Below are 57,671 nucleotides of genomic sequence, written 5' to 3' on the forward strand. Positions count from 1 at the left end.
AGGAACATTAAAAATAAGAATCGTATCTCTAAAGTTATTCTATTATATGTATATATACTAACACTAATTTACGAATTAAAATTGTCATTTTTATTCTCAACTGGCTCATTTGAATTGTTTGTGATTTTTCTAATTGGTATTAATGATTCATCTGAGAGTGACAATTATGAAAAAATCTTTTAAGTACAAGAATATTGGTAAAAGATGTTTTGATATTTTATATTAGCATGGTAACTAGCTTAACTAATAGAATTATAGACTATAAGAATTCATCCATAGAGTTGAATTAGGATTAGATTGACATATAACTCTGACTGGCTTTTAAGTAGGGGCTTTTAAATACGACTGGTTATTGCAAAAATAATCATTGAGTGAATCAAGAAGAAAAACAAAAATATACAAGATAAATATAATTATCAATTAAGAGCAGGTGAGATCCTGCTCTTTTAAAAAAGAAGCAAGATCAATTATTTTTTTACGTAAACGTTGCTTTTGGAATGGTGTTTTTGATGATCTGGATAATTATGCAGATTAGTGATTTAACATTAAACGAAATATAAAAGATATATATTTCGTTTCTAGAACAGTTTGTTATTCCAATAAGTATTCTATTGGGTATGAGTATTACTACTTAACAAAAACTAAAAAATCATTTTAATAAAATCAGATAGTTTTGTAATATTAATTCATAATAGAAAGACCTCAATTAAAAGGAATAAATTTTTTTCTTTAACTAATATAAAAACAAAATTTTTTTATGATTTTAAAAATGAAGAAAAGTTTACGGATTCTAAAAAAACAATAGTTATCGTTAGTAACTGTTTCGTTAGAAAATTGATAGGGGTATGTAGTAAATTATATACAAGAGATATTTTGGAATAGAATAGGGTGTATATACCTATTCTTTAGGAGGAAGCATTGATGGGTCAAAATATAATTCATATTTTTCCAAAGGAAAAATTTACTACTGATTACGTAAGGATGATTAATGATCATATGAATAATACTGACAATCATACATTTTATTTATATGGTAATGATACTTATGAAAATTTAATAAATTCTATTACTACCTATAACAATGTGAAAATATTGCGAATTAATATTAGTTTTATATACAGTTTATTGAGATCAGATCAAGTAATATTTCATTCACTTTTCATGAAAACAAAAACTTTAAGTTTTTTTTCTTTAATGCCTTTTCTAGCAAGAAAAGCTTCTTGGGTGATCTGGGGAGCAGACCTATATGATTATAAAAATCTAAAAAAAAATTTGAAGTCCAGAATTACTTTTCTTCTAAAAAAACATTTTACAAGTCGTTTAAGGAAAATTGCAGTTTTAACTGATTCTGATTTTAATTTATCCAGAATTTGGTATAAAACATCTGGAGAAAAATACAGTGTTAGATATATAGACTACCAAACTATAGACTATATAAAAAAGATTAAAAAAAATTCTTTTCGATCAGAAGAAGAAACTAATATTCTTGTTGGAAACAATGCAACAGCAAGCAATAGGCACAAAGAAGTACTTGATTTATTAAGCAGTTACAAAGATAAAAGCTTCAATGTTTACGTCCCTTTGTCATATGGTGATGAAACATATAAAAAAGATATAATTAATTATGGGTATAAAATCTTAGGGGAAAAATTCATTCCATTAACTAGCTTTATGGAAAAGAAAGATTACTATGATATATTATCAAAAATAGATGTTGCTTTTTTTAATAATGATAGACAGCAAGGCTTGGGAAATATACGTATTCTATTTTATTTAGGTTCTAAAATTTATATGTACGAGAAAAGCTCGATGCATAAAGATTTTGAAAAGAATTATATAATTTACAACATGAAGAATGCAAAGAATGAAAAATTTATTGATATGTTAAGTTATCAAAAAGAAAGTATAGATCATAATAGTATGATGGTTTCTGAGTTTTTTTCTGTAGATAAAGCTATTAGAGAGTGGGATTTCTTTTTTAAAAACTAGTCAAAGTTAATACTTTTAAACTTTTATGTTTATTAAGCTGAGCCTATAAAGAAGATATCTATATCAATGTGAATTGAGAAAGGAAAAATTTATGTGAATTCAACAGATATGGTAATTAAGTCCTTGGTATATAAGTTTTTAGAACGGTTTGGAAGTTTTTTTATAACGTTTGTCATCCAATTGGTTTTAGCTAGGTTACTTTCTCCTAAAGATTTTGGGATAGTAGCAATATTAACTGTATTTATTAATATTGCTCAAGTTTTTGTTCAGTCTGGTTTTAGTACATCTTTAATTCAGAAAAAAAAAGTGACGGAAACAGATTACTCATCTGTTTTTTATATAAGTTTTCTTATATCTATAGTGTTATATATTATCTTGTTCATATCTGCTCCAACAATAGAAGTTTTTTATAGGATGGAAAACCTATCTAATTATCTACGAATAGTTTCTTTAATAATTATTATTGGATCTTATAACTCCGTTCAATTGGCGATTGTTTCCAGAGAAATGAAATTCCACCTTTTATTGTATAGTACAATCGTTTCGAACTTAATATCTGGCTTAATAGGAATTTTTCTTGCATTGAAAGGATATGGAATTTGGTCCTTGATTTTCCAACAACTTATATCATCATCATTAAATTGCTTAACATTGTCCTATAAAGTAAGATGGTTTCCTAAATTAATATTTTCATACAGAAGCATAAAAGTACTATTTGCTTTTGGATGGAAAATATTATTATCTTCTTTTTTAGAAACAATGTATGTACAGCTTCAAAGTTTGATCATAGGTAGGCGTTTTTCAGCTAATATTTTAGGCTATTATAATAAAGGACAACAATTTCCTCAAATAATCATAACTAATGTTAATGGTGCTATTCAAAGTGTGATGTTGCCAACTTTATCCAAAATACAAGATGATAAAATAAAAATGAAGTCTGTTGTTAGAAGATCTGTCAAAACTAGTTCTTTTATAATCTTTCCCTTGATGACTTTTTTAGGGGTATTAGGTACTCCTATTATAACCTCTTTGCTAGGTGACCAATGGAAGGAAAGTGTTCCGTTCTTACAAATTAGTTGCTTTATATTTTCTTTAATACCTATTCACACTGCAAATTTACAAGCTTTAAATGCGATGGGTAGAAGTGATTTGTTTTTAAAGCTCGAAATTGGGAAAAAAATGATAGGAGTTATTATTTTGGTTTCTGCAATATTTTTATTTTCCACGCCAATGGCTATTGCTGTAGGAGCAGCAATTAGTTCCGTGATCTCACTAATTATAAATATTGGACCTAGTAGAAAGCTTTTAGGATATAATTATTCTGAGCAAATTAAGGATATACTTCCTTATATCTTGACTTCATTGGCTTGTGGTTTTGGTTTATATACTTTCACCTTTATTCCATTGAACAATTTTATAACAGTTTTATTAGGTGGTACATTAGGAGGTATTTCGTATTTGATACTCTCTTATATTTTTAAACTAGATTCTTTTATGTATATATTGAACTATGTTATTAAAAGGAGAAAAAATAATGGATGATAAAATTTTAGTCACAAAATCTTCAATGCCATCTATGGAAGAATATTTTGAAGAAGTAAAGGATATTTGGGAAACACATTGGTTGACGAATATGGGAGAAAAGCACAAGAAATTAGAAAAAGAACTACAAAAGTATATGGGGTGTGAAGGTGTTTCACTATTTTCAAATGGTCATTTAGCTTTAGAATTGGGTATTCAGGCGCTAAATTTGAAAGGAGAAGTTATAACAACCCCTTACACTTTTGCATCAACTACTCACGCTATAGTTAGAAATGGACTGAAGCCAGTATTCTGCGACATAAATGAAGCGGATTTTACTATTGATACATCTAAAATAGAGAGCCTTATTACTGATAAAACATCAGCTATAATCCCTGTACATGTCTATGGAAATATATGTAATATAGATGAAATTGACAGAATTTCTAAGAAATATGGATTAAAGGTATTATACGATGCTGCTCATGCTTTTTCAGAAACATATAAAGGAGCTCCAGTTGCTAGTTTTGGAGACTTATCAATGTTTAGTTTTCATGCTACTAAAGTCTTCAATACAATAGAGGGGGGAGCTCTTACCTACAGTGATAAGGAATTAGGCTTAAACTTAGCGCGTTTAAAAAATTTTGGCATTAGAAATGAAGAGTTAGTTGATTTTGTTGGATCAAACGCTAAAATGAACGAATTTTCTGCAGCAATGGGGCTTTGCAACTTAAAGCATATCAACGAAGAAATTGAAAAAAGAAAAAAAGTATATCTTAAGTATCATAGTTTACTTGATCAAATCGAAGGACTAGATATATTTACGATTCAGAAAAACGTTGATTCTAACTATGCTTATTTCCCTATAATTATAGATGAAGAAATTTATGGGAAATCTAGAAATGAACTAAAAGATTTTTTAGAAAAACACAATATTTTTGCAAGAAAATACTTTTATCCTATAACTAGTGCTTTTGATTGTTATCACAATCAATTTGATCCGTTTGAAACTCCGATTGCACTTAGATACAGTAAGCGAGTTCTTACACTTCCTATGTATGCTGATTTGTCAGAACAAGATGTTGAGAAAATTTGTACCCTTATAAAACAATTCAGAAGGGATTGAGTTTATTGTTATCAAGTTTTTATACTAAAGAAGAATTAGAAAATCTGGGTTTTAAATTTGTTGGAACGAATGTAAGCATTAGTAGAAAAAGTAGTTTTTATAATGTTTCTAATATATCAATTGGTGATAATGTTAGAATAGATGATTTTTGTATACTAAGTGGTAATATAATCATAGGATCATTTGTTCATATTGCTGCATACAGTTCAATCTTTTCTGGAGAAAAAGGAGTGTTTATAAAGGACTTTGTTAATATATCTTCGAGAGTTTGTATCTACGGAAAAAGTGATGATTATTCTGGTCAGAGTCTAACAAGTCCTCTTATTTCAGATGAGTATAAGAATATTACAGATAAGATTGTGATTCTTGAGAAGTTTGTTATTGTTGGAACTGGGAGTACTATATTACCCGGTTGTATTTTATCTGAAGGCAGTGCCGTTGGTGCTATGAGTTTAATTAATCAATCATTAGAAGAATACTCTGTATGGGCGGGAATACCTGCAAAATTTATAAAAAAAAGGAATCGTCAGCTTGAATCGCTAACTGAAAAATTCCTTGCTGAACTTAAATACGAATAATTTAAATATTTAATTTGATTATTTAAAATACAATGTTATATAAAATATCTTTGAATTGTTTTCGAGTAAGTTTAATAATCAAACTTCCGCCAATCAAACAAATAAATCACTCCTATTGCTTTAAACGTCAAATAGACAAAATGACCATAATTATGGCCAATCAGATGTAACGCATCAGCGGAAGCTCCTTTATTCGACCAAAGAGTAAAAACTAATATAATGGCTAAGATCAACAGACCTTTTCCTAATGCAAAGACAATTGTTTTTGCAGGGAGGGGTCTTTTTTTTGTGAGGAAAAAGCCGAATAAAAGGACAAAGTTAACTAGTAACAAAAAATGTGCAGCAGCTGTCCATAGGGTCATTGTTCCTGTTGGTGTTAAGAAGTCGGTGAAAACGCAAGCGACGACTGCAGTCAAATTTAGCAAGTATAGAGGAAGGCGGAAGGTTGGTTTCTTTTCTTCACTATTTATTTCTGGTTCTTCTGCTAATTGTTCTGGTTTTAGTAGTGACTCTAAATCGATTTGATAGAGATCACTTAATTTGATCAATGTGTCGATGTCTGGGGTACTTCGATTGTTTTCCCAATTTGAGATCGTTTGTCTAGTAACAAATAATTTTTCGGAAACTTCTTGTTGGGTGAGTCCTAATTTCAAGCGACTCTCTTTTATTTTTTCAGCTATAGTCATTTCAATGCTCCTTCTGACCTATCCTATCATAAAGCGGTTCAAAGAAACAATTGTAAAGCCCGATTTAACGAAAAAATGCACAAGTCATTTTCTTTGTTCCTATAAGATTAAATTAAAATGAGCTTCCTTCAGATATTCCTAAAAAAATTTCTGGAATTACTCGATTTTTTTCAGTGAATCCTTCACCTGTAATAAGTAACAATTATCATATATGAACTGATAAATGTTCAAAGATAGCACATATTCAGAGTAGAAGACAGTCTCACTCGAATCATTCCAAAAAAAAAGCCACGATCAAGTAAAAAATAGTTTCCTTTTTTGAAAATGAAATCGTTGATAAAACAAGGATGCAAAGAAGATTTGCGCTGATTTGCACTGGATTTGCTTGAAGGTAAGGGTGCTTGAATTATAAAATTCTGAAGAGGTGATGCAATGCGATGACAAGTGAATTAAGTATACATACGCTCAATGGTATTTCATGTGTCCGCATAAAAAATTTTTGATAGGAGTGGATGATACGCTAAATAAAAAATTGTTTGTAAATTAAAAATTAATAAATTATAATGATTTTTAGACGTGAAAAAAGTTTGGATAAAAAGGTTTTAATTTTGAAAAAGAAGGTTAAGGTGAAAGTTTGTGAAAAAGAAGTTTAAATATATTCTATCTTTAGTAATCTTATTAAGTGCTGCGGTGGTAACGCCAGCATTTCAGGTAGTGGCGGAAAGCCAAGTGTTTTCAGAATCTTCGCAGGTGGATCAGGAAGAAGTGAAAACTGTACAATCTGATGATACGAATGCTTCTGCGGATGCTGGACAAGCTACCTCTCAAGTAGAAAATTCTACGCTAACAACAACGACCTCAGCGCGCGTGGATGCTGAGAACGAACAAACACAAGCAAGTAGTGACAGTAAAGAAGCCATCAGCGGATCGGAAAATAAAGAAGAATCTGCTGTAGACACAGTAAATAATGACACTTCTTCTGTTAATCCGTCGTCTGCAAGAGCTGCCAATGCACAACTGACGGTTCAAGTTTTAGATAGTAATTCAAACCAGCCAATCCAAGGCGCTTATTTCACATTGACCTCCTTGACATCTGGTGAAGTGACGTTATTAGTCACGGACAGTTCAGGAAAGGTAACGATTCAGGTTCCTTCAGGGGGCTACTTTATTAAGCAAGTGGGTACAACGAATCAAAGATTGAACTACGCATTTACATCGATTGGAAATTCTATCAATTTGCAAGCAGGAGAAACCAAAACATTGGCACTTTATGAGCGTCAAATTGTAGGCGAGTATGCTTTTGGAGATAGCCCCGATACGATTCATATTCCTGTAAATAGTAACTTCGATTTCTCAACACAGGCATTAGGGATCGAGGCGTTTAAGTTAAATTTTAGCGGCAACATAGAAAAAAGTATTTCTGACTCACAGATCTTTCCGTACTACACAAATGTTGATCCGAGCAAACCGGGGACTTACGTAGCAATTTTTATGGCTAGACAAGCCTCATATAGTGTATATACAACCCATGTAGTCAATGTCATTGTTGATCCGGAGCAGGTGGGAGAGGTAACTGTCAGATATCTTGATACTCAAGGGCAAGAAATCCATGAAACGAAGACTTTATCTGGTACCATTGGTGCTTCATATGATGCTAGTACGGATGAGTATAAGCTATCAATTGACGGTTATACCCTAGACGAAAGCCAACTGCCAGAAAATAGTAAAGGTATATTTAGCGAAACAGCACAAACCATCACCTACATTTACACAAAAAATCCGATATCAGCTGCAGATGTAACGATTGAGTATGTGGATACAGAAGGCGAAGAAATACACTCCTCTCAAACGATTAGCGGGAATGTGGGCGACTCTTACGATGCAAGCACAGATCAATATAAACTATCGATCGATGGCTATACATTGGATGAAAGCCAGTTGCCAGAAAATCTTAAAGGTTTGTTTAGTGAAACAACTCAAACAATCACATTCATCTACACAAAAAATCCTGTACCTGCAGCGGATGTCACGATTGAGTATGTAGATTTAGAAGGCAACGAAATCCACGTTAGCCAAACGATTAGCGGGAATGTGGGCGACTCTTACGATGCAAGCACAGATCAGTATAAACTATCGATCGATGGCTATACACTAGATGAAAGCCAATTACCAGAAAATCTTAAAGGTATGTTTAGCGAAACAGCACAAACCGTCACCTATATCTACACAAAAAATCCTGTACCTGCAGCGGATGTCACGATTGAGTATGTAGATTTAGAAGGCAACGAAATCCACGCTAGTCAAACGATTAGCGGGAATGTAGGCGACTCTTTCGATGTAAGCACAGATCAATATAAACTATTGATCGATGGATACACTTTAGACGAAAGACCATTACCAGAAAATCATAAAGGTGTGTTTAGCGAAACAGCGCAAACAGTCACCTACATCTACACGAAAAATCCGATACCAGCAGCGGATGTCACGATTGAGTATGTAGATTTAGAAGGCAACGAAATCCACGCTAGTCAAACGATTAGCGGGAATGTAGGCGACTCTTTCGATGTAAGCACAGATCAATATAAACTATCGATCGATGGCTATACACTAGACGAAAGCCAATTACCAGAAAACAGCAAGGGTGTGTTTGGAGAAACCGCGCAAACCATCACTTACATCTATACAAAAGATCCGATACCCGCAGCGGATGTAACAGTCGAGTATGTGGACACAGAAGGCAATGAAATTCACCCTTCACAAACGATCAGTGGAAACGTAGGTGAGTCTTACGATGCCAGCACGAAGAACTATCAATTAGTGATTGAAGGCTACACCTTAGACGAAAGCCAATTACCAGAAAATCTTAAAGGTTTGTTTAGCGAAACAGCACAAACTGTCACATACATCTTCACAAAAAATTCTGTACCCGCAGCGGATATAACAGTCGAGTATGTGGACACAGAAGGCAAAGAAATTCACCCTCCACAAAGGATCAGTGGAAACGTAGGCGACTCTTATGATGCCAGCACAGAAAAATATCAACTAACAATCGAAGGCTACACGTTAGACGGAAGTCAGCTGCCGCAAAATACCAAAGGCACATTCGGTAAGCAGGAGGCAACTGTGACGTATGTTTATACAAAAGAAAACGTAGCAACAGTGGATAGTTCTGATAAAAAAGAAAAAGACCCAACAGCGACTGTCACTTCGAAAAAAAGCAATTCTGCGCAAAGATTGCCGCAAACCGATGAGCAGGGGACGTTGTTCCCATTTGTAGTTGGTTTGTGCTTCGTCGCCACAGCAAGCTGGCTTTATTTCAGAAAGCAAAAATAGCGATCAAGTAAGTCATTGGGGAAAGGCGTTACTGACTATCAAAAAAGGACAGCTACGATTCAGCTGTCCTTTTTTTGATTATTTAACGAAAGAATGAAATAAAACCGAGTCCATCATAAAGAAAATGACAGATCCAGCTGACCCAAACACTATTGGATTTTTTCCAGACGTAGTTGAGTGCCAATCTTGCGGGCATCAAGGTGATCAATAATTGTGCTGGATGAAAACCGTACGCTGGGATATGCCACAAAGCGAACAGCACACTGCAAATGATGGAAGACCAGAGGAAAGAGAATCCTTTTTTCTGTAAAGCTAACAAGAGATTGGTACTAAGCAACTCTTCTCCCATCAACATGAAGGGTACTTGTAAAAAGACCATTTGGACAGTGATGGTTTCGCCGATCGAGTTAGTTGTTGGTTGTCCAAAAATAGCGGCATAAATAAAGGAAAAGAACACGCCAGTCAAAATGACGAAAGGCACACCCCATAATAAAACGATGAACCGAAAATGCTTGAATTGTTCCAAAAAGGTCCTTCGTAAGAAAAAGTACCCCGCACCAAATGCCAAAATCACATTCCATACAGTACCAATGATGGATAAAACGGAATCGCTTAGGGGTGTATAGGGAAGCATTTGATAGGTTAAACCGATGACTAATGTAAGAATAAATAAATACGTTGCTGACTTGTGTTTCATTTTGAACACATCCTTTAAAGTAATTGCCACACGCTGAATTATAAACAGAAAAAACATCAAAGTACAAAAAGATATCTCTCATTATTTTTAAACGAAAATAAAACGGAGTGAATACGATATCATGGCTGATAGGCTTGCTTTTTTAGTATCAGAATAAAAGATTTCTTAGAACAATTCTCAAAAATGGTGAACAAAAAGAGAAGTTTATAAGAATCTCTGTAACACTGTTGAAATATTATTACGCTTATGTTACATTTTGTTTACGTTATTATGTTTTAGGGAGAATGTTTATGAAGAAATCAAGCAATTATTCAAATAATTCACAACATAAAGAAGCGACGTCTGAAAAACAAGCACCTTTTTCAAGGGTCGAATCACATCAAAAGCAAACAACGGGAACGGCAAGACGCACGCAAATCAACGATCGTCAAGTTTCTAAAAAGAAGCCAACCCATCGTAAGTATCTCTTTTCATTGATGACGCTTCTGACAATTGTCATTATCGCCACTGGCGGCTATATCGCCTTTACGTTGAAGCAGCAAGAAGCCTTGGCACGGGAAAAATATGAGGCTGCTGCTGAAAAGTTATTGGCATCGATCCAAGAAGAACAAGCTAAAGAGGGAATCCCAGCAAAACTCGAAACATTGTCTAATGGGGACAAGAAAGAATTGATTTTCCGACCAAAAGAAGAAAGTACGATTCCTGTCAAAGATGCAAGCAAGAAATTGTCGACCATGGCGAACAAATTATGCAAAAAACACACCGACAAAGAGACAGTCACTGTTGCTCGGATTGAAGCACAAGCGGTCGCATCGAAAGTGTCAACCTATTCTTTAAAAGCGGACAGCTATGTTTGGAATCGGGAAACTGGTCGCTTTGAAGATGCGGATAGCGTGGTTGCCGATCCAATTTTTATTTCCGAGAAAACCGGCAATGAATTATCCTTGAAAGACTTGGTTCCAGACGAGGGCAGCTTGCTAGGGATCCAGCAAGTCATTCAGCAAAAGATTTTAGACCAAGCCAAGGAACCTGATAAAGTCATTGATGCGGTCTTGGCGATGGATCGAATCACCTATGAGTCGAAATTTACGTATGATCCTGAAAAAATAACGATTCAGTTGCCACAAAATCAAACTGGTGTATCTGAGATCACGTTGGCGTACAAAGAGATTGCACCGTTTATTGATCCGGAACTTGTTAACGCGGATCAATTGAAAGAGCAACAATCGACATTGGACCAAAACAAAAAATATGTTGCACTGACTTTCGATGATGGCCCTAACGACACAACCACATTAGATCTTTTGAAGATTTTAAAGGACAACGATGTCAAAGCAACGTTTTTTGAATTAGGACAAATGGTGGATCGATATCCTGAAGTATCGAAAAAAGTCCATGAGGAAGGGCATGAAATTGCCAGTCACTCCTATTCACATCCGCAATTAAATACGTTATCGCCGGAGGATGTCAAAGCGGAAATAACCAAAACTGACAAAGCAATCTATCAGGCAACAGGAGTCTTACCTAAGAATTTGCGCCCGCCGTATGGGGCGATCGATCAACAAAGCGCCCAAGCGGCAGGAAAATCGATCATTCAATGGAGTGTTGATACCGAGGATTGGAAGCTAAAAGATCCGAACAAAATTTTGAAGGTCGTACAAAATAATGTCTACGATGGTTCAATAATTCTGCTCCATGATATTCATCCGAAATCCGTTCAAGCCGTACCTGGTATTATTCAAACGCTGAAAGCGCAAGGCTATGAATTTGTGACGGTGGATCAGTTGCTCAATGGCAAACAAAAACCAATGTATCAATACTTTGGTGCCACAGATGAACGCAGTGTTAGCTAATAGCTCAAAAAGGAAGTGATGGCAATCATCGCTTCCTTTTTTTAAAAACGAACGCTGCAGTTGCCGCTTTATCACTCGGAGGAGGCAAATGCTCGGAGATAATCTTCATCCAATAGTAAAGCAAAATCATCGGCAAGGGCTTCTTGATCCAGTTCTCGCATAATAGCCAACATCTTTTGTGTGATCGTTTCACCAGCTTTTTGATCGCCGGTTCTTATGAGCAACACGCCTTGGAAAAACTTGCAGACGGTTTGGTGGAAAAATTCTTTGTAGTCTGTCGCTAAAAGTTTCAATTGGACAACGAGAACTTCCGTCGCATCGTATTGCTGGTGTTTTAGCGTATATTCAATCAAATTGATCAGCAAGGCGCAGTAAATTTCACGACCTTTTTCCATATCGATGTAGTACTCGAGCATCTTGGATACTTTTTTGAAAAAGAGGAAATTATGGTCGTTGTCCAGAAGATCGATGGTGTTGCCAAATAGTTGGATTTCTTGTAACGTCCAGCTCTCAACATCAATGAGGTAAGAAGTGATCGTTTGGCGATCGCATTCTAAAACAGCACTTTGTCGATAGCCCCCATGTTCTGCCAAGCATTGTAGCATGCGAATTCGCGAGCGAACCTCTGCAATACGGATATTGTTCAGTCTACTAGTGGTTTTTTGTAGTTCCTGTAACAGCTTTTGTAAATTTGGCAGATCGTGTTTGTTTGAATATTGATTATACCGATGATTATAGCTGTTTTGCTCATCCAAGCGATAGCCATTCGCGATATAGAGAAATTCATCGATATCCATTGAAAGATTTTCTAAAATTTGCAACAGCAAGTTGGCAGCAATTTGATGCTTGCCTTTTTCGAACTCGATGGCATAAGACTTTGAAATAATCGTGCCATAGACTTCTTTTTGGGTGAAGCCTTTTTTCAATCGGATTTGTCTGATCGTTTCGCCATACATAAGAAAGCCTCCGCTCTCGTTGAATTAATGAGATCTTGTATCCCCATTATAGTAAAGTAAAGCCAATAGAGGAATCTAAAAGGTCTTTTATTTCAGACTTTCCTTGATTTGGTGGAAGAAATCGTTCAGTAATCTTTGTGATAGAGGATCCTCAGAGGGGGATCGTAGAAAAGCGTGAGAACATTCGGTTCTCACGCTTTTTTTAGACAAAACTGAGGCAGATCAATAGAAAAATCATTACTAGCCAATGCATCGTTTGTTGCTCCTTAAGTCGTATTAGAAGAAGCCAATTGGGCAGCGGTGTTTCCTTCTTACCAACAAGTATAACCGCTTCGAGTAGAATGAACGTTTACGTCCGAAATGTAGGACCAAATAACTAGGTGAGGATGAAAAGCAGTGAAGAGCAACTGAAGAAATAATCGTTCATAATAGTGCAACGTTGATTTTGATAGAATAGTTTCATTCTTTTTTCACAGAACTTTCTGCGAGCGTTTCGATTCCTTTTTTTCGTTAGCAAGAGTTATTTTAGGTGATATAGTGAAAAAACGTCTAAATTATTTTTGTTTTTTTATTTGCGGAGGTAAAAAACGAGGTTAAAATCATGAAAAAACACAATCATCATTTTTCTCTATCCAGATGTATAAACATGCAATTGAAATCGTATTCATTATATTGATTAAACATAAAAAAAAGAAAGGTTAACTGACGAAAAAAGGCAATATTTTATCATTATACATTTGTTTATAAGATAAATATAAATAATTTCTGCTTGTTTATAAAATAAACCTTTTATGTTTTGAAAGGTGAAATTCAGTGTTTTTTTAATTATTTATCGTGTTTATAATTTGTTGGAAAGAAATAAATTTGCTAGAATTTTGGTACACAGTGTGTTCGTTTAGTTATTTTATTTTTTAGTTTCACAAGAGTGAGCTAATGTGCTTCTAAACTATTTGAACAAAAATCACTGGGTTTTTCAGAAAGCATGCGAAAAAATCTTCGCTTTGCGATCGGTTACTTTTTGTTTTCTCTCTATGCCTTTAGGTGTTGGGTTGAAATAGATTTTCATCTGGTTTTAAAGGGGGAAAGAAGGATTCCAGAGATCATCAGTTTTATCTTTTGTCGGTTAAATTTTTTTCGAACAGGAGGAGAATGAATGAAAGGCATTAATTATAAAAAGCTCATGGATTCAAAGAAAAACACACGCGTTCGAACAAAGAAAAATATTATTGCGAATTTAACTGTCAGTGGAATGTTGTTGACAAGTACGGTGGTCGTGCCAGCAAGTTTGTTATGGGCACCAACGACGGTTGAAGCTGCTTTGGTTTCAGCTGAACTTTTCTCAGATATCACAGCGTCTAATAACTCAGGCACGAGTGCGTCTGCACCTTATGCAACTCCTGGTGCAACGAACCAAGTCAATTTCTCGATTTCTGGATCGAATGCAGTAACGGTTGATGTCTTGAATGGGGATAAAGTCGCGGTTGTTGGGGTTCCTCAAGGCCTTACTGGTTTGGTTCAACCGGCAGGGAATGCATCGATTTCCACCAATGTGATACTCCAACTGGGGAATTTCCCAGCCTTGCAAACACTGATCGGTACAGTCACACCAGCAGTCAATACCTTGATCAGCACGGTGGATGGAATCGTCAATCAAAATTTAGCTGATGCACTTGATATTCCGCCAACAATCGTTGGCGGCTTGCCAAATCCGTTGTATACGGCGGCTTCAATCGTGGATGTTAGCCAAGTGATATCCGTCAACTTAGATGAAATCACTACCCAGTTAGACTTATTAAATCAACTTGGACAATTTGGCCAAGCGAATTTTGAAGTTCCAGCTGGACTAACCGATAACGAACGTGCCCTGATTGCCAATGTGGATGATGGTTTATTTATCGTTATCAATCAACGCATCAATCAAATTCTCGATAATTTACAAGCAGCCCAGATTCAAGTCAGTATTTTGGATGGTGCAAGTGGGATTCCAGGCATCGGTACCTTGATCGGTCAAATCAATACGTTGGTACAAAGTACCGTTAATACAGCTAAAGCCACTTTAAACGCAACGGTTGAAACAGCACAAACAGTCTTCAATGCAACGACAGATTTAGCAGATCAAATCGCTTCTGCATCTGTTTTAGGTCAAACCAATGTGGTCATTCCAACGAATGTCACCAGTCCGACCTATGCACAATTGGTTGAAAACGGCGTGGCGAATCCATCTAATCCTTACGAAGCCCGCTTCGAAGGAACGATGTCTCAACTTGATTTGATCACCATTGATTTATTTACGGATGCTGACGGCAATAACTCGATTTGGTTTGCGCCAGATACACCAGAAGATCAAACCGATACACCAACAATCAATCCATTGACAGCAGGGGAAACGACGATCAGCGGAACAGCTGAGCCAGGCGCAGCCATCACATTGGCGATCAACGGCGGTGCACCTATTACAACAACCGCAGATGGTGACGGCAATTGGACGGCAGATGTCCCTGAATTGGTGGAAGGCGATACAGTCACAGCAGTAGCGGAAGCTGATGGGGAATCGGCGAGTGAGCCTGCAACGGCAACGGTAGCAGCACCAGTGGTTAATGCACCAACGGCTTCGATTACAGGAAATAGTACCGATGGGTACCCTGTGACGGGGACAGCCGCAGCAAATGCAGCCATTGAAATCACCAATGCCGAAGGTGAAGTCGTTGGCTCTGGTACGGCAAATGAGAACGGCAACTACAGTATCACGTTGAACCCAGCAGATGTAGCAGAAAATGAAAACTTGAATGTTGCCGCAATCGTCACTGCCGGTGGGCAAACTTACCGTAGTGGTAATACGCCAATCGTCGTTCCAGCAGACGATGCGGAGCAACAAACGGGAACACCAACGATTCAACCGGTGACTGCCGGGGATACAAGCGTCAGCGGAACTGCTGAGCCTGGTGCCTCGATTACTGTGACCGTCAACGGTGCAGATCCGATCGTGACGGAAGCCGATGAAGAGGGCAATTGGCGTGTTGATGTGGACGAAGTGTCAGAGGGCGATACGGTTTCAGCTATCGCCGAACTAGCAGGACAAACGCCAAGCCAACCGGCTAGCACCACCGTGTCCGCCTTAACAGTCAACGCACCAACGGCTTCGATCACAGGAAATAGTCAAGAGGGCTATCCAGTGACTGGAACCGCAGCACCAAATGCGGCCATTGAGATCACCAATGCGGATGGCGAAATTGTCGGAACAGGTACCGCCAATGAGAATGGTATTTATACAGTCACGTTAGATCCAGCGGATGTTGACGCGGAAGAAACCCTGAATGTGACAGCGGTTGTGACCGCTGGCGGCGAAACCTATCGAAGCAACCCAACACCTGTTGTGGTGCCTGCAGATATCCTGCAGACGGAAACACCAACGATCGATCCAGTCAGTGCTGGAGATACGACCGTTAGTGGGACAGCGGAACCGGGGGCAACGGTAACGATCACGCTTCCTGAAGGCGATCCAATCACGGCTGAAGCCGATGATGAAGGCAACTGGGAAGCAACGGTTCCTGAATTATCAGAAGGCGATTCCGTGACCGTCGTAGCTGAGTCTGAAGGCAAAGATCCGAGTGCACCAATCACCGTGAGTGTAAACGGTTTAACCGTGGCGGCGCCAACGGCTACGATCACCGGAAATAGCACAGATGGGTATCCAGTAACGGGAACAGCGACTGCCAATGCAGCAATTGAAATTTTGAATGAAGTAGGAGATGTCGTTGGTAGCGGAACAGCTGATGAGGATGGCAACTTCACGATCACCCTTGATCCTCAAGAGGTGACAGCTGGCGACAACTTACGAGTGGAAGCGATCGTGACGGCTGGTGGTGAAGACTATCGCAGTACAGGCACACCGCTTGTAGTTCCTGCAGATGATGTCGAAAATTTAACTGAAACACCAACGATCGACCCAGTAACAGCTGGGGATACGACCGTCAGCGGAACGGCTGAACCAGGGGCAACGGTGACGATCACGTTGCCTGAAGGCGATCCGATCACGGCAGAAGCCGATGACGAAGGCAATTGGGAAGCGACGGTACCAGAATTAACGGAAGGTGATACGGTAACAGTCGTTGCCGAAGTAGAAGGCAAAGAGCCAAGTGCACCGATTACCGTGACCGTTGATGGTGTGACTGTCAGTGCACCGAGCGCTTCCATCACAGGCAATAGTACGGATGGCTATCCGGTCAGTGGAACAACCACGCCGAATGCGGCAATTGAGATTTTGAATGAAGCAGGAGATGTCGTTGGTAGCACGACGGCGGATGACACGGGTGTTTATACCGTCATCTTAGATCCAGCTGATGTGACGCCAGAAGAAGCCTTGCAGGTGGTGGCAGTTGTGACAGCGGGCGGTCAAGACTACCGCAGTAATGCCACGCCAATCACGGTACCAGCAGACATTGAACAAACAGGGACACCAACGATCGATCCGGTCACAGCAGGTGATACCACGATTAGCGGAACGGCAGATCCAGGTTCGACGGTTACTGTTACGATTACCGGTCAAGAACCAGTAACGGCTGAAACGGATGACGAAGGAAACTGGCTTGCGGAAGTGCCAGCAGTCTCTGGTGATGATACAGTCACAGTCGTTGCGGAAGCCGAAGGCAAAGAGCCAAGCGCGCCAGTCAGCGTTGGAGTCAATGGAGTCACCGTTGCAGCACCAACAGCGATCATCAGCGGCAATAGTACCGATGGCTATCCAATCACGGGGACTGCTCCAGCGAACGCAGCGATCGAAGTGTTGAATGAGTCAGGCGATGTGATCGGTACTGGGACAGCCGATGGGGATGGAAACTATACGGTAACCATCGCACCATCCGATGCAGCACCAGAAGAAACCTTGTCTGTCGTTGCGATCGTTACAGCAGGCGGAGATCAGTACCGCAGTCCTGCCACACCGGTGACGGTCCCAGCAGATGAGCTTGAACAAACAGCATCACCAACCATCGATCCAATCAATGCCGGGGATACGACGATCAGTGGGACCGCAGAACCAGGCGCTACGGTGACGGTAACGATCCCAGGTGAAGAACCTGTTACTGGTGAAGCCGATGACGAGGGGAACTGGACAGTTGAAGTTCCTGAAGTTTCAGAAGGAGAAACCGTCACAGTGGTCGCACAAGCACCAGACAAAGACCCAAGTGCACCGATCAGTGTTGGAGTCAATGGGTTGACGATCGCTACACCAACCGCGACGATCAGCGGCAATAGTACCGCAGGTTACCCAGTAACGGGGACGGCACCAGCCAATGCAGCCATCGAAATCTTGAATGCCGATGACGAGGTCATAGGTACTGGCACCGCCAATGACGAAGGCCAATATACGATCACGTTAACGAGTAATGACGCGTCTCCAGCTGAAGCCTTACGGGTGGTGGCGGTAGTCACAGCCGGTGGTCAAGAGTACCGCAGTGCGGCTGCACCAATCACAGTACCTTTGGATCAAACTGCAGTCCCAACGATTGAATCGGTGACAGCCGGCGACACGACCATCAGTGGTACGGCTGAACCTGGCGCGACAGTCTCAGTCACGATTGGTGACGCAGAGCCAGTCACTGCCGAAGCGGATGACGAAGGCAATTGGACGGCAACTGTGCCCGAGGTTTCTCAAGGAGAAATTGTTTCTGTGGTAGCGACCCTTGATGGGGAAACACCAAGTGATGCAGCTACGGTCGTCGTAAATCCACTCAGTGTGGCGACACCGACAGCAGCGATCAGCGGCAATAGTTCGGAGGGGTATCCAGTAACCGGAACGGCCACGCCAAATGCAGCGATTGAGATCTTAAATGCAGCCGGTGAGGTTGTTGGTAGCGGTGAAGCAAATGAGGAAGGTGCTTACAGCATCACCTTGAGCAGTAGTGATGTTGATCCTTCAGAACCACTTCAGGTGGTGGCAGTGGTAACAGCTGGCGGCGATGAATACCGCAGTGCGCCGCTTTCCATCGTGGTACCAGCAGACCAGACGACCACACCAACGATCGAGCCAGTGCAAGCAGGGGATACATCCGTCGGAGGAACTGCCGAACCTGGTTCAACGGTAACGGTGGAGATTCCTGGAGAAGATCCAGTGACTGCCGAAACGGATGAGGAAGGCAATTGGACGGTCACCGTACCAGAGCTTTCAGAAGGCGACACGGTCACAGTGGTTGCTGAAGCTGAAGGCAAAGACCCAAGTGCACCAATCAGTGTCGGTGTCGGTGCCTTGAACGTGGCAGCACCAACGGCAACGATCACTGGCAACAGTACTGACGGCTATCCAGTCACAGGGACAGCACCAGCCAACGCAGCCATTGAAATCTTAAATGATGACAATGAAGTGGTGGGCAGTGGGACTGCCAATGGAGACGGTGAGTATACGATCACCTTGACAGAAGGTGTTTCACCAGCAGAAACCTTGCGAGTGGTGGCTATCGTATCAGCCGGCGGTCAAGACTATCGCAGTCCGGCAACTACTATCGTGGTGCCAGAAGATAACGCAGAAGACCAAACAGCGGCACCGACTGTCGCACCAGTGATTGCTGGGGCTACAACCGTTAACGGAACGGCTGAACCTGGGGCAGATGTAACGGTTGAACTACCAAACGGCGATACTGTTACAGTGGCAGCGAATGACGAAGGTGAGTGGACGGCAACTGTGCCGACGGTTTCTCTGGATGATGTCTTGACAGTTACTGCCTTGGCAAACGGCAAAACAGAAAGTTTACCAGTAACAGTGACGGTGCAAGGGCTGATCGTGGCAGCACCAACGGCAACGATTTCTGGCAATAGTGCAGATGGCTATCCAGTAACTGGTACAGCACCAGCTAATGCGGCAATCGAAATCTTAAATGCTGATGATCAAGTGATTGGCACAGGGACGGCCAATGAGAATGGTGTTTACACCGTTACCTTGACCAGTGAAGAGGCATCAGCAGGAGAAACGGTCCGTGTCATTGCCATCGTTTCAGCAGGTGGGGATGACTTCCGTAGTCAACCAACGGCTGTCGTGGTACCTGCGGATCAAACGGCGACACCAACGATCAATCCAGCAGTTGCCGGCGCAACAGAAATCAGCGGGACAGCCGAACCAGGAGCAATAGTCAACGTGACGGTCGGTGAGCAAGACCCAATCTCAGCCGAAGTTGACGAAGAGGGCAATTGGCAAGTTGATGTGCCAGAGCTTTCCGAAGGGACGACTGTTACGGCAGTAGCAGAAGTAGAAAATGAAACACCAAGTACACCAGCAACGATCACAGTCGGTGCATTAACGGTGGTGGCTCCTAGTGCGTCCATCAGTGGCAATGCAGCCGATGGTTATCCAGTGACCGGAACAGGACCAGCGAATGCGACCATCGAAATCTTGAACGAAGCTGGCGAGACAGTTGGAACGGGTACGACCAATGATGCAGGGCTTTACACGATCGATTTGACCAGTGAAAATGTCTCTCCTGAAGAAAACTTGACGGTAGTTGCGGTGGTCACAGCTGGTGGTACAGATTATCGTAGTCCAGCGACACCAATCATGGTGCCAGCTGAACCGGGTGAAAATCAAACAACGGCACCAACGGTTGATCCAATCAAAGCAGGCGATGAAACAGTTAGCGGAACGGCAGAACCAGGCTCAACTGTGACTGTGACACTACCTGACGGCACAGAAGAAACCGCCGAAACAGATGATGAGGGCAACTGGAGTGTCGATGTGCCTGAATTGTCTGAAGGGGATACCATCACAGTCGTCGCAGACAGTGACGGCAAAGACCCAAGTGATCCAATCACTGTCATCGTTGAAGGAGTGACTGTCGCAGCACCAACAGCTTCCATCAGCGGCAACAGCACGGATGGCTACCCAGTGACTGGTACAGCACCAGCCAATGCAGCGATCGAGATCTTGAACGCAGACAATGAAGTCGTTGGAACAGGCACTGCCGATGGAGACGGCAACTATACAGTGGACTTAACTGCTGAAACTGTCGATCCAGAAGAAACCTTAAATGTCGTTGCCATCGTAACAGCTGGTGGGAAAGAGTATCGCAGTAATCCAACAGCGGTCATCGTACCAGCAGATACGGTAGTGGATCAGACAGCTGCACCAACGATCAATCCAATCACGGCAGGAGATACCAGCATCAGTGGGACCGCAGAACCAGGTTCAACCGTGACGATCACTGTACCAGATGCGGAACCAATCACGGCTGAAACGGATGACGAAGGCAATTGGACAGCAGAAGTACCAGAAGTTTCTGAAGGCGATGCAGTCACTGTTGTGGCTCAATCACCTGACAAAGAGCCAAGCGCTCCAGTAACAGTTGGTGTGGGGGCGTTGACGGTCACTGCTCCTAGTGCAACCATCACAGGCAATAGCACGGATGGCTATCCAGTAAGTGGAACGGCACCAGCCAATGCCACCATACAAATCTTGAATAGCGATGGACAAATCGTCGGTTCAGGAACCGCAGACGCGGAAGGAAACTACAGTATCACTCTTGAACCAACAGCTGTTGCACCAGCGGAAAGCCTAACAGTCGTCGCAGTTCTGACAGCTGGCGGCAAAGAATACCGCAGTAATGCGACACCAATCGTGGTACCTTTGGATCAAGAAGAGCAACAAACTGCAACACCAACGATCGATCCAGTCAAAGCTGGCGATACGACGATCAGCGGGACTGCCGAACCAGGTTCGACGGTGACGGTAACGATTGGTGAAAATGAACCGATCACAACTGAAACGGACGAAGAGGGCAATTGGACAGTCGAAGTACCTGAAGTTGCGGAGGGTGATACCGTCACTGTTGTGGCACAATCCCCTGAAAAAGACCCTAGTGCACCAATCACAGTGAGTGTGGATGGCATCACGGTTTCAGCACCGACCGCTTCCATCACTGGCAATCCAGAGGATGGTTATCCAGTGACGGGGGTGGCAGCACCAAATGCGGCGATTGAAATCGTGAATGAAGCGGGGGATGTCGTTGGATCAGGCAATACCGATGAAAATGGCAACTACACCATCACGCTCTCTGGTGAAGATGTTTCTCCTGAAGAATCATTGAACGTCGTTGCGATCATTACAGCCGGCGGCAAAGACTATCGGAGTAATGCCACACCAATCGTAGTGCCCGTTGAGAATACGATCGATCAAACCGCCACACCAATCATCGAACCAGTCACAGCTGGTGACACGACCATCACTGGTACTGCTGTACCGGGATCGATGGTCACCGTGACGGTAACGGGAGAAGAAGCGGTTGAAACCGAAGCAGATGAAGCAGGAAATTGGTCAGTGGAAGTTGCAGAAGTTTCTCGAGATGAAATCGTAACAGCAGTGGCGCAAAGTGAAGGAGAAACCACCAGTGAACCAGCAACGACCGTTGTTAATGGCATCACGGTCAACGCACCTTCAGCGTCCATTACGGGTAATTCCCAAGAAGGCTATCCAGTAGCCGGGAACGGGCCTGCCAATGCAGCGATTGAAATTTTGAATGAAGCGGGGGATGTCGTTGAAACAGGCACGACCGATGAAAATGGTGACTATACGATCACATTGACTAGTGAGGATGTCGCACCAGAAGAAAACTTAACGGTTGTGGCGATCGTCACTGCTGGTGGGGATGACTACCGCAGTAATCCGACACCAATCGTCGTACCTGTCGATGATGAAAGCATCAAGACAGATACACCAACCATTGACCCAGTTACGGCTGGTGATACAACGATCAGCGGAACGAGTGAGCCAGGTGCTACGATCACCGTTACCATCAGCGATCCGTTAACAAGTAGATTCCTGACCATCTTCGCGGCTGAAGGACCAATCACAACGATCGCCGATCAAAATGGTGACTGGGATGTTGAGTTATCCGCGGAAGCGACGGAAGGTGAAACCGTTACGGTTCTTGCCTTAGCCGAAGGCGAAACCTTAAGTGATCCGACGACGACCGTAGTCGGTGCCTTGACGGTTGACGCACCGGTTGCCACGATCACTGGCAATCCTACCGATGGCTATCCAGTCTTCGGGAATGGGCCAGCCAATGCGACGATCGAAATCTTGAATGAAGCGGGTGACGTTGTCGGAACTGGAACGACCAATGGGAATGGTGCCTTCAGCATCACATTAGACCCAGAGGATGTTTCACCAGAAGAAACCCTTAACGTTGTGGCGATCGTTACAGCAGGTGGCAGAGAATACCGCAGTGCAGCAACACCAATCGTGGTACCAACGGGTGACAATGGTACGGATGGTACCGACGGCACGGACGGTAGCAATGGCACGGACGGTACCAATGGAACGAATGGTACCGACGGAAGCAACGGCGCTTGGGGTAACTGGGGCAGTTGGGGGAACAACAACGGCAACGGTAGCAATAACAACCAAAGCTGGTGGGGAAGTAAGTACCTACCGAAAACGGGATCTAAAGGAACTTGGTATGCTTCACTGATTGGGGCAGCAGTCTTCGTTGTAGGAGGAATTGGTTTGTTCTTCAAAGCAAGAAAGAAAAAAGACCAACAAAAATAGCATGACTTTACCAGCGGAGTGGACATCCTCCGCTGGTATCTCTAGTGAACAATAGTTTTGAAGCAATGATCATCGTTTCGTAAAGAAAGGGTTAGAAATGGTATGAAAAGCAGAAGGAGGGAAAAACGTCTTTACAAATGGACGATCGGCCAATTAATTCTCTTTTTGACCAGCATCAGTTTCGTCAATTTGTATCTTTTAACAACGACAATAAAAGCCGAAGCAGCAGTGAATGTTTTAGATGTGGAGATTTTAAGCAATTTAACGAGTGCCAATACAAGTGGCACCTCAGTAAGCGTTCCATGGCCAGGCAGCGTGACAAATCGACCAGTGACTTTTTCTATTAAAGGCAACGGCGGGTTGAACGCTTCTGTCAATGTCAGTGGGGAAGATAAATTTGCTTTATTAGCGATCCCAGCAGAATTGAGAACTAGCATTAGTGCCAATGGATCCGCATCGATCAAGACGTCGACCACAGTCAATATTGCCAATGTCCCACTTTTGAATGCGATCTTAACAGCGCTTGATTCCTTGACCAGTTCACTAAATCTCAACCTTGGGATTGTTCAAATCGATTTGACAGCGATCAATCAGCAGATTTCTTTACTAAAGACTGTCGGAAATATTGGGAATGTTGAATTTACCAGTCCATTGCAGTTTACGACCCAGAAAGAAGCTTTATATGCCAATATGAGTTCGAACCTTGGTGTCGTCTTAGGAACCAATGTCCCGCAAATTCTACGGAATTTAAGTACCGCGATTCAAAATACCCAGATCCGAGTGATCGGCATCGATATTGGCGGCGTCGTGCGCGCATTGCTGCAAGGGTTGCTCAATACTCTGCTTAGCACCGTGAACTCAGCGTTGAATGATTTGACAACTGTCCAAGAACAGCTGGCGGATGCAGCTGTTTTAGGAGCAACGGATGTTCAAATTCCGACGTTACTTTCAGGTCCGGGTCAGTTGACTGCAAATTGGACTGCTAATTTTTCCGCTTCTGTTTTGAAAGCAAAGCCGACGGACATCAATCTCTTGAACTTTAGTGCGCTAAATATCAGCAGTCGCCAAACCATGATTTATTTCATGGTCGAAGCATTGACGATGGATCGGGCGAATCTACCGACTCAGCTGAATTTTGGCCGACATGCCATTCAAACGAAAAAGAGTGAGACGTGGCGGGCAACCGCCAACGGCGATCAAAGCGCAGCTGCTACAACTGGGATTTTACGGATCAATGATACCCGCAATCGGCAGAAAAAATGGCAAGTAAAGGTCAGACAATCCACCAATTGGGTCAATGGTACACGCACATTGCCAGCCGCCGAATTAAGGGTTCAGCTTGGCACTGTCAATTCAACCTTTACGGATGGTCGAGTGGTTTTACCTGATAATGCAACGATTGCCCTGCAGCAAAATGTCGAAAAAAATGTGGTGGCGTTGGAAAATGCGGCATCGACTGGTGGACTGACCGTTAATTTTTCCCAGTTCAATTTATTTGTACCTGAGAAAACACCTAAATTTCAAGGTCAGTATCGCGCCACAGTCGTGTGGACCGTTTCCGATACACCTTGAAAAGGAAGAGCAGAATGAAAAAGAATTCCCTTGTGCTGCTTCTGATTTTGATGATCGGCAGTTTCTGCAGTTTCGTTCCATCAGCAGTAGCCAATACGACGACCGGCAACATTGAGTTTTATGAAGGACCAACGGAAACAGCTAGCAGTGATTCAATTGATGAAGAAATTGAACCGCCAACCAATCAAGAAACGGTCACTAACGTAGAAGAACCACTGCCGCAGCTTGCTGAAACCAATCACTTTTGGCTGCCCTTAATAGGTGGATTCTTCATTAGTCTGACATTGATCATTTGCATCAAAAAAAGGAGGATGGCAAAATGATTTCAAAGAAATCGGTAATAGGCGCATTGGGGGTATTGACCGCCCTTAGTATTGTGACCACGGTGCAAGCGGACGATACGACCGGTGTCGTAGAATATACCTCTGGTGGCATCGTGTTTGACCCGGATAAAGGCGGGAGTGATCCCAATACGCAGCTACCAACGAATTTAGATTTTGGTGCCCATGAGATCCAAACAGAAAATGCCGAAACGTGGGTGGCTACTACGGATGGGACTGGACTACCTGGCGATGGGTCCACGCTGCAAAGAGGGGCAGTTGCAGTCAGTGATAACCGAGGACAGGCGAACTCTTCTTGGGCAATTAAAGTACGGCAAGCAACCCAATTTACGGCAGGAGACAGTACGTTGGACGGTGCGGTATTAACGGTAGATACGGGTACATTGACCAACAACTTAAGTTCGCCGCCAACCGGAACCAGTGATATTGCCAATGGCGAGCTTGATTTTGCGGCGATCAACAATGAATATGCTTTCTTGACCGCCAATGCTGGTGAAGGGATCGGTGAAACGTCGATGCCTCTAGAACAATTTACCCTTTCGATCCCAGCCAATACGGAAAAACAATCGGCAACCTATCAAACGACCCTCGTTTGGACGATCAGCAGTGCTCCGACGACCCCATAGGTTAGTAGTCATTGCTTAACAGTTAGCAGAAAAAAAGCAGCTTGCCTAAGCGGCTGCTTTTTATGCTAGCTGATTTTTCTTTCCTATTTTGTGTAGAAAGGATCTGACAGGATGCATCAGAACAAACTTCGAGGCAAAGGATTTCAGTATTGGGTAGTAAGTATTCTAACGGTCTTATTTTTCATTGGTACTAGTAGTACGGGGGCAGCAGATTCACTTGATACCTTCGATGTTCAAATCAAATTGCCGGAGTCACAGCGGGACAAAGAGTTGATGTACTATGATTTGTTGCTGGAGCCCAAGGCAGAAGAAAAACTAGCAGTCATGGTTTCCAATAAAAGCGAGCAACCAATCAATCTACAGCTATCGTTTAATCGAGCGGTCACGAACATGACTGGCGTCGTTGAGTACTCTGGGGCAAATGAGGAAGCAACGCCTTCTGCTCCGTACGCGATCGAAGAACTCGTTACTTTGAGTGATGAAACACTTTCATTAGCCCCTAATGAACAAAAAGAAATCACCTTGACAGTCCGGATGCCATCTAAATCATTTGATGGGATTTTGGCAGGGGGACTATACGTACAGCAAACCGGCAGTGAAGAATTTCAAGGGAATGTTCAAAACCTATTAGCAAGAGAAGTGGCGGTATTGCTCCGAAATAAAGAGTCAGACATCCCGCCAGCGGTCCGAATTGAAGAAGCCCATTTGGAAGAGATCAACCGCCGCAATGTCATCATCGTAGCGGTGGAAAATGCAGCAGCCGATTATCTCAGTAAAGCCACGCTTGCTTATGAAGTGTTCCATGAAGGAAAAGCAACAGCCATCAAAGGGGAAAAAGAAATCCAATTAGCGCCCAATGCATTAATGAATTACGCACTTCCGCTGGATGGAAAGGAACTGCTATCAGGAGAGTATGAAATAAAAGCGACCCTTAAAGCAGCCGATCAAGAATGGCAGGGAGAGCCGACCTTCCAAGTTGCAAGGCAAGAAGCGCAAGAAAGAAACGAGCAAGATGTCAGTATTGAAGAAACCGCTTCGCCGATCCTTCTCTATCTATCGATTGGTGGTGTTTTATGTTTGATCATCGCTTATCTGATTTGGCATAATCGAAAACTAAAACGAGCATTAAAAAAAACAGATGATAAAACCCCATGAGCACTTGTAAGAAATTCCTTATTAATATAGAAGGAAAAAAAGAAAACAATCAAAATTCACGGGATGCATGTAAATCAAAAGCATAATAAAAGCAGCAAACAGGCCATTTATTGTTCGAAATAAATGGTTTTTTGTCGTGTCCATGAAGATTCGATATGGTAAATTAAGTAGAAAATTTTTTTTGATTGCATCTTGCAGCAGCGAACGATCTCTTTTATTTTGATGGAAAATCTTCAGAGGAAACAGTTGATTACCCTTAACCGGACTGCCCAAAGAGAAGGGTAGCTTTTTTTTGCGAAAAAACGAAGAATAAATAACGATTAATATTTAATTTGAACGAAGGTTTTTTTTTTGAAAATCATTAGAAAGGTTGGGCAGTAGTCGGTAAGTTTTGGAATTGTTAATTAGTTAAACTACTTAAAAAAACATAAGTTTTTATTGTTGTTTGCGCTTTCTGTCTTATAAATGTGTTAAGAAAGCAGTACGACGGGAACTCCTTTACTATAATAGGTTTAGACCAATTATAAAGTCTTTTCTTACTTTGTTTTTAATTTAAACTACCTTTTTTGCATAAACGTTTCGCTAATTCGTTTGAAAGTGCAAGCAGGCATTTTTAATTAAGAATACAATTAGAAATGATGTGAAAAGGAGAATTAAGATGTCTGCAAATTTGAGCAATTTCGCTGTTTATATAGTAGATGACAACTTTTTTAATGGAAATTTGATGAAAAAAATGATCACTGAAAGTCATGTTCCTTATTCTATGGTGGAGATCATTTCACCGGAAGAACTAGATTCTTTTCTTGAAGGGTACTTAACAGATGTGAACGATTTATTTTTATTTTCCATTGAAATGATGGGCTTTGATCGAAGTTTTCAATTAGCAGGGCGATTGAGGGAGCAGTGCAAAAAGTGTCAAATTGCTTTTTATGGTGCCTATGCGTCCAAAATCGAAATCAAGAAACTGAATCTTATCTGTCCTTTAGGAATCATCGATACAGAAGAAAAGGATGTGGCAATGCAGTTAAGAAATTTGTTAACAGAAGCAATTGAAGTGAAACGATCATTGCTGGGAAAAAAACACTTATTAAAAATTGTTAGTAAACGAGAGTTGATGATCGTTGATGCAGAAGCAATCAACTACATAACAACGATCAAAGGTGAGCGAAACCGAATCGTATTCCATCAAAAGAAATCAGTTGAGTGCATTGAAACTTCGTTAAAGGTCATCAAACAGCTAGATTTGCCTGAGTATTATAAAGTATTCAAATCGTACATTATTAATGCGCGACAAATCAAAATGATTGATCGAACAAACAATGTTCTTTGCTTTTTTAATGGGGAAGAATTAGAAGTTGGAAAAAAAATCCGTAAAGCAATCAGTTAAAACTACATATATTTAATGGAGGAAAAAAATGAAAAAGAGAAATAAACGAATTCGTCATGGCATTGTTGTTACCGCTTTAGGTCTGTCCCAAGTAATCACTCCGGTCATGGCGCTTGCGGAAACTACGGAACAGGAACAGACCATTCGTACTTTAGATAACTCAAATCATCTGCTGGAATCAACCAGCGGCGTTGCCAATGAAACAAACACAAGCGACGCGCAAACAACTGAGACTACTCAAACGGATCGTTCTTCAGAAGAAAGCGGCGAAGCAACCTCCAAGACGGATGCAGCAACAACGAGTCAAAGTAAAACGCCTGCTACAACTTCATCAACGCATACAGCAGATACTACAGATTCGACGCAAACAAGTTCTTCAGAAACTGAATCGAAAGAGGCAAAAGGAGCCGAAAAGAGTTCCCGTGTCAGCACCCGCATCAATGGACAAGAGCTTTTAGAAAAAGGCACATTACTGACGATTGCTGGTGAGGAGTTCAGTCAAACGGAAGAAACGCGGATTTTAAACAATAGTCCGGTGAAACTGAAATTAGACTTTGAAATCAATGACGAAGACTACTTAGCCGGCACCACTGCTGTTTTTGACCTGCCGGAAGGCCTTGGTTTTAGTGATATGCAAGGAACAAATGAAGCAATCAATGCTTCGTGGGCAGTAGATAGCGCCGCCCATCAATTAACGATCACCTTTAACCAATCCATTCATGATGCATCGTTTTCGATCGAGTTGACCAGTTATCTTTATTCAGAAGACAAGCCTCAGCTAACCATTGAGATGGGCGATCAAAACCAGACAAGCTATGCCATTGATTTGTATGAAGAAGTTGACCCGATTCAATATGTGTCAGAAAAAAATGTCTTTGGGATGCAAGGAATGGTTTACTACAATACTGATCGGACATTATCTGGAACGGAAACTCTTTCACTGCATTTGGTTGATACGCCGGGTGCGTCCTTCAAAAAGATTGAGACCCAACCGTTAAAAGTCTTCAGCTATGAAGTGGATATCAAAGGAAAGATCAAGCCAGAAACACAGACAGCATTGACTGAAGGGACGGACTACACAATCACCTCAAATAGTCTCTACAATACTGCTGTTGAAGTCAAACAAATGGACAAGCAAAAGGCCTATGGTGTTTCTTATCAATTCACGATGAGTTTGACCGAGCTGACGGATTATACTTCTTCTTTTTCAAAAGGGTATCCGACGACCGGATTTGGTTCAGTACAGCTAAAACAAACAGCTGCCCAAAACAGAGGGTTTTCCTTTACCGCAGCAACCAGTAAAGATGAAAAAGAAGTCGATTCTAGGTATTATATGGGGGTTGCTTCTGCCAGTTTTATGAATGGCCTTTCTAAAGGAAACTACTATGTATCAATTCATCAAATGCCGACGGAGATGAAAGCAGGTCAACAAATCATTCTTTCGAGTCAAAACGGACAGCCGATCACGGCGAAACAGTTAACAGCAAGAGACGCCTTCTATCAAAATGTGACTTTTACGGATTATTTTTCTGTCGAAAATAATGGGGACAAACTGATTGTGACGGCCACAAAAGACAGCAATCTCACTCTTGGTTCCACGAACATAACCGTACCCTTTGATCAGAAAGATATCATCCTCAATGTCTCGACACCGTTAATTGCTAATAAAGAATTCAAAATCGTTGAAGACAACTACGTCGAACCAATCAGTGTTCTTAATCCCAATAACGCTGAAACTGCTTGGGGAAATTATGATCAAAATGGTGCTTACATGAGTGATACTTCCATCAACATCGAAGGTAGTAATTCACAACCAATCGAAAATTTACAAATGTTTATTGAACATCCCGAGTATCTTTCTTTGAGAAAGGTATCAAAAGTCGGCTTCTATTATACTTTAGGAACTGATTATACGATTGAAGAAGTAGCAGGTGGAACGATGGTCACCTTTACGTCGCCCATTACCTATTCCGTTCAATTTGATATTGGCTTCAATTACGTGCCAGACAGTTTAGCACCGACAAAATCAATTCCTAACGATACAATTCCAATCACGATTTCCGCGACAGGACTTGACACGGTTCATACCTCCGTCTATACCGGAAGAAAACTGTATTCTGAACGCACGCTCCAAAGCAGTAAGAATCAGTTTTTAGTCAACGCGCGTCAAGATACCATCAGTGATTTGACTGTTGAGACCCATGTTCCGAAAAATACGGATGTTGTGTTTTCGATCATCGATGTTTCCAATGAACAAGTCAGTGGCATTTATCCACAGTACTGGGATCGTGGTTATTATGATAATCAAGCCATGAAAGAAAGCGATCCGAATTATCCAACGATCACCCATGATGAGGCAACCAACTATTATACCTTTGATTTTGGGACGACTAACCATCGCTACATCATTTCCTATCAGTACGCCAATGGTTGGCAGGAAATGAGTACGATTTCTATACCTGGTTATGCAAAAGAGCCGCTATCAAATAATCAGCAAGGCTCAACTACCGTTTCGGTTTCCAATACAGCGACGGATATTATTGGGATTACTCAAAATACCGTGAATAATACAAAAAACATGACTCAGGTCAAGGTCACAACAAAAAATATCGATGATGGCTCGAAAAAAGTAGCAAATCCAACGATCCTTCTAAAATCATTGGGAAATACCAATGGTGAAATCGATCTTAGGTCAATCAATGTTTCAAATGTGCCAGACGATAGCTATGAAATCAAAGAAGTTGACGGAGACGTACAGCTTGTCTTTTCAAACTATGTTTTAACGAAAAATATCGAAATCAGTTACAACGTACTTTCACAAAACGCCGGCCAAATCTCAGCTTCAGCAACGATCGTTTCTGATACGATTGATACCTTGTCGGAAGCCAAACGGACGGCTACTTCGACGGTGACTAACCTGCAATTTTCGGCAGGTGATTCAAACGGGATCATTTACAAAACTAGTGCGTCACTTGATGTTTATAATACCGAAGAACCAACTCAGAAAATTGCAGGCGTTACATTGATGCTTTGGAATCAGTTGACTGGAGATGTTATTTCTGTTGTAACGGATGAGAAGGGAGAGTATCAATTAGCTGATATTTATACAGGGACCTATACGCTTTATGTTTCTTACGTCCCAGAAGGCTACGTTGTGCCCCAGGAGCTTCAACTCGGAAAAGAAGTCCAAGTGAATCGGACGGGCAATCATTTCTCTGTGGGCATCACGCCAGAAGAAGATTTATCAACGATCGTCACGAAAGATAGTACAATCTATGTGGGAGACGAGTGGCATGCTGTAGATAACTTTGTCTCAGCAACAGACAAGCATGGCAATGCGTTGACCTTCTCGGAAATTACCGTCAACGGTGAGGTCGACACATCTAAAGTCGGCACTTATGAAGTCAAATACATGAATGGCACCGTGAGCGAGACAGCGACGATCACTGTGGTGGCTAACCAAGAAACGGTGGCAGCCAAAGACAGCACGTTATATGTGGGCGATGCATGGACAGCAGCTGATAATTTTCTAGCGGCAACGGATAAAGACGGTAACACAGTGGCAATCACAGAAGTGACCATCACCGGTGAAGTTGACACGGATACACCTGGAGAATACCAAGTAATCTATCGTAACGGCAAAGCCGAAGCAACAGCTACGATCACGGTCTTAGCAGACCAAACTTCGGTTAAAGCCAAAGACAGCACCTTATACATCGGGGACGACTGGCATGCGGGTGATAACTTTGTTTCGGCAACGGACAAAACAGGAGCGAACGTTCCATTTTCAAATGTGACAGTTAGTGGAGCCGTGGATACTTCCAAAGAAGGCCAATATTTAGTGGTTTATCAAAATGGCAATCAAAAAGCAGTCGCCACGATCACCGTGGTTGCCAATCAAGAAACAGTCGTTGCCAAGGATAGTACACTTTATGTTGGAGATGCGTGGGAGCTTGCGGATAATTTTGTTTCAGCAACGGATAAGAAGGGACAACCGTTAAGCTTGGCAGAAGTCACCACCAGTGGTGACGTGGATACGAAAGTACCAGGAGAATACCAAGTAATCTATCGTAACGGCAAAGCCGAAGTAACTGCCACGATTACCGTGTTAGCGGATCAAACGAGCGTTCAAGCTAAAGACAGTACTTTATATGTCGGTGATGACTGGGAAGCCGCCGACAACTTTGTTTCCGCAACGGACAAAACAGGAGCGAATGTCCCATTTTCAGGAGTGACAGTTAGTGGAGCCGTGGATACTTCCAAAGAAGGCCAATATTTAGTGGTTTATCAAAACGGCAAAGTAAAAGCAACGGCGACGATTACGGTCGTTGCCAACCAAGAAACGGTAGTCGCCAAAGATAGTACGATTTATGAAGGCGATGACTGGCAAGTCGCCGATAACTTTGTGTCGGCAACAGACAAAGACGGCAACGCAGTAAAACTGGCTGATATCACAACGATAGGTACAGTCGACAGCGCCATACCAGGGAAATATGAAGTAATTTATCGCAATGGCAAAGCTGAGGCGAAAGCGACGATCACCGTGTTAGCTGAGCAAACATCAGTTAAAGCCAAAGATAGCACCTTATATGTCGGGGAAGACTGGCAAGCAATCGACAACTTTGTCTCAGCCACAGACAAAACCGGATCAAACCTACCATTTTCAGGAGTGATCGTTAGCGGATCAGTTGATACGAGCAAAGAAGGTCAGTATAAAGTTACTTATAGCAATGAGAAAATGGAAGCTATTGCTACGATTACGGTCGTTGCTAACCAAGAAACGGTAGTCGCCAAAGACAGTATGATTTATGAAGGTGATGACTGGCAAGCTGCCGACAACTTTGTGTCGGCAACAGACAAAGACGGCAACGCATTAAAACTGACTGATATCACAACAGTAGGTACAGTCGACAGCGCCACACCAGGGAAATATGAAGTAATTTATCGCAATGGCAAAGCCGAAGCAAAAGCGACGATCACCGTGTTAGCTGATCAAACAAGCATTAAAGCTAAAGACAGTACCCTATACGTCGGCGACGATTGGGAAGCTGCCGACAACTTTGTCTCAGCCACAGACAAAACGGGAGCAAATCTACCGTTTTCAGGAGTGACGGTTAGTGGCACAGTCGATACCTCCAAAGCAGACGAGTACCCAGTGGTTTATCAAAATGGCAATGTAAAAGCAACTGCGATGATTACCGTGGTGGCTGACCAAGAAACGGTAGTTGCCAAAGACAGTACGATTTATGAGGGTGAAGACTGGCAAGCAGCCGATAACTTTGTGTCTGCAACAGATAAAGACGGCAACGAAGTGCAACTGACTGATATCATAACAGTAGGTACAGTTGACAGCACCACACCAGGCAGATACCAAGTAACCTATCACAATGGCAAAGCCGAAGCCACTGCCACAATTACCGTGTTGGCAGACCAGACCTCTGTGACTGTGAAAGATAGCATGATTTATGTTGGTGACAACTGGACAGCTGCCGACAATTTTGTCTCCGCTACAGATCGTGATGGTAAGACACTTACGTTGGAGCAACTGTTGGTGGACGGTTCGGTTGATACCAAAAAAACCGGAACCTATCAAGTCACCTATTCAATCGTAACCGATGAAGCAGCAACTCCTAACTTTTTCGCACGCTTATTTGGTACTGACTCACAAGAAGCAGTCACCGCCACAGCGACGATCAAAGTCATTGAAAAAGCAGAAGAACCAGAGGAAAATGATAAGCAGCCAGAGAAAGATGATTCTAATAAAGGGCAAGAAAAACCAACGGATGCAGGACAGCCTGGTAAACAAAGCAAAGCGACCGCAAAGGACAAACGGGTGTTACCAAAGACTGGTACAGCCATCACTCAAGGCTATTCGATTGTAGGAGTGAGCCTTGTGGCACTAGCGGGGATCGTCTTCTTTCGTAAGAAACACACGAACAAAAGCAGAAAAACGAAATAAGTCTCAATGACTCTAGCAGCGGATATCCTTCACGATATCCGCTGTTTTTGTTTTTTTTCTAAAAAAAACCTGCTGTATTGCGGTTTTCTTGTCCGATAAGCAGCCGTATAAAGAAGATATAAAGATGCTAGCAGAAGATTTACACTATTTTTATTTCTTTTTGCGTATGCTTACGTCATGAAGGAGTGAAGAATATGAATCTTGTTTTAGGAATAATCGGAGTGATCGTAATGATCTATCTCTTTTGGTACTTGTTTGAGGGGGGAGAACGATGAGTAGCTATTTTGTGCAAGGCTTTTTATTTTTACTGATCTTACTAGCAGCAGCGGTTCCTTTGGGCTGGTATATCAAAGAAATCATGCAAGGAAAAACACCGCGGTTTGTCCGCTTTATTCAACCCATTGAACGGTTGACCTATCGAGTGATTGGTTCGGTCAGCAAAAAAGAAATGACCGCCAAAACCTATCTATTTTCCGTCTTGGCCGTCAGCGTCTTTTCCATCATCGGATTGACCGGATTATTGATGGTCCAGCACTGGTTACCGCAAGGGGCGGCCGTTGAGAATTTGTCCTTTGACTTAGCATTGAACACAGCCGTCAGTTTTGTAACGAACACGAACTGGCAAGCTTACGCTGGGGAAGAAGCACTGACCAATCTTTCCCAAGCATTAGGATTAACGGTGCAAAATTTCTTATCTGCGGCAGTAGGACTAGCTGTACTGTGTGCCTTGATTCGTGGGCTGCAGCAAAAACAAAAACGAACAGTAGGCAATTTTTGGCAAGACATCACCCGTTCCTTGCTCTATATCCTTTTACCACTCTCATTGATTTTAGCAATCTTGCTCCTGTCTCAAGGCGTCGTCCAAACGTTGAGCAGCGGCGTTGAAGTCAATGGATTTGAGGGAGAATCCTTTTGGATGGCGCTCGGACCGGTAGCGAGTCAAATCGCCATCAAGCAATTAGGGACCAACGGCGGCGGTTTTTTTGGCGCCAACGCCGCCCATCCATTTGAAAACCCAACGATGTTCAGTAATTTTTTAGAAAACTTAGCGATCTTGTTGCTGCCAGCTGCTGTGATTTTTGCCTTTGGCTTTTGGATCAAAGAGTGGAAACAAGGACGTACGATCTTGATCACCGCAACCGTCTTTTTGATCCTGGCCTTTATTGGCGTAGTGATCAGTGAAGCTTATGGGCCGCAATTCAGTCAAGTGCTTGGGAATGCCAACCTAGAAGGCAAAGAAGTACGTTTCGGTATCGGTTGGTCGAGTCTCTGGGCAGTGAGTACCACCGCCGCTTCCAGTGGATCAGTCAATGCCATGCTGGATAGTTTCACACCACTCGGGGGTGCGATCCCAATGTTCTTGATGCAGCTGGGGGAAATCATCTTTGGAGGTGTCGGTAGCGGACTTTATGGCATGATCGCTTTTCTATTATTGACGGTCTTTATCGCTGGTTTACTCGTGGGACGAACACCAGAATATATCGGCAAAAAAATCGAAGCCTTTGACATTAAAATGACGAGTATCGTTATTTTGACGCCATTGCTACTGACGCTTTTCGGGGCTATGTTGATGACCTTGCATCCTGACATCATGAGCTGGCTAACCAACCAAGGCGCCCATGGCTTTAGCGAACTGTTGTATGCAGCAACTTCGTTCAGCAACAACAACGGGAGTGCCTTTGGCGGCTTGACCGCAGATACTGTTTTCCTGAATAGTTTGGGTAGTATCTTGATGTTCGTTTCACGTTTCGTTCCCATCGCAGCCATCTTGTATCTGGCAGAAAACATGGGTGCCAAAAAGAAAACCGTTCGTAATGAAGGAACCTTGTCAACCACGAGTCCAGTCTTTGTCAAGATGCTAATCATTGTGATCATCGTGATCGGTGCACTGAGCTTTTTACCAGCGATGGCTTTAGGACCAATCGCAGACTTTTTTACAACGAAATAGGAGAGAGAAAAAATGAAAAAAATCTATCAATGGGCGATCGGCGAATCCTTTAAGAAATTGGACCCTCGCCAACAAATCAAAAACCCCGTGATGTTTGTGGTTTACCTAGGGGCGATCTTGACAACGATTTTATGTTTTCAAGAACAAACGGTCCCGTTGTGGTTTAGCATCAGTGTGACCGTCTTCTTATGGTTGACTATATTGTTTGCCAATTTTGCCGAAGCAGTAGCAGAAGGGCGCGGCAAAGCACAAGCGGATAGTTTGAAGCAAGCCAAAAAAGACATCATGACCTACAAAGTCATGTCCTTGGAAGATGTCGCCAAAGAGGCTTTTATCGAAGTCCGTTCCTCCGATTTGAAAAAAGGCGACTTGGTTTATGTTCCTTCTGGCGAACAAATTCCTGCCGATGGGGATGTCGTGGAAGGTGCTGCTTCGGTGGACGAAAGTGCCATCACAGGAGAATCAGCACCTGTCATTCGTGAATCTGGTGGCGACCGTAGTGCAGTCACGGGAGGAACCTTAGTCGTTTCCGATTACTTGGTCATTAAAGTGACCGCTGAAAATGGTCATTCTTTTTTGGATAAGATGATTGCGATGGTGGAAGGGACACAGCGGAAAAAAACACCCAATGAGATTGGCTTGCAGCTGTTCTTAGTGACACTGACCATCATCTTCTTGGCTGTTTCCATCACATTGATTCCCTTTACTGATTTTAGCAGTCAGTTATCTGGTCGGGGAATGGCGATTTCCAGTGTGATCGTGATCGCTTTACTGATTTGTCTCGCACCAACCACGATCGGCGCCTTGATTTCCTCGATTGGGATCGCTGGAATGAGCCGTTTGACCAAAGAAAACGTCATCGCCATGAGTGGACGCGCGATTGAAGCTGCAGGAGATGTGGATGTTTTGCTGCTGGATAAAACAGGAACCATTACTCTGGGAAACCGCCGTGCCAGCGAGTTCTTACCGGTACCGGGGGTCACCGCCAAAGAGTTAGCAGATGCAGCGCAGTTGGCATCTTTTGCCGATGAAACGGCAGAAGGACGCAGTATCGTAATTTTAGCCAAAGAAGCCTTCAATATTCGTGAACGGGTATTTCAGCAAGCTGATGTCCATTGGATCGATTTTAGTGCCAAAACCCGGATGTCTGGGATCGATTATCGTGGCGATGAGATCCGTAAAGGAGCTGCCGATACGATCAAGCAATATGTGACGGCAAAAGGGCAGACCTATCCCACTGCATGTGACGAGATTGTGGAAAAAGTCGCTAAAGCTGGTGGAACCCCATTGGTCGTAGTGAAAAATGGCCAGGTACTCGGGGTCGTTTATTTAAAAGACATCGTGAAAAATGGCGTCAAAGAAAAATTTGCCGACATGCGAAAGATGGGCATCAAGACGATCATGATCACTGGAGACAACCCTTTGACGGCAGCTGCTATTGCTGCGGAAGCGGGCGTCGATGATTTCTTAGCCGAAGCAACACCAGAAAACAAAATGAACCTGATTCGCGAATATCAGGAAAAAGGGCATTTGGTGGCGATGACGGGGGATGGAACCAACGATGCACCCGCACTCGCCCAAGCCGATGTGGCAATGGCGATGAACACTGGTACGCAAGCAGCCAAAGAAGCGGGCAATATGATCGATCTTGATTCCAGCCCTACCAAATTACTGCAAGTAGTCCAAATTGGTAAACAGCTGCTGATGACCCGTGGGGCATTGACGACCTTTAGTATCGCGAATGATATCGCCAAATATTTCGCAGTGATCCCTGTTCTGTTTTATGCGATTTATCCAGAACTCGCAGCGCTGAATATCATGAATCTTGGGAGTCCCTTAACGGCGATTTTGTCCGCAGTCATCTACAATGCAGTCGTGATCATCGCCTTGATCCCTTTGGCGTTAAAAGGGGTCAAATACCAAGAAAAACCAGCCAGCCAAATGCTGCGGCACAATCTGGTCGTCTACGGCCTAGGCGGCATCATCGCACCATTCATTTGCATCAAGCTAGTAGATTTGCTTTTGTCAGCTGTTCTGCTATAAGAAAAATCCATCAGAGTCAAGGAGTCATTTAGGAGGAATACATGATGAAGAACACCCTCTTTGCCAGTATCAAATTTTTACTAGTTAGTACCGTGCTATTTGGCGGTCTCTATACATTGTTGGTCACTGGTGTCGGACAAGTCTTTTTTGCCCATCAAGCCAACGGCAGTCAAATCGTGGAAGACGGAGCGGTCAAAGGATCTGAGCTGCTTGCGCAACCCTTTGACCAAGCAGGTTACTTCCAAGGGCGTGATCAAACCGTTTCACAATTGTCGCCCTATGATACGACCCAAAAAAAGACTGTAGCTGAGCGGACAGCGGCGTTACTGGCAGAAAACCCAACCCAAACCAGTGTGCCGATCGATCTCGTGACCGCTTCGGGTAGTGGCGTTGATCCTGATATCAGTGTCGAAGCGGCACTTTTTCAACTGCCGCGGATCGCTGACACAAGAGGCATCGATGAACAAACAATTCATGATATAATAAACAGAAATAAAGTAGCTGATCTGTTCTCCACGAGAGAATATGTCAATATCATGACCTTGAATCAGCAGCTCGATCAATTACCCGAAGAATAGGGGGAAGCATCTATGAGTGAAAACAACCAGCAGACGATCCCAGAAGAGATGCTGCTGCAAGCCGGCTTTGGACCTAAACGTGGCAAACTACGGGTGTTTTTCGGTTTTGCTGCCGGTGTCGGAAAAACCTATACGATGTTAACCGAAGCCCATGAGTGTTTGCTCATGGGCAAAAATGTGGTGATCGGCTATATCGAACCCCACAAACGTCCTGATACCAATCGATTGCTTGAAGGGTTACCACAAGTACCATTAAAGCAATACCAGCACAAGCAATTGACCCTATATGAGCCGGATATCGATCGACTGATCCAACTAAAACCAGATATCGTCTTGATCGATGAGTTAGCACATACCAATCCCATTGGTGCGCGAAACAAAAAACGTTACCAAGATGTTGATGAACTATTGCATGCAGGAATCACCGTCTACACGACCATCAATGTCCAGCATATCGAAAGTCTGAATGACATCGTGGAAAAGGTCACGGAAGTGGAAGTCAGAGAAACTGTACCCGACACCTTTTTCCAGCACGCCAGCTTACGAGTGGTGGACGTTGAACCAGACGAACTGATTGATCGGTTGGAACAAGGCAAAATCTATGCCGATGAAAATGCCAAGCGGGCACTAAAAAACTTTTTTACGCCAGAAAAACTTGATTATTTACGTGGATTAGCGATCCAAAAAGCTTCCAATCATATCAATCAAATGAACGGCGGTCGAAAACGAGTCCAAAGCAAGCTTTTGACGATTATTGATGATCGCTTGCCGAAAATGGCAGAGAAATGCATTCGTTGGACCGCCCGCTTAGCCCAAGGAGTGGGGGCGGAATGGACGGTGATTCAAGTTCGATCGTTAGATGATACACCTACCGAGGTGCCATTGGCAGAGCGTTTGGGAGCAGAAGTCATCAACATCGAAGCGGATGACAGTTTTGAGACCATCGTAGAGTATGCCAAAATGACGGGTGCCAGTGACATTATCATGGGGAAACAGGTTTCTCAGAAGTGGTTCCAAAAATTGTTTGTCGAGGATTTAGAAGACCGCTTGATTCGGCGCCTTGATGACATTGAGATCCATTTGATTCCTTTTAAAGAAAAAATGCAGCGACCACGGCTGACGTTTTCGCAATTATTTGAAGGCGGCGGTCGAGATTTCAGCTTGACCTTTGGGCTGATCATGCTCGCTACCATAGTGACAGAAGGCATGCAGTACTTACATTTCGGCGATCAGAATTTGATGCTGGTTTATATCTTTTTTGTTCTCTTAGTGGCACGTTACACGAGTGGCTATCTATGGAGTGCCATGGCATCAATCATTAGTGTCCTTTCTTACAACTGGTTCTTTGTCGAACCTTTGTATTCCTTGACGGTCTATAAAGCAGGCTATCCAATCACATTAGTGATCATGCTGATCGTTGCCTTAATGATCAGTAATTTGATGGTTCGATTGAAGACCCAGGCAGAAAATGCCAAGGAAAAAGAGCATCAAATGGAGATATTGTATGAGTTGAACAAACAATACATGGAAACGCGGAATGAGCAAGACATTTATGAAAGTACGACCACCTATTTGGCACGCTTACTCCAGCGAGAAGTGGCGTTATATGACAGAGAAGGTCACTTGAGAAGTCTGCATTGTTCAAGAGAAACATTGTCTCAACTAACTGGCAAGGATGAGAAAGCCGTCGCTTTTTGGGTCGTGAAAAATCAAAAAGAAGCCGGTCGCGGCACAGATACTCTGATTGGTGCCAATGGATTTTACTTGCCGATCGTTTTAAACGGCAAACCACTAGGCGCCCTTGGGGTAGAACGCAACGAGGAGCATCAGTTGGCCAATAGTCAATTGAATTACTTGCGCCTTGTGATCACCCAAATTGCTACCGTGTTGGAGCAAGTCTCTCTGGCGAGTGAGAAAGAACAGATCCAATTAGAAAACGAACGGGAAAAAGTCCGCAGCAATCTACTGCGTGCGGTTTCTCATGACTTGCGGACGCCACTGACGACGATTTCTGGCATTGCCGAAACATTGAGCGAAACCGAAGGCGCGATCAAAAAGGAAACGAAACAAAAGCTGCTAGGAGATATCCAAAGTGAATCCCAGTGGTTGATCCGCATGGTCGAAAACTTACTGTCGGTGACCCGCATCAATTTGACTAACATGGCGGTCAAGCGCAGTGAAGAACCAATCGAAGAAATTATCGAAGCGGTTTTAACGCACCTAAAAAAAGTCTATCCGCAACAAAAAATCATCGTGAAGATGCCCGATCAGCTGATTTTTGTCCAAGTCGATCCCATCTTGATCGAACAAGCCTTGTTTAATTTGATTGAAAATGGCGTACGCCATGGAACCGCCGATACACCGATTTTCTTGCGAGTTTTTCAGGAGCAAGAAGTGGTCATTGAAATCGAGAACCAAGGGGAGATCCCCCTAGGGCAATACCAAAAAATCCAAGCGAATTTGACCAATGACACCGAAGTGCCGGTGGATTCCAAAAATGGACTAGGCATCGGACTGAGTATCGTTAAAACCATCATCCATGCCCATGAAGGCAAATTGGCGATCGAAACGAAAGCCGGCAGTACCATCTTTCGTATTTATTTAAAGCAGTAAGGAGGAAGAACATGCAGCGACATTTTTTATTGATTGAAGATGATTCGAATATCGTTGATTTTATGGAGGTCGTCTTGCAAAGAGAACACTACAACTTTACGTCAGTTGGTACGGGCATGGAGGCATTGATGCTCTTGCAGGAAGAAACTATTGACTTCATCTTGCTGGATCTGGGCTTACCGGACATTGATGGCATGGAGCTGTTAAAAATCATTCGTAAGCGCATGAACACACCGATCATCGTGATCTCTGCCCGCAAGGATGAACAAGACAAAGTGCAAGCGTTAGACCTCGGTGCCGATGATTATGTAACAAAGCCCTTCAGTACCAATGAATTATTTGCCCGTATCCGCACGGCATTGCGGCACAAGGAGTCAGCTGCCTTTAGCAGCAGCCCGATTCTCGTAAACAAGGAGTTAACGATCGATTTTGAGAAGAAAATCCTGTACAAGAATCAAAATGAGATCCATTTGACCAAAAACGAATACCGTATCATGGCAGTAATGTTCAAGAATTTAGGCAAAGTCGTCACTTACGATACGCTGACCAGTGAAGTCTGGGGACCTTTTGCAGCGGATGCACAAACCTTACGAGTCAATATCTCAAACATTCGCAAAAAAATCGAAACCAATACGCTGCAGCCAGAATATTTGATCACTGAAATCGGCGTCGGGTATCGCTTGCGGGAGTATCCAGCAGAATCTTCTGTATAAGTTCGATTCAATCCTAAACAGCCTCCTCCTAAAATTTAGGAGGAGGCTGTTTACTTTCATTGCATCAATGACCATAGTATCCACTGCTTTATACCATTTGACAGTGCCAATCCAAGGGAAGATGGGACTGCACGAAGGGGAAAATAATCAATCATGTTGCTCATTCAAATTTTGTATATTTGTCCTATATGTATTGCTGGGAAATATGTTGTTTGATCAGTTATACTTTTTTTATTAAACAGTTTCCAAAGGGTTCGTTAACTAACGGGTAGAAAAAAATAGGAAAAAGAGCAGCATCAACGATGCCACTCCATGGTGTTTTCGATTTCATTGGTATCAGAATCCAGTTGTTCAGAAACGATGGTAAAGCCGTTTTTGAGATAAAACGCAATAGCAGCTGTATTTTTTTGGTAGACATTCAGAGTCAGCTTCTCGTGTTCTGCTTGTGCTTTTTGTAAAAGCTGCTTGCCAATGCCGTGGGCACGATAGTCTTTCAAAACGAAAATACCAGCGATATAATCACCCAACATCCCGATGAAGCCGACGGGCTGATCATCCACCGAATAGGTGTAAATAAGGGCATCAGAGAAGGCTTTTTTCACAAAATCATAGTTATCTTGCCAATGGGCAGCCGAAATAAAGTCATGGGCATCCAAATTACTTTGCAGCCAAATCTGGGCGATGGTTTCTAATTCAGAATCAGTAAATTGGGTCACTTGTTGTATCATGAGAACCTCCGTTTTTATTCAGTATAGCATAGGTCCAGTACTGATTGCTGCAAATAGCGGCACTTTTGTAGGCAATCGGTCAGGAGACGAACCGCTTGATAAGTAACGAAGGTTAAATGACGAAGAAAAGCAATCTTTTTCGTTGAAATATTCTAACAATTTTGTTTCAGCTAGATGTCAATTTCTTGCAGCCAGATGTTATTTGTGTGAAAACAACCCCAAGAATGAAATCTTTCGGTATGCTAGAGAAAGCGATAAGACACATCTAGTTAAGGAGAAAAAATGAAAAAGACACTTTTGGTTGCAAGTTCACTTGTTTTGCTGACGCTGCCTGTCGTGACGGTATCCGCAGACAGCTTTGATCAGAAGATCCAGCAGCAAAATGAAAAAATCAATGACATAAAAAATGAATCTACCTCATTAGAATCACTGAAACGCTCCACAGAGGCAGAGATTCAATCGATTGAAGGAGAAATCCAAGCAATCCTACAAAAGAAAACGACGACGGAAGAAGAAGTCAATGCCTTGGCACAAGAGATCCAAGTCCTTGAAGAAAAAATCATCAAGCGCACAGAGGTACTGGCGAATCAAGCGCGTGACATTCAAACGTCGGAACCTTCCAATCGGTTGTTCCAAAAAATCGTTGATGCTGAATCCATCGGAGAAGCCATTCAACGGGCGATCGCTTCAGTAACGATCATGAATGCCAGCAATAGCATCGTCGAACAACAGCAAGAAGATATCGCAACGAGCCAGCAATTGGAAAAAGAGTTGCAGGAACAATTGGTTGTGATCGAAGAGCAGTCAAACGCATTGCAAGGAAAACAAGCGGAATTAGCTGATGTCAAATTGAATCAAGAAGTTGAACTAGCGGACCTTGCCTTGGCATTGAACACCGAAGAAGAGAAAAAAGACCGATTGGAAGCGGACCAAGCAGAAGCAAAACGGCAACGAGAAGCAGCGTTGAAGCAACTGGCTGAGCAAGAAGCACAAGAAGCAAAAGCGCGCAAAGAAGCAGAAGAAGCAGCAAAACGCCAGCAAGCAGCAGAAGCCGAGTCAGCTAAAACTGCTGAAAATCCTGCCGTTCAACAAGCAGCAGTGGCAGCAGCACAGCCGAAGACGGAAGCCGCAGTGTCGTCAGAAACATCGGTGTCGTCAGAAAAACCTGCAGCTACTCCTGCACCTGTGCAGCAAGCAACTGAGCCAAAAGAACAAGCAAGCACAGGTGGATGGCAAATGCCAGTCGATTCGGTTCATATTTCGAGTCGTTTTGGGTATCGAACAGATCCAACAGGGGCATCAGGAAATCAACATAATGGCATCGACTTTACCGGGGGGACAGGAACACCGATCTATGCGATTCAAGCAGGCGAAGTTGTCGAAGCGGGCTATGGTCCGTCAACTGGTAACTATGTGATCATCAAACATGCCAATGGCATTTACAGCTACTACATGCACTTTAGTACACTGCCAGCTGTCTCGGTCGGACAAAGCGTCTCAGCTAGACAATATGTAGGCGGTATGGGAACGACTGGAAATTCAACTGGCGTCCATCTACATTTAGGGATGTCAACAAGCTTATGGTCAGGATTCTTTGATCCGGCACCAGAATTGGGCTTATAATAGTCAGAAAATCCGCAGAAGCGAACAGGCTTCTGCGGATTTTTTGGTTGCTATTCTTTTACGAAGTCTCAATTGGCTCAGCGCCAAAAGCGGGTCATCTCCGCTTTGTCTTTCAGGTTGAAAGCGATCATGTCTTCAATCAATGCTTGATCGATCGGCTCAGTCCACTTGATGCGAAAAATGTTATCCGTATGGCTGTAGCCAGCTTTTTCAATGGCATCGATAAACTGTTCAAGACACTTGGTTTCTGGAGAGACAGAAAAGTGCGGTTTTGAAACGCTGAAACCGATAATAAAGGTTTCATGTGCGGTGAACATCGGCTGATTCCATTTAATGACTGGAACGAGGTCAGGAAATTTCTTGGTAATAGCGGCAAATAAGGCACGCAGTTTTTCTTGTTTTACTGGATCTTCAATGCTGGTTAAGTAAGTTTCTAATACATCCATTGGGAGATCTCCTTTCGTTTTAAGGAACGAGTACAGGCAATGTCGATTAATAAAAATAACGCATGTTTGAAATCAACTATTTTGTTACTTAGAGTGTACTGTAAAGTTAGTAAGTTGACAAACCTGTTGCCTTGCATGGGGGATAAAGCCTTCAGAAACAAACATTTTTTGCAAAAAGTAACGCTAAAAACAACTTTTTTTCTGCTCGAACAAAAGCCAAACATCAGGAACATTCCAGTATTATCCTGCAAGGTTCTTTGAGATCAGCTTAACTTTTCAGAAATAACAAATGAAAAAGCAGGTTATTTTCAGAGAAAACTTTCAAAAAGAAATCGGTTGCATTCAACAAGAATTCTGCTAGAATATAACTTGTTCGAACAAGTTGTTGAGCGAAAGCAAAAAGAAAGGAGGAGGACTTGTGACCAAAAGGAAACCGGTAACCCAAGCAGCCAAGAAAGAATATGCAAACAAAAGTATGCGGTTTAATCGTTTTTTACTTTTTCGTTATATGACTGCGATCTTTTTCTTTGTCAATCTTTATTGGACCATATTGAGTCTGTCTCAATGGACATGGGCTGGTTTGATTCCCATTGCCTTATTGATCGTTGATGGACTTATACTTATTGAACAAACTCAAAAATATTGGCAGCAATCGAATCGTTTACTGGTGACAAAAATCGGATATTGGCTCCAATTCGGTGTCAATCTGATTGCAATTCTATTTATTTTGATCGGACAGCAAGCAACATTGATTCCTTTTATGAATCAATCGGGTAGAGGCATCTTACTTGCCTTGTTTACTGTCGGCATGATCGCGTGCCTGTTCATCCAGCGTAAAGCGTGGTTGATCGAGCATGACCGCGACAAATATTTCACGTATTTGACTACATTTGAAACTCAAGGAGGAACAGTCAATGGATTCAGAAAATAACAAAATGTTTGCCTTCTTGGACCGCTACTTAATGGGTCCAATGGGGAAAATCTCACAATTACGGATCGTTCGTGGGGTCATGGCAGCCGGGATGGCGTCGATTCCTTTCACTATTGTAGGATCTATGTTCTTGATCATCAGCGTTTTGCCACAAAGCTTCCCTGCATTAGAGGGCATTTGGAGTGCGTCATTCGATAAGATCCAAAATCTTTACATGTTAGGTAATACCGCAACGATGGGGATTTTAGCACTTTACTTCTGTGTCGTGTTTGGTTACGAGTACACCAAAATCCAAGCACAAGAAGAAAAAATCGTTCTTAGCCCAGTCAATGGCGCGTTGCTTTCAATGATGGCGTTCTTTATGTGCTTGCCACAATTAGTTTTTGAAGGCGGTATGGCAACATTAGTTAATGTCATTTCTGATGACCAAAAAATCATCGATGGTTGGGAAATGGCTGGCGGGGTGACTCGTTTAGGAACAACTGGGATCTTTACAGCGATCATCATGGCGATTATTGCCGTAAAAATCTACGCATTCTGCGTGAAACGCAATATTGTCATCAAAATGCCTGACACAGTGCCAACAGGAGTATCTTCCTCTTTTACAGCATTGATCCCAACGGCACTGACTTCATTAGCTGTAATCGTCATCAATGGTGCATTAGTCGCAATGGGCACAGATATTTTCAAAGTCATTGCGATTCCTTTTAGTTTCGTGACGCAATTGACCAGTACCTGGGTCGGACTACTTGTTATCTACTTCTTCATGCATGCGCTCTGGATCGTGGGTATTCATGGGGCAACGATCGTGACCTCGTTCTTGACGCCAATCGTATTGTCGAATATGGTGGAAAACCAAAATGGTGCCAACATTGCCTTCGCGGGTGAGTTTAACAATAGTTTCGTAACGATCGGTGGTTCAGGAGCGACGTTAGGAATGGTGATTTTCATCGCCTTCTTTGCAAAATCAGCGCAGTTAAGTGCTTTAGGAAAAGCAGCGATCGTGCCATCCTTCTTCAATATCAATGAACCGATTTTGTTCGGGATGCCAGTGGTATACAACCCGTACACAGCGATCCCATTCTTCTTAGCACCGATGGTTTCAATGTCCGTTGCTTATTTTGGCATCAACTTAGGCTTTGTTAACCCACCGATTGCCCAAGTAGCGTGGCCAACTCCAATTGGCTTATCCGGCTTTATTGGTTCAGGTGGTGACTGGCGTGCCTTTGTCTTAGCAATCATCTGTGCAGTCGTTGCTTTCTTGATTTGGTTCCCATTCATCAAAATGTATGATGGCAAATTATATAAGGACGAACAAGCAAACGCAACGAAGGCATAATCTATCCGTTTTTTTGATAAGCCGGCTATGAAAAATAGCTGGCTTTTTTTACGCCAAAGACGATAATAGTAGTAGAGAATCGCAAGGAAAGGAGTAGGCAGATGACGAAACTCAGTATTGAAGACTTAGCAGCAGAATTGATCAGAAAGATCGAAGCCGGTGACATTGGAAATGAGCAGGGGAAGATGCCTAGTGAACGAGAGCTTTTGGCAATTTATCCAGTTTCTCGTTATACGTTACGCCAAGCCCTCAATAAGTTGAGCAAGATGGGCTGGATCTACCAGATGCAAGGCCGCGGCTCGTATATTCGTTTTCATAACAACCAAAAACCGACCATTGAACAAGGAGATCTTGGCTTCAATGAAGACTTGACACGGGGCGAGAAAAACATTCGAACGGTCAAAGCCTCAAAGCGACTGGTCAAAGTATCAGAGGCGTTGTTTCTCCCAAGTCAAAAACAATTTGCGAAAGATCAGCACTTTATCGAAGTCCAACGGTTTCGCACGCTAGATGACAAACCGTATTTGATTGAGCGTTCCTATTATATACCTGAAATCGTAGGGGAGATCTCCGAAACAATGATGGAGGGGTCAATGTTCCAAGCTTTGGCAGAAGAAAAACAACTGACAGTCGCCTTCATCGACAAGTTCATTCAAAGCAAACCGTTATCACAGGAACAAGCAGCGTTTTTTCATCTAGAAGAAGGTATGCCCGCACTGATCGTACGAGACGACAGCTATCTGAGAAATGGCGAACTATTAGCCTTTTCGATGATCCATTATGATTATCGGATGGCGACCTTATACATGCATAAAAAGTTGTTCGTTTAAAGAAAATGGATTTTCAAGAAACGGTTCTTTCTTTTTTTGAAGGCAATAGAAAAGCAGCCCATTAGGGAAAAAAACTTACAGTTGCAGATCGGTAGACAGGAACCGGCTTTCAAACTGAGAGAAAAGGGATCGCTTCCAATAGATGAAAGATGACTGAGCAGTAAAACTATATAATAGGTAAAGAATCGATCAGCGACCTTGGCTTATAAGGTCGCTGATTTTTTTTGAGGGGATTGATCGGCGGTTAAGAAGGCGTGATTGTTGATTTAAGATAAAGATCGTTTAAAGAAGACCATTCGTTTCCTTAACACGAAGATATTTTGCTCAATTTTTAACAATATCATGTGGATAAACGACTTGCTCTGACAGATATTTCATCAAGTGAAGAAATATCTGATTTTTCAATCTGTTTTTGCTTTGATACTATCAAATAGACAACAGATGTTCTGCGAACGGAAGCCGTCTTTTCGTTTAATGGCTATTTTATTGAGAAACAGGCCGATTCACTGACTTGATTTCTATCCTCCAAAATAAATGGAGGTCGTGGAAATCAAGGGGTGTGGTGGTTTTTGCTTTCTTTTTTTGAACGAATGATGGCAAGAAGGAAACGGACATCACTGCTCAAAAGGTCACAGCAGAAACGTCAGCTCGTTTGAAAGAACGACCGCGGATAGAACAGCGAAAGTGCAACTTTTCACGAAAGCAGACGAACAAGCAGACCAATTTGTAGACACACTAAATTGTTAACGAATCAAATCATCGATGAGTGAGGAATCAGGAGGGGTAACATGGCATTATTTCGCAAAAAGAAAGATGAAGAAACTTACGAAGGCGTTCATGTCTACGACGAGGAATATGATGAAGAAGAGTACGACGAAGACGAGTACGATGATGAAGAATATGATGACGACGAGTACGAGGACGATGAGTACGAGGATGAAGAATACGAGGAAGACGAGTATGACGATGATGCCCAAGAAGAGCTGCTGGCATTAGAAAATACCGTTTCACAACTGACCAAGACCGTCGAACATTTGACCAAGCAATTGGAAAACAAACAAGAATCCATCAATCGGATGGCTTCGCAAGCGACGCAACAAGAAAGTATCATTTATGAAAACAAGCAGCTGCAAATGCGCTACAACGAGTTACAGCAGCAGTTAAAAGAAGCAGAACGTCAACAAGAAGCCCTCAAAACCAATTATGAGCAAGAAATTGAGCAGTTGACGAGTCAAGAAGACGAATTGATCGAAGTAGAAGAAGAGCTCGAACAATTGCGTCAAAGAGAAGATGAACTGCTAAAAGAATTAGAAGAAAAAAGCAAGCAAGTCCAGGCTTTTGAAGAAAAAGCGATTCATTTAGAAGAAAAAGCGGCGATAATCGAAAACTACAAATTAAAAGAAGTCGAAAGCATGCGCCGGATCACTTCGCTTGAAAATGAAAATCAACAGTTGAACTTGCGCTTGCAAGAAGCGGAAGCGAAATATCGGGATCTCGAACGTTCAAGAGTCGAACAATTGGCAGATAAGAATGTCTTACAGCGTGACTTGGAACGTGAGCTGGCAAAGGTCGAACAAATGAAGGACGAGCTGGCGACGATTTTGATCGAAGCAAAAGAAAAAGCACGGGAAACCGCTGCTGAAGCAGAACTGGAAGCCGACAGAAGACGTCAGATGGCGGAAAATGAAGCCCACAAGATCATTTCAGAAGCATCGATGGAAGTGATGAAAATCCGTCAAGAGATCAAGCAATACCAAGAACGACTTACGACGTTTCATCATGAATCGAAAGGGTTGTTTGAGCAGTTGATCCAGCATAGCAAAGTGTTGAATCTGCCAGACTAAAAAGAAGGTTATGAGTCGGAATAGACGAAAAGGTCTGCTAAATAATTTCCGAGAGCGACACGACAAAGGAGGGAAACCCACTAGGACCATATATGCTGTATAAGAAATCACAGGCAACAACTACGACTTGATTTCTTATGAGAATGTTGGTCATTGGGACGAATGTGACGAATGATATTTTAAAAATTGCCATCTATCCAACCTTGAGTCCAAATCTTGAGGAATTATTTTACAAACAAGAGGCACTTCCATCAGTAATCACTGCCTGTGACAACCTCTATCAAAAAAAGTGGCCGCTCAAATCCTCGATTCGCAAACAAGTGACGCATTACTTTGAGCAATTTTATTCCATCGAAGCCTTCACCCATCATATCGAGATGGAGATCTTACGGAAAAAAATCGATTACTCAAAATTACGCATTCCCTTGGAACAGCAATTTCCTCAGTTTGTGTGGACGCAAATCGGCATCAATCATGTGTCCGATGAGAAAAGCAATTTGTTTTTGGAGTTTGTACCAATCGCATACACAGAAGAAGAGTTTCCCTTTACGATGCAGTTGCATGCTAGCTTGCAGCAGCAAGCCCCCGCTGGTGTAAGTGATGCGAACGACTTTAAAGAGCAACTGGTAAAAATCGTACAAAGCGTGATCGACGAACAAAATGTCACGTTTGTGAGTCGCCCGAAAGCGCAAGTCCATGAAGAAAAACGTCAGGGCAAAACCAATGCAATGAAAAAAGAACTGGAAGACACGCTCGAGTTCCAAAAGGTCAGTGCGGATGAGCCACCAAAGTTCAAAAAGAAAGTTCGAAAAAAAAGCAGCAAAAAAAAACAGTCAAAAAAAGCCAAGCAATTGTCCAAAGTCAACGCCAATGAATTAGCGTTGGAGGAAGAGGCGAAACGAGAACGAGCAAGCAAAGAGCGCTTGCGCTTGGCCAATCAAAAGCTTGAAATCTACATCGAAAACTTAGAAGCCTCTTTGATCAAAAATAGTATCCACTATTTAAACAGCTTGACCGATGAAGAAGACGAGAACTGGCATACGCAATTGAAAATCAGCTTACGAGAATATACCTATCTTTTTCAAAAAGCCAAATACCTCGAACAGGTTTGGCGCATCAATGACAATCTCGTACAAAAGATCGAAAAAATGACCTTGAACGAAAAAGAATTGACCTATGAGAGAGGGCAAGTGCAGCAAGTGGTCGACAACAACCTATCTGCTAAAGATATCAGTTTGGTTTTTTATGAATGCAGCGTGATTGAGTCACGGGTCAAATTGTATGAGCGACCATGGTTTAGAAAACCTTACGCACGCATTATGAAGATGGACTATGACAATCTTTTACGAAAAGCCGCTTACTTTGATCTTCTCCAAAGCGAAAGCTATCTATTAGAAAAAAAAGCATTGATCGAAAGCAATACAGACGTTAGGAGCAGTCTATGAGAACCCAAAAGCAAAAACAACGATTCTTATTCTTATACCGCATCTACTTTATTGCTTCTTTGATCCCATTAGCGGTATTTTTGCAGCTGACCGCCTATTTTTATCTCTCTGCCTTTCGAGAATATGTCACTATCAGTCACTTGTTTTTACTCGCTCTTTTGCTAGGTTTTACGATGTATTTGCGGAACAATGCCTTTCATTATCAATTGCTGCTTCTGCAGCTTGAGAAAAATGAAAGCAAAGACCATGAACGACCAAAAAAAGGCACCAGCAAGAACAGCCCCAAGGAGGAGGATCAAGAAGATGAAAAAGCCCAGAAGAAACGTAAAAAGTCTGTTAGCGATCGGAGCATTTATCGGAATCATCAATAATCAAACGATTTCTGAAGCCATGGTTCGATCGATCTTAGGTGTAGAACCATCTACTTATATGGAAACCATCGATGCACAACGAGAAAGTCGTGGGCAATCGATAACGGATGCCCTCCGACCGGTCTCTTACGAAGGAGCTGACAGGATAACGGAGCAACTTGATACTCCTCCAGAACAAACAAAAGAAACCCTTCCAGAAGAAGCGGAGCAGGCCGAAAAAGGAACGGAAGTCCAAGTCGTAAATGATGTGGAACGACCGGCAGACGAGGGACAGACAGACGAGGAAGAGATGGAGAGCGGCTCGGATGAAACAGAAGACCAAGAGGCCGAAAACGTTCCGTCGACGCCAGATCCTTCAGAAGGCGATCAACAGCCGAATCAGCCTGCTGGACCTGAAACGAATGAGCAAGAAACCAACGATACCAACAGCAGCAACAATAGCGGAAACAACCAATCAAATGGGAATCAAACCAATCAGGACAAAGAAAAAAAGCCCGATCCAATCACTGAAGAACCAGAATCGCCGATTGATGAAGAAGAGCGGGAAAGCAATTTTCAATTTTCGGTTTCTCGTAATCTAACGACACAGCAATTCATCAATGAGATCGGTTCTGACGCGCAGGATGTTGCCTATAACAATGATCTTTATGCTTCAGTGATGATCGCACAAGCCATCTTGGAGACTGGCTCAGGAAATAGTGCCTTATCCAGTCCGCCAAACCACAATCTCTTTGGCATCAAGGGCAGCTTTCGTGGGCAAAAAGTGACCTTCAATACGCAAGAAGATGATGGAAGTGGTGCGTGGTATACGATCTCTTCCAATTTCCGTAAATACCCAAGTTACCGTGAATCCATCGAAGATTACGCTCGCTTACTAAGAGGAGGCATCACAGGCAACCCGCGCTTTTATGCCCCCGTTTGGAAAGAAAATGCCCCAACTTATCGGGAAGCAACTGCGTGGTTGACCGGGCGCTATGCTACGGACATCCATTATGACCAAAAGCTGAATGCGTTGATCGAGGCCTATGATCTAACCATTTATGATAATGAGCCGACCGAAGAGATTTTGGAAGAGATTGAACGCACACGTGCACAAGCAATCGAAGCAGCCCGCAAGGAAGAAGCGGAGACGACCCGTTCGTTGTTTGAAGACTTGCAAAGAAGCGCGGCAAATCGTCGAGGCTCAGGGAATTTGCCAGCGTCCATTCGGACCGTCAAGGATCGCTTGCAGGAAAATGCCAATGCCAATACTTATGCAAACCAATTAAGAGGGATGGAACGAGCGGGCAGCGAGGTAGATGCCAATGAGTAATCAGTCGCAAGCACCTAGAAGAAAAAAACGTCCGCCACAGCCTGCCAAACGTGAAAAAAAACGAGACCAATCAGAGGATACACCGAGAAATCCCCGAATCGAAAAGTTTCAGGCGCAAGGAAAGCAAGCCAGCCCTTCTAGTGGCAAGAAACGACCAAAAAAGCCGACCCAAAAAGAACCGACAGGACAGGCGCCTGTGAAAAAGAAACGAAAAAAAGCGGCTAGTACAGCGAATCGCCCCAAATTACCGACCGAAAAGCAGCATCCTAGCAAGCAAAAAGAAAGAGCAGCTGCCAGTACGACCAGTGAAGCACCACGCAAAAAGAAAAAGCGTCCACTGCAGCAAGCACGTCCAAGTCAGCACAACGAGCAGGGGAAAATCAAAAAATCAAGTCATCCTAATGCCAAATCAAAAGGGACCCACAAGCAAGGCAAAAAACCAGCGGAAGTTTCCCAGAAACGACGACCCCCGCAAAAAGGCAAAGCCGCGACGAAGAAACCAACAGCCAAAAAGAAATCTGGCAATCTCGTACTGAAAATCATCTATCTGATTTTCTTGGTTTGTAGCATGACTGTCCTATTTACGTTTATCGGCTTATATGTGACTGATCAAAACGAAATGACGGTTTTTAATCATCGGGTGGTGCGTTTATCAGATAATGGGATGGCGAATCTTGACAGCTCCGCATTACGCACACAAGATTTGATCATTTTAAGAGAACAAGCCTTCACTCAAGTACAGCCAAACGGGCTCGCGGTCTTTACAAATGGCTCAGGAACCGGCTATATTGCTCGCCGAGTACTATCGATCGAGGCTGACGAAGAGCAGGGCTATCATTTATCCGTCATTGGTGATGGACAGGCATTTGGGGAAGAAGCCATCGAAGCAGACCGTTTCGTTGGAGAAGTCTCAATGAGTATCAACCATGTAGCAGATGTGTTTCGTTTTATTGATCAAAACTTGATATTATCCATCATCTTCTGTGTATCATTGATCGCCTTATTCATTCTATTAGGCATTTATCTCTTTACTTGAGAGCCGTCATTACTTGAGAAAAGAGGAAACAAGGGTGCAAAAAAAAATAGTGTTAAGAAATAGTATCGCGGGTCTGCTTTTCTTTCTTTTGTTGCTTAGCATCTTGATTTGGCAGAATAATCAGTCTATTCATATTCGTCGATTAGCGGATGAAAATGAAGTGTTCGAAAAAATCGAGATTTTGGAAGAATGGCAGGAACGAATGACCCTTACAGGGACGACGATCCAACGATCCGTTCGGGTAATGAACGCTAGTGAAGTGCCAGTCTTTGTCCGAGCAAGCTTTGAAGAAGTGCTGCGCTATATCGCGCCAGACAGTGAGGAAGCAGCCTTTGAGCAGGCGGCTGATGCGAGTGATGCGCCAGACTTATTACCAGTACTGTCTCGCTTTGATGAAAACGAGATTTTAGCAAGAGGGTATCAGAACGTGACCCAGCAGATCCCAGAACTCATTGGAAATGCTCTTGATGGTCAAGTGATGGTTTGGATCAGCGATGAGACGATCGAAGAGTTGGCACCCACGCCTGCCTTGGATGCCTTCGATAGCGAAGAGATGCAGGAGTTATTGGGGGAATTAGACGCTGAAGGACAGGATAATCCTGAGAACTTCTACGATCACACCGAGGGCAATGACGAAATGGAGGAGCAACCGTCATCAGACTTGATCGATGGTCCGCCAGATCTCTGGCAAGAACCGGTTCTTGTCGAAGCTCACTTCAGCTATTCCTTTCGACGAAACCAACAACCGGTCATGCAGAAAATGAGTGGGGAACTGCTGCTGCTCAATCCTGCTGATCCGGTTGCTGAGTGGACCTTTGAAGCAGCCAACTTGACCTATAGTTATTATCTTGAAGGGTATCGTTATTTTGTTCGAAACTGGGCGGAGTCGCAGCTAGCCAGCCCCTTTTCCACCAATGAAGAACCTACGGGATTCACGTATCTCGGAGAACAGGGAACGATTGACCAGTCGTCATTTGATTACACGACGACAGAATCTGGGTTAGGCAGTGCCTTTCAATTGCCAGAGATGATCAGTGCGTTTCCCGATGCTGCTGGGTTGTATCCGACCCAAACGGTGAAAACGCTAAGCAGCTTTGTCTCTGAAAGTCCTGCCCAGATCGATTCAGAAGCCATCATGATCGAATTCGGCTCTTTGAGCGATTACCGTCAGATCGATCGCAACACTTGGATCTATAATCCCGATGATGGCTGGTTTTATTATAGTTTCCCTTTGGACCGATCCTATCAAAGTGAAGACGGTTATGGCGTTACCCGTTCACTGATCGAACAAGTGATGATCGATACAAGTGTCGCAGACGATAGCCATCTTGCCTACGAACTTTTACCGAAAGTCGAAGTCATTCAAGCTTCTGATCGACAATCATTAAAGGAGGTCTTTCAGTTAGACAATGATCGCCCAGAGAGTGCTACTGCGATCATCTATCGGCATTTGTACTCACTTCAATAAGTTGCTAGAAAATAAGTCAAGGAGAGATTCACGTGAAAATGGTCATTGAAGAAATTGAATACCGTTATTTTCTTCAATACGGGAAGTATTTGGATTATTTCTACCAACAATATATGCAAGCGAATGTCGAAGATCCTGATGTTGAAAAAGGGATCGCCGAGATTCAGCGACTGGTTGAAGAAGAAAGGTATCATTATATCAGGGAACGAATCCGCATCACACGCAAAGCCAAAAAAAGTATTCCATTAGCTGACTACCCTGATTTCAATAAACTGATTCACTGGGGGTTTGCCCTTAGCAAATTATCTTTTCTTGACCCAGATACAAGTATCAACCAGCTAGAAGAAAAGGATTCTCCTTGATCGGGGGCTAGGTAAAAAGCAGGTGATGAAACTGAAAAACGGCAGACAAGCACATAAAGTACTTGATGAATCAGGGTTCAGCCTGGTTGAGATCCTTGGAGCGATCGTCATTCTCGGGATCGCAATGGTCATGATCGCCATGCTGATCATCCAAAACAACCTGATCCTTAGCTACAATACCCGAATGGAAGAGGCCATCGCAGCACGAGATGATGTCAAGGAATGGCTAATCTACCGGGCACAGACTCAAGACTTGGCGGATTTGAATATCGGGATCTTTACGGCTAGACCTTCTTGGATGATGGTCGATCCAGATGATCCCTCAGAAGTTCGCCGACACCATTTGGTCCTCGATAATTCAGGGATTCAATACAATGCTCAAGGGCAACCGATGTATGAAGAAATCCCGATTGCTGTAGATGATCTCAATCGGGGCCGATTTATTCGCAAGGTGGTATACGATCATTCTGGCGCTCATTTGCCGCAGCCCTTGGTAAATTCGGAAGAAAATCGCCTCTATATGGGAACGTACTTGTCGGAGAATGAAGAAACCACCAACTATTTGGTCAAGGTCTCCATTCGCGAAGACCCCAGACATGGACTGCGAGAAGACAGTTACGACCGTCGTCAGCTCGGGCTCGGACTTATTATTCAGGTCTTCGATAAACAAACGGGCGCATTTTTGACAGAAACGTATCTGCATTGGGTAGTAGACTATTGAAAGGGCTGGCTGTTCTTGCGGAAGTTGCAAAGGAGGGGCGCAGATGAAGCATCGATTACAGGATGAGCAAGGAATCACGCTTGTCGAATTGTTAGGGGCGATGGTCATATTCGGCATCATCATTGCACTCTTTTCTGGGACACTCTTTTTGATCGTCCAAGCCTCTGTTCGTCAAGGTCGAATTGCTGCCTTTCAAGGGATAGCGAATGAAATCTTGGCGCAAGCAGACCAAATCGCCAAAATTGATGGTATCTATGAACATGCGGGGTATTTAGGAAAATATGATAGTCTTCTTTTCCACGAGGAACATATTGTCAAAACAATGCCCGAAGGAACCTTAGGGGCAACGATTACGGAAGAGGGCAGTCCGCGAATGGTTGTGACGGATATCACAGATACCAACAATATTCGTGCCAGAGTCTATGATACGAAAGATCCTACGATTAAGTTAAAGATCATTCAACAAAAAAATGAGAATGAAGCGACGTTGACCCATCACTATACGCCAAATTATCGCGATACGTTCAGTATCCAGACCAAGTTTTTCGTTTTATTTTACACGGAAACGATCAACTTTGCGGATTATTATGATGATTTGACTGGCTGGTGGCAGATGGAGGAGCTGGTCACTGATTACCACAAGCAGATTATCTATAAACGAGAATTTACGATCAATTATCGTGACAATGAGAAAGCAAGAGGGGGGGTACCCGGGAATGGACGATGGTAGACAAAATGAAGCTGGTTTTGCGCTGATTTATGCCCTCGCGGCGATCATTCTTTCCTCTTTGATGATTGGCTTGGTCTTCCTTGTTGCTCGAAATGTCAATTCACAAATTCGAACGATAGATAGCTTCCGTCGCGTGGAAGATGTACACGAATATTCCTTTCAACTCGCTTCTCAGGAGCTAAAACTGAGAATAGATGATTTCATCACTCGAACCATGCAGAATGGCGGCTTCTATTCTAATAATAATGACTGGCAAGACCATCTAGATAACGAATTGAGATTT

General features: G+C 42.8%; 38 protein-coding genes (2 of these 38 running past the window's edge). 33 read left to right on the forward strand and 5 right to left on the reverse strand.

Annotated elements, in window-relative coordinates; translation table 11 throughout:
- From IGI89_RS10960 to IGI89_RS10980, 5 genes are all read left to right on the forward strand, one after another.
- Positions 1-183 carry the 3' portion of a hypothetical protein gene (locus IGI89_RS10960; protein WP_016621489.1) on the forward strand. The gene continues 1,032 nt to the left of window position 1, outside the view, so only the last 183 of its 1,215 coding nucleotides appear in the window; the start codon falls outside the window, past its left edge; its stop codon occupies positions 181-183.
- Between the two features lie 738 nt (positions 184-921).
- Positions 922-1,989, forward strand: coding sequence for a TDP-N-acetylfucosamine:lipid II N-acetylfucosaminyltransferase (locus IGI89_RS10965; protein ID WP_438735652.1), 1,068 nt, complete (start codon positions 922-924; stop codon positions 1,987-1,989).
- Positions 1,990-2,082: 93 nt separating this feature from the next.
- Positions 2,083-3,531 (forward strand): lipopolysaccharide biosynthesis protein, encoded by a 1,449-nt coding sequence (locus IGI89_RS10970; RefSeq protein WP_368739804.1) that lies wholly within the window; start codon positions 2,083-2,085, stop codon positions 3,529-3,531.
- A complete protein-coding gene (locus tag IGI89_RS10975; protein ID WP_042890466.1) occupies positions 3,524-4,636 on the forward strand; it encodes a DegT/DnrJ/EryC1/StrS family aminotransferase in 1,113 nt (370 codons plus the stop codon). The genes IGI89_RS10970 and IGI89_RS10975 overlap by 8 nt, the downstream gene beginning before the upstream one ends.
- Complete coding sequence (locus IGI89_RS10980; RefSeq protein ID WP_016621485.1) at positions 4,633-5,214, forward strand: acyltransferase; 582 nt, start codon at positions 4,633-4,635, stop codon at positions 5,212-5,214. The genes IGI89_RS10975 and IGI89_RS10980 overlap by 4 nt, the downstream gene beginning before the upstream one ends.
- A 71-nt stretch (positions 5,215-5,285) precedes the next feature.
- Here IGI89_RS10980 and IGI89_RS10985 read toward each other — a convergent pair whose 3' ends face one another.
- The gene (locus IGI89_RS10985; protein WP_438735653.1) at positions 5,286-5,900 is read right to left on the reverse strand and encodes a helix-turn-helix domain-containing protein; all 615 of its coding nucleotides are present in this window, start codon (positions 5,898-5,900) and stop codon (positions 5,286-5,288) included.
- Positions 5,901-6,536: 636 nt separating this feature from the next.
- On the opposite strand from IGI89_RS10985, the gene IGI89_RS10990 reads away from it, so the two are divergent.
- A complete protein-coding gene (locus IGI89_RS10990) occupies positions 6,537-9,233 on the forward strand; it encodes a MucBP domain-containing protein (RefSeq protein ID WP_438735654.1) in 2,697 nt (898 codons plus the stop codon).
- An 82-nt stretch (positions 9,234-9,315) separates the two neighbouring features.
- Here IGI89_RS10990 and IGI89_RS10995 read toward each other — a convergent pair whose 3' ends face one another.
- Entirely contained in the window at positions 9,316-9,987 is a 672-nt protein-coding gene (locus IGI89_RS10995) for a CPBP family intramembrane glutamic endopeptidase (protein ID WP_438735854.1), read from the reverse strand.
- A gap of 233 nt (positions 9,988-10,220) precedes the next feature.
- On the opposite strand from IGI89_RS10995, the gene IGI89_RS11000 reads away from it, so the two are divergent.
- The gene (locus IGI89_RS11000) at positions 10,221-11,783 is read left to right on the forward strand and encodes a polysaccharide deacetylase family protein (RefSeq protein ID WP_438735655.1); all 1,563 of its coding nucleotides are present in this window, start codon (positions 10,221-10,223) and stop codon (positions 11,781-11,783) included.
- Positions 11,784-11,854: 71 nt separating this feature from the next.
- On the opposite strand, the gene IGI89_RS11005 is transcribed toward IGI89_RS11000, so the two are convergent.
- A complete protein-coding gene (locus IGI89_RS11005) occupies positions 11,855-12,739 on the reverse strand; it encodes a helix-turn-helix domain-containing protein (protein WP_438735656.1) in 885 nt (294 codons plus the stop codon).
- A gap of 1,153 nt (positions 12,740-13,892) precedes the next feature.
- Here IGI89_RS11005 and IGI89_RS11010 point away from each other — a divergent pair.
- From IGI89_RS11010 to IGI89_RS11065, 12 genes are all read left to right on the forward strand, one after another.
- The gene (locus IGI89_RS11010) at positions 13,893-23,267 is read left to right on the forward strand and encodes an Ig-like domain-containing protein (protein WP_438735657.1); all 9,375 of its coding nucleotides are present in this window, start codon (positions 13,893-13,895) and stop codon (positions 23,265-23,267) included.
- A gap of 102 nt (positions 23,268-23,369) precedes the next feature.
- Positions 23,370-24,839, forward strand: coding sequence for an adhesive domain-containing protein (locus IGI89_RS11015; protein WP_016620540.1), 1,470 nt, complete (start codon positions 23,370-23,372; stop codon positions 24,837-24,839).
- Between the two features lie 14 nt (positions 24,840-24,853).
- Entirely contained in the window at positions 24,854-25,162 is a 309-nt protein-coding gene (locus tag IGI89_RS11020) for a hypothetical protein (protein ID WP_016613488.1), read from the forward strand.
- Positions 25,159-25,806: a WxL domain-containing protein gene (locus IGI89_RS11025; protein ID WP_005235021.1), complete on the forward strand. Its 648-nt coding sequence runs from the start codon at positions 25,159-25,161 to the stop codon at positions 25,804-25,806. The genes IGI89_RS11020 and IGI89_RS11025 overlap by 4 nt, the downstream gene beginning before the upstream one ends.
- A gap of 111 nt (positions 25,807-25,917) precedes the next feature.
- Positions 25,918-26,961: a DUF916 and DUF3324 domain-containing protein gene (locus tag IGI89_RS11030; protein WP_005235023.1), complete on the forward strand. Its 1,044-nt coding sequence runs from the start codon at positions 25,918-25,920 to the stop codon at positions 26,959-26,961.
- Positions 26,962-27,619: 658 nt separating this feature from the next.
- On the forward strand, positions 27,620-28,348 hold the full coding sequence (locus IGI89_RS11035; protein WP_005235024.1) for a LytTR family DNA-binding domain-containing protein: 729 nt from the start codon (positions 27,620-27,622) through the stop codon (positions 28,346-28,348).
- Between the two features lie 28 nt (positions 28,349-28,376).
- Complete coding sequence (locus IGI89_RS11040; RefSeq protein ID WP_438735658.1) at positions 28,377-34,307, forward strand: bacterial Ig-like domain-containing protein; 5,931 nt, start codon at positions 28,377-28,379, stop codon at positions 34,305-34,307.
- A 271-nt stretch (positions 34,308-34,578) separates the two neighbouring features.
- Positions 34,579-36,255 (forward strand): potassium-transporting ATPase subunit KdpA, encoded by a 1,677-nt coding sequence (kdpA, locus tag IGI89_RS11045; protein WP_438735659.1) that lies wholly within the window; start codon positions 34,579-34,581, stop codon positions 36,253-36,255.
- A 12-nt stretch (positions 36,256-36,267) separates the two neighbouring features.
- Complete coding sequence (gene kdpB, locus IGI89_RS11050; RefSeq protein ID WP_016620534.1) at positions 36,268-38,298, forward strand: potassium-transporting ATPase subunit KdpB; 2,031 nt, start codon at positions 36,268-36,270, stop codon at positions 38,296-38,298.
- 41 nt (positions 38,299-38,339) lie between these two features.
- Entirely contained in the window at positions 38,340-38,876 is a 537-nt protein-coding gene (locus IGI89_RS11055) for a potassium-transporting ATPase subunit C (protein ID WP_074931901.1), read from the forward strand.
- A 12-nt stretch (positions 38,877-38,888) separates the two neighbouring features.
- Positions 38,889-41,489, forward strand: a complete 2,601-nt coding sequence (locus IGI89_RS11060) for a DUF4118 domain-containing protein (protein WP_438735660.1) — start codon at positions 38,889-38,891, stop codon at positions 41,487-41,489.
- An 11-nt stretch (positions 41,490-41,500) separates the two neighbouring features.
- Positions 41,501-42,202, forward strand: coding sequence for a response regulator transcription factor (locus tag IGI89_RS11065; protein ID WP_016613477.1), 702 nt, complete (start codon positions 41,501-41,503; stop codon positions 42,200-42,202).
- Between the two features lie 296 nt (positions 42,203-42,498).
- Here the strand turns inward: IGI89_RS11065 and IGI89_RS11070 are convergent, their stop codons facing one another.
- Positions 42,499-42,930, reverse strand: coding sequence for a GNAT family N-acetyltransferase (locus tag IGI89_RS11070; protein ID WP_016613476.1), 432 nt, complete (start codon positions 42,928-42,930; stop codon positions 42,499-42,501).
- A gap of 282 nt (positions 42,931-43,212) precedes the next feature.
- On the opposite strand from IGI89_RS11070, the gene IGI89_RS11075 reads away from it, so the two are divergent.
- A complete protein-coding gene (locus tag IGI89_RS11075) occupies positions 43,213-44,553 on the forward strand; it encodes a peptidoglycan DD-metalloendopeptidase family protein (protein WP_400451115.1) in 1,341 nt (446 codons plus the stop codon).
- A gap of 77 nt (positions 44,554-44,630) precedes the next feature.
- Here IGI89_RS11075 and IGI89_RS11080 read toward each other — a convergent pair whose 3' ends face one another.
- On the reverse strand, positions 44,631-44,999 hold the full coding sequence (locus IGI89_RS11080; RefSeq protein WP_005235074.1) for an iron chaperone: 369 nt from the start codon (positions 44,997-44,999) through the stop codon (positions 44,631-44,633).
- A gap of 418 nt (positions 45,000-45,417) precedes the next feature.
- Between IGI89_RS11080 and IGI89_RS11085 the strand changes: the two genes are divergently transcribed.
- From IGI89_RS11085 to IGI89_RS11145, 13 genes are all read left to right on the forward strand, one after another.
- The gene (locus tag IGI89_RS11085; protein WP_086316331.1) at positions 45,418-45,930 is read left to right on the forward strand and encodes a hypothetical protein; all 513 of its coding nucleotides are present in this window, start codon (positions 45,418-45,420) and stop codon (positions 45,928-45,930) included.
- Positions 45,914-47,269, forward strand: coding sequence for a PTS cellobiose transporter subunit IIC (gene celB / locus IGI89_RS11090; RefSeq protein ID WP_086316330.1), 1,356 nt, complete (start codon positions 45,914-45,916; stop codon positions 47,267-47,269). Before IGI89_RS11085 ends, celB begins: the two co-directional genes overlap by 17 nt.
- A 101-nt stretch (positions 47,270-47,370) precedes the next feature.
- On the forward strand, positions 47,371-48,099 hold the full coding sequence (locus IGI89_RS11095; RefSeq protein ID WP_008378710.1) for a GntR family transcriptional regulator: 729 nt from the start codon (positions 47,371-47,373) through the stop codon (positions 48,097-48,099).
- 788 nt (positions 48,100-48,887) lie between these two features.
- The gene (locus IGI89_RS11100) at positions 48,888-49,943 is read left to right on the forward strand and encodes a DivIVA domain-containing protein (RefSeq protein WP_438735661.1); all 1,056 of its coding nucleotides are present in this window, start codon (positions 48,888-48,890) and stop codon (positions 49,941-49,943) included.
- A 137-nt stretch (positions 49,944-50,080) separates the two neighbouring features.
- On the forward strand, positions 50,081-51,388 hold the full coding sequence (locus tag IGI89_RS11105; RefSeq protein ID WP_438735662.1) for a hypothetical protein: 1,308 nt from the start codon (positions 50,081-50,083) through the stop codon (positions 51,386-51,388).
- Positions 51,385-51,759, forward strand: coding sequence for a hypothetical protein (locus tag IGI89_RS11110; protein ID WP_438735663.1), 375 nt, complete (start codon positions 51,385-51,387; stop codon positions 51,757-51,759). Before IGI89_RS11105 ends, IGI89_RS11110 begins: the two co-directional genes overlap by 4 nt.
- Positions 51,692-53,071 (forward strand): glucosaminidase domain-containing protein, encoded by a 1,380-nt coding sequence (locus IGI89_RS11115; RefSeq protein WP_430618999.1) that lies wholly within the window; start codon positions 51,692-51,694, stop codon positions 53,069-53,071. The genes IGI89_RS11110 and IGI89_RS11115 overlap by 68 nt, the downstream gene beginning before the upstream one ends.
- Positions 53,064-54,107: a hypothetical protein gene (locus tag IGI89_RS11120; protein ID WP_194188345.1), complete on the forward strand. Its 1,044-nt coding sequence runs from the start codon at positions 53,064-53,066 to the stop codon at positions 54,105-54,107. Before IGI89_RS11115 ends, IGI89_RS11120 begins: the two co-directional genes overlap by 8 nt.
- A 13-nt stretch (positions 54,108-54,120) precedes the next feature.
- Complete coding sequence (locus IGI89_RS11125) at positions 54,121-55,575, forward strand: hypothetical protein (protein ID WP_194188344.1); 1,455 nt, start codon at positions 54,121-54,123, stop codon at positions 55,573-55,575.
- Between the two features lie 38 nt (positions 55,576-55,613).
- The gene (locus tag IGI89_RS11130; RefSeq protein WP_005235105.1) at positions 55,614-55,937 is read left to right on the forward strand and encodes a hypothetical protein; all 324 of its coding nucleotides are present in this window, start codon (positions 55,614-55,616) and stop codon (positions 55,935-55,937) included.
- A 25-nt stretch (positions 55,938-55,962) separates the two neighbouring features.
- Complete coding sequence (locus IGI89_RS11135) at positions 55,963-56,658, forward strand: type IV pilus modification PilV family protein (protein ID WP_005235106.1); 696 nt, start codon at positions 55,963-55,965, stop codon at positions 56,656-56,658.
- Positions 56,659-56,701: 43 nt separating this feature from the next.
- Positions 56,702-57,388 carry a PulJ/GspJ family protein gene (locus tag IGI89_RS11140; RefSeq protein ID WP_016613462.1) on the forward strand — a complete coding sequence of 229 codons (687 nt, stop codon included), beginning with the start codon at positions 56,702-56,704 and terminating at the stop codon, positions 57,386-57,388.
- On the forward strand, positions 57,375-57,671 hold the 5' portion of the coding sequence (locus IGI89_RS11145; RefSeq protein WP_438735665.1) for a type II secretion system protein. 1,752 nt of this gene lie beyond the right edge of the window; the window shows 297 of its 2,049 coding nt (coding positions 1-297); it begins with the start codon at positions 57,375-57,377; the stop codon falls past the right edge of the window. The genes IGI89_RS11140 and IGI89_RS11145 overlap by 14 nt, the downstream gene beginning before the upstream one ends.

The sequence above is a fragment of the Enterococcus sp. AZ141 genome (assembly GCF_051714385.1).
Taxonomy (GTDB): domain Bacteria; phylum Bacillota; class Bacilli; order Lactobacillales; family Enterococcaceae; genus Enterococcus_D; species Enterococcus_D entomosocium.

What these genes read in the sequence shown, in the direction of transcription:
- IGI89_RS10965 (WP_438735652.1), top strand. Translation starts at nt 922, where the DNA reads ATGGGTCAAAATATAATTCATATTTTTCCAAAGGAAAAATTTACTACT.
- IGI89_RS10975 (WP_042890466.1), top strand. Translation starts at nt 3,524, where the DNA reads ATGGATGATAAAATTTTAGTCACAAAATCTTCAATGCCATCTATGGAA.
- IGI89_RS10985 (WP_438735653.1), bottom strand. Translation starts at nt 5,900, where the DNA reads ATGACTATAGCTGAAAAAATAAAAGAGAGTCGCTTGAAATTAGGACTC.
- IGI89_RS10995 (WP_438735854.1), bottom strand. Translation starts at nt 9,987, where the DNA reads ATGTTTTTTCTGTTTATAATTCAGCGTGTGGCAATTACTTTAAAGGAT.
- IGI89_RS11000 (WP_438735655.1), top strand. Translation starts at nt 10,221, where the DNA reads ATGAAGAAATCAAGCAATTATTCAAATAATTCACAACATAAAGAAGCG.
- IGI89_RS11005 (WP_438735656.1), bottom strand. Translation starts at nt 12,739, where the DNA reads ATGTATGGCGAAACGATCAGACAAATCCGATTGAAAAAAGGCTTCACC.
- IGI89_RS11010 (WP_438735657.1), top strand. Translation starts at nt 13,893, where the DNA reads ATGAAAGGCATTAATTATAAAAAGCTCATGGATTCAAAGAAAAACACA.
- IGI89_RS11015 (WP_016620540.1), top strand. Translation starts at nt 23,370, where the DNA reads ATGAAAAGCAGAAGGAGGGAAAAACGTCTTTACAAATGGACGATCGGC.
- IGI89_RS11020 (WP_016613488.1), top strand. Translation starts at nt 24,854, where the DNA reads ATGAAAAAGAATTCCCTTGTGCTGCTTCTGATTTTGATGATCGGCAGT.
- IGI89_RS11025 (WP_005235021.1), top strand. Translation starts at nt 25,159, where the DNA reads ATGATTTCAAAGAAATCGGTAATAGGCGCATTGGGGGTATTGACCGCC.
- IGI89_RS11030 (WP_005235023.1), top strand. Translation starts at nt 25,918, where the DNA reads ATGCATCAGAACAAACTTCGAGGCAAAGGATTTCAGTATTGGGTAGTA.
- IGI89_RS11035 (WP_005235024.1), top strand. Translation starts at nt 27,620, where the DNA reads ATGTCTGCAAATTTGAGCAATTTCGCTGTTTATATAGTAGATGACAAC.
- IGI89_RS11040 (WP_438735658.1), top strand. Translation starts at nt 28,377, where the DNA reads ATGAAAAAGAGAAATAAACGAATTCGTCATGGCATTGTTGTTACCGCT.
- kdpA (WP_438735659.1), top strand. Translation starts at nt 34,579, where the DNA reads ATGAGTAGCTATTTTGTGCAAGGCTTTTTATTTTTACTGATCTTACTA.
- kdpB (WP_016620534.1), top strand. Translation starts at nt 36,268, where the DNA reads ATGAAAAAAATCTATCAATGGGCGATCGGCGAATCCTTTAAGAAATTG.
- IGI89_RS11055 (WP_074931901.1), top strand. Translation starts at nt 38,340, where the DNA reads ATGATGAAGAACACCCTCTTTGCCAGTATCAAATTTTTACTAGTTAGT.
- IGI89_RS11060 (WP_438735660.1), top strand. Translation starts at nt 38,889, where the DNA reads ATGAGTGAAAACAACCAGCAGACGATCCCAGAAGAGATGCTGCTGCAA.
- IGI89_RS11065 (WP_016613477.1), top strand. Translation starts at nt 41,501, where the DNA reads ATGCAGCGACATTTTTTATTGATTGAAGATGATTCGAATATCGTTGAT.
- IGI89_RS11070 (WP_016613476.1), bottom strand. Translation starts at nt 42,930, where the DNA reads ATGATACAACAAGTGACCCAATTTACTGATTCTGAATTAGAAACCATC.
- IGI89_RS11075 (WP_400451115.1), top strand. Translation starts at nt 43,213, where the DNA reads ATGAAAAAGACACTTTTGGTTGCAAGTTCACTTGTTTTGCTGACGCTG.
- IGI89_RS11080 (WP_005235074.1), bottom strand. Translation starts at nt 44,999, where the DNA reads ATGGATGTATTAGAAACTTACTTAACCAGCATTGAAGATCCAGTAAAA.
- celB (WP_086316330.1), top strand. Translation starts at nt 45,914, where the DNA reads ATGGATTCAGAAAATAACAAAATGTTTGCCTTCTTGGACCGCTACTTA.
- IGI89_RS11095 (WP_008378710.1), top strand. Translation starts at nt 47,371, where the DNA reads ATGACGAAACTCAGTATTGAAGACTTAGCAGCAGAATTGATCAGAAAG.
- IGI89_RS11100 (WP_438735661.1), top strand. Translation starts at nt 48,888, where the DNA reads ATGGCATTATTTCGCAAAAAGAAAGATGAAGAAACTTACGAAGGCGTT.
- IGI89_RS11105 (WP_438735662.1), top strand. Translation starts at nt 50,081, where the DNA reads ATGAGAATGTTGGTCATTGGGACGAATGTGACGAATGATATTTTAAAA.
- IGI89_RS11110 (WP_438735663.1), top strand. Translation starts at nt 51,385, where the DNA reads ATGAGAACCCAAAAGCAAAAACAACGATTCTTATTCTTATACCGCATC.
- IGI89_RS11115 (WP_430618999.1), top strand. Translation starts at nt 51,692, where the DNA reads ATGAAAAAGCCCAGAAGAAACGTAAAAAGTCTGTTAGCGATCGGAGCA.
- IGI89_RS11120 (WP_194188345.1), top strand. Translation starts at nt 53,064, where the DNA reads ATGAGTAATCAGTCGCAAGCACCTAGAAGAAAAAAACGTCCGCCACAG.
- IGI89_RS11130 (WP_005235105.1), top strand. Translation starts at nt 55,614, where the DNA reads ATGGTCATTGAAGAAATTGAATACCGTTATTTTCTTCAATACGGGAAG.
- IGI89_RS11135 (WP_005235106.1), top strand. Translation starts at nt 55,963, where the DNA reads ATGAAACTGAAAAACGGCAGACAAGCACATAAAGTACTTGATGAATCA.
- IGI89_RS11140 (WP_016613462.1), top strand. Translation starts at nt 56,702, where the DNA reads ATGAAGCATCGATTACAGGATGAGCAAGGAATCACGCTTGTCGAATTG.